We start from the raw sequence: 56,696 nt of genomic DNA, 5'->3' as shown, positions 1-56,696 counted from the left end.
GAGACGTTAATGGAGCAAAAAACATTCTCGCGGTCGGGCTTGGCCGTCTTTAGTAGGAATCCCCCTCCTTTGAGGGCGGGGAGGAAGTCAAAGTTTAGACTCAGCTTCAAGTGAGCGCGTTTAACTACTTGGGAATCGAGAGCATGTCAAATCACCAATTAGACAATGCATCAAATAAGTCAGTCAAAAAAGCGGTATTGGTCTTATTTCATAACGATTTGCGCATAGAGGACAATGAAACGTTAGTCAAAGCGGCGACATTGACTAAAAGTAATCAAGGCAACCTGATGCTTATCTATGCTGGTTTTTTGGCTGATTGCATTGAACCGAAAGAGAGCCGTCAAGCTTACCACTTTAATGAGATGGGCGCTGCTCGTCAGCAGTTCTTGTCTGAGAGCTTGGCTGATTTGGATCGATCGCTTCAGCGCCTTGGTAATCGATTGCTGTATCTGTCGCCAAGCTATTCATCAAAGAGTCAGTTGTCACAAGATAAGGTGGAGTCTGCCTTAAACGCCTTTACTCAGTTATGCCAGCTCATTGAGCAGCAACAAGTCACCGATATCTGTGTCAGCCACACGGCAGATTATAATCAAAATAAAGGCTATGCTGCCTTGCAGAGCAAATATCCACAGATAATATGGCACAGGCAATCAACCCATACGCTATTTGCTGATTTACCGACACAAGACCTGCCCAAAAGCTTTACCCAGTTTCGCAAAAAGGTTGAAGCAAGCCATGATTTATTGAATGCTGACGAAGAGGTGGCTGTTTTTCCTACGCCAAAGTCGCTACCGCCAATGCCTGATGCGTTGATAGCGCATAGTAAATACCTTTTTAAAACACAACCATCTGATGAGCAAGCGCTTAGTTTTAAAGGTGGTGAAACAAATGCAATGATTCATTTAACTCACTATTTCGATTCTGCTGCGCCGCGCACTTATAAAACCACACGTAATGCACTGGATGACTGGACGCATTCCACTAAATTCTCGCCTTGGCTGGCAAATGGTTGCTTGTCTGTGAAAATACTATTGAATCGCTTACGTCATTATGAGCGTGAGATTATCGCCAATGAGTCAACGTATTGGATATGGTTTGAGCTGCTGTGGCGCGAGTATTTTTATTGGTATGCGATTGAACATGGTAGCAATCTATTTTTGTTTAAGGGCATTGGTCATGAATTACCAGCTACTCATTTTGACGATCAGCGTTTGCAGCAATGGCAGAATGGCAGCACGCCATATCCTATCGTCAATGCCTGCATGAATCAGCTAAAGCAAACAGGGTATATGTCCAATCGTGGCAGACAAATCGTTGCTAGCTGCTTTATTCATGAGCTGGGTTTAGACTGGCGTTACGGTGCAACCTATTTTGAGCAGCATCTTATCGATTATGATGTCGCGAGTAATTGGGGGAATTGGCAATATCTAGCGGGCGTAGGCGCTGATCCAAGAGGATGTCGGCAATTTAATCTTTGCAAGCAAACCCAGCAATACGATCCCAATGGTGAGTTCATTGATAAATGGCAAGGCGGTCATGTAAGTTAAAGCAGTTTATGGATTTTAGAGCACCAATACTAAATAGCACGTTCTAAACCGCTTAATAGTCTTATTAGCGGTTATTTTTTATGCTAATAGCAAACCGTTATAATGAGTTATAAAATTATCACTATTGTATAACTCATAACATTCATCTAAAATGAATCTTTAGGTTAAACTTTATTCACATGCTTCTAAGAAGACTGCCATGCAATCGATCAACTTACCCAGCAAGCCGCCCAGCTCTCCGCATCCTATTCTGAATTTGAGCTTTCGAATATTTTTTAGTGCTGCCGCGCTATTTGCCGTGATAACGATGCTGCTATGGTCTTTTGTATTTACTGGTCATACAGATATTGACGCACAAGCACTGAACCCATTGTATTGGCACGGTCATGAGATGGTCTATGGTTATGCCTTGGCGGTCATTGCAGGATTTCTCCTCACGGCAGTGAAGACGTGGACAGGGGTAATGATGCCGCATGGTTATAAGCTGCTGGCTATATTTGGCTGTTGGCTGCTGGCACGTTTGAGCTGGGCAGGTTTTGGGCTTGGTATGACGGTTGCGGGTAGCAGTATATCGTTGTTATATATCGCCGCAGTATTTGACTTATTGTTTATCGCTTCGATGGCATTTGTGATATGTCGAGCGGTATTACAGGTCAAGCAGTATAAGCAAATGGGTATCTTAGCGAAACTGGCATTATTGACCGTTGGCAATGGAATCTGCTACTGGGGTATTATCAATGCCGATATGAGTATGACTAAAATAGGTATTTATCTAGGGTTTTATTTAATTATCGGTTTGGTGCTGACCATTGGTCGCCGCGTGGTGCCATTCTTTATTGAACGTGGTCTGAGTCTTGGAACGACGGAAGTCATCAAGTTGCGCAATAGTAAAGTACAGGATATTGCGAGTTTATTGTTTTTCTTAGCGTTTTTTATCAGTGACTTGTTTTATCCTAATCAGTATCTGCTGACTATTACGGCGCTTGGCGTAGCAGTGGTTAATATCGTCCGTTTGGTAGGCTGGTATCATCGCGGTATCTGGCAAAAGCCATTGCTTTGGTCATTATATGTTGCATTTTTGGGCATGTGTTTGAGTTTTCTGCTGTATGCGCTGCAACCATGGTTGGGCTATACTCATAGTATTGCGATGCATGGGCTTGCCATTGCAGGCGTTGGTATGATGACCGTAGCGATGATGACGCGGGTATCGCTTGGTCATACGGGACGCAGCATTCATCAGCCGCCCAAGACGGTGAATATTATGTATGGTCTGATGGTATTGGCATTTGTCAGTCGCGTGCTGTTGCCGCTTGCCGATATGAGTCACTATCTATTATGGATCATGATTGCCCAAGGGGCGTGGATTGCTTGCTTCGTGCTATTTTGCATCAGTTATTTGCCGATGCTGGCACGTCCTAGACCTGATGGTTTGTTTGGTTAGAGCCTGTAGAGCCGTTATAATGCTATCGCCAAAATAATAGGGTATTTATCCAAGTCTATCGACTGATTGTTGATATTTTTAAGTAGATTATTTTGCAAATGTTATAAGGTTTTAAGACCTTTGTTTTCCAGACACTGTTTGTTTGAAATACCGTTTGTTTGAGACACTGACTTTTCAAGACCCTCATTTTCAAACTTATAGAGTTACATTGCTAAAATTTAAGCTGATACATATTTGAAAGATTTATATAAAATAGGAGCGCAAATAAATGCGATTGACCAATTATAGCGATTATGCGCTGCGCTCATTGATTTACTTGGCAGTGAGACCAGAGCCGCCATTACTTGCAAATATCAGTGATATTGCCGACAGTTATGGCATTTCTAAAAGTCATTTGACCAAGATTATTCATCAGTTGGGTCAGCTTGGTTATATAGAAAGTGTGCGTGGTAAAAATGGTGGTATACGTTTGGCTCGTGCGCCAAAAGACATCAATTTGGGTGTATTAATTAAAAAAATAGAGCCGGACTTTGATTTGGTCGAGTGTTTTGCGACACCCGCGAATGATAAGAGTAGTGATGGTCGACAGACTGGTTTGCCTATTACGCTTATTGATGAAACGACAAATAACGCTAGAGGCTGTGTCATTAGCCCAGCATGCCAACTAAAAAGTGTATTCTTTGAAGCATTAACGGCATTTATTAACGTCCTTGAGCGCTATACCTTGGCAGATATCATCAATAACGAAGATGAGCTAGCGTCTTTATTGTTTCGTTAATAACTTTTGATGTTGATGGCGTCATTGCAAAAAAGGGAGCGACCATCTTGGTCACTCCCTTTGTTATGCTTCTAATGTGAGATTATACGGTCAATTAAGCTTTTTCTAATTTTGGACGGGCTTTATCAATGGCTTTTAATAGCGCCACTTCAAATTCACCGTCATTGAATGTCACTAAATAGGAATGTGCGGCGCAGAAATTACGCGCATCGCGCCATTCATGTGCCAAATTGCTTGCCCAATCGCAGTATTGCTTGCCTGCATCGGGCTCATTTTTTAGCGCTTTTTTGGTCGTTGGGTGCAGTATCAGTTCAGGTAATATCGCCTCTAATAACTTCATCGGTGGACTCATAAAGGTATCATCGACGTGCAAGCTTTGACTGGCAGGATGATAGGCTAATAGTGAGCCTGCATGAATCATCTCATTGGGTGAGATATAGTGGATGCCTTGTGACATTGAGAACTTAAGCTCAGGGTAACGCTTGGCGACCGCATCGCTTTCAACCAAGTCATCTGCCCATTGTACTTCAGGTACTTTTTTATGGTGGCGGCGACTGCCATAAAAGGTCGCCTGCGGGAAGTCTTTTGCCATTTGTGCACAGTGCACCGTATGGAATGGGTGGACGTTCAGTACTGCTTCGACATCTTGACCATTATTGGTTAATGCCATCACCTCATCGCGTACGTCACCAGTCAATGAATAACTATCCAAAAATATAAACTTTCCTGAGTTTAACTGTATAAGTGAGCACTGAGTGCCAATGTTTAGAACACCGCCAATGCGAAAAGATCCGCGTATATTCCAAAATCCTGCCCCTAAATCATGAATTTTATCGGTCATTGAAATTATTCCTTAGTGTTTTTATTCGAGTTTTTTAATGTCTCAGCAATTTTAATAATGAATATTTCTTATCAGTAGATGACAACTTATTATAATTGATATCTTATTATGGTGAGTCATGTACCTAAAGTCTGTTATAAAAAAGATGTTGATTGTTAGGTTCAGTGTATAACGTTAAAGTCGGATATAAGCCTATATTACTCGAGGGTCATTGTCATTCATAGCTTATAATTTATAGATTATTATTTAATGAATCTGTATAATATCTCTCACTATTTAATTTGTATTTGAAGGTTGAGTCATGAGATTTTTTGGAAAAATGAGCGCATCAGCGGTTATGGCAACGATGTTATTAGCAGGTTGCTCAAGCCTAAACAATGATAACAGCGTCACTAAAATTGACACTATCCAAGCTGCTCAAACCGCACCAGTCCCACAAGTGGGTTTTCGTTTCAGCACTACTGAGAATTTTGATCTTGCCAATCAAAACAAACTTTCTTGGCGTGTGTTTTATGACAAACCCTCCACAGGTGCAGATGCTACTTGGTTTGACGCCGTAAAACATGGTGATCTAGCCACGGTCAAATACATGGTTAACAATGGTCAAGACTTAGAAGTTAAAGATACAGGTAGCCTTAACCAAACGGCGTTAGGCTGGGCTGCTTTTATCGGCTATGAAGATGTGGTCGATTACTTAGTCAGCAAAGGTGCTGATATCTATGCTAAAGATGACGGTGATGTTTATAACGTCATGAAATCTGCTGTACTGGGAAAAAATACCAATATTGTCAAAAAAGTACATACGTTATTGAATGAAAAAGCGCCTGTGGACTTAAATGATCAGACGGTAGAAAGTGATGGTGAAACCTTGATTATGGTTGCAGCTAGTAATAATCGCCTTGAAACTGTCAACTATTTATTGGCGCAAGGTGCTAATCCAAATCTAGTGGCAACGACCAAAGACAAAAAAATGGGCTCATATAATCAAGGTGCCTATTCATATGCGTGTTCGCGAGATTTGGTTGATATGCAAAAGCTATTAGCCGCCAATGGTGCCGTTAATCATCGCACTGGCAAAGCGAGCTGTGAATAATTGCGTTAATGATTTTATAAAAAAGGCTGCCATTTCGGTAGCCTTTTTCTATGCTAAGCGCTCCTAAGTCAGACGTTGACCAGCGGATCGTTTATAAGTGTCTAGTTTATCAGTGCTTTTCTCATGAGTGCCTCGTTTATGAGCAGTTTTTATAGTCGTAAGCGGATATACGAGGATTGTTGCCATAGTTGTCGTTACTACATAAAAACTGATCAAAGCGGGTATCGCCATTAATATAGCGATGCATCCAAGCAATACCGGGCTTGCTCAGTAATATCTCATTAAAACGATAACTTGGACAAAAATGGCTACCGTTCTTTATCTCAATCTTCATTTTTGCGCCTGTAGCCTTATCATAAAAACGACTGCTGTATTTTTTATTTGAGGCAATACGGTCATTTTGGCAAGTAATGAATAAAGCAGGCGTGTTCATTTCGCCATAGTCTTTATCGTGATAGGGCGTTTGCGGAATAATCGCTCGAACCGTCTGACGTTTTGTCGCTAGCTGGAGCGCGCCGCCGCCGCCCATTGACCAGCCAATAGCACCCAAGCGTGTACTATCTATCTGAGCGCCTACCGTATTGTCACGAAGCATATGATCAAGCGCGGCACTTAACTGCGCCGCACGGCTCTCTGGGTCATCATAAATGGAGTTGGTATCGATGGTAATAACCACAAATCCCCAAGATGCCAAACGCGGCCCCCACCATTTAATAGAAGATTCGTAGGACACATAACCCGGTACTACTGCGATTCCGCCTAACAGACCACAGCCGCCTGCATTGGTTGGATAATAAATAGTTCCGCCACCAAAGCCGTTGGCTAACTGACGAGGAACGGGTTTTTTGGCCACCGAAAAAGGCCCTTTATCACGCGTATCTGAAAGATTAGCCGCTGTAATAATACTGTCGGCGATACAGTTTGACGGCACGGCTGGTGCTGATACAGACGATGTTATTACAACCGCTGACGCTATCGGGGTTGATACTATTTTGGTCGATTGCTCTTTAATTGTGAGCTTGTTAGTTGCGGCTACTTCGTCTAACGTAACTGCCGACGCACTTATAGAAAAAACCAATGCACCTATAGCGACAATCCATTGCGAATAAAAAGGGTATTTGGGCATGATAGAGAGTCTGCTATAGGTGAGTTGGATTTTGCCGCAGGTTATATTTTGTGGGTATAAGTTTTTGTAGATCGCATTTATATATAATAGATCAAAATAATAGTAGACAGTAATCTGCTTGCTGTCAAAAATATACGTCACCTACGCAGTATACAAAGCAGCAATTTTTAGTGTTCAACAGACCCTAAGCATCAATAAAGCAATACCGATAACACACCGAAACCAGAGTCTGGTATTTGGTGTGCTAAAATCATACCTGACGGCTATCCCTAGCATCAGCCATTATTGTCATCATTGTTTTCGTCATTATTTCAGCTATTATCGTCCTATTTCTATTACTCACGCCAGATCATCCGCGTCCAACATAGCCTGTATCCCTGTGAAAAATACCATCAGTAAATCCCAAAATAATATGCCAGAACCTCTATCTACACCAATCAATAATGCAACATCGTGGGTCTTAAAACTCACCATTGGCTTGATTGGGATGTTTGCTTTTTTGCAAGTGTATTCTATTCAGGCCATTTTGCCCGTATTAATGGTAGACCTGTCTGCAACTGAGGTGCAAGCTGGCATGATCGTCGGTGCAACGGTGATGGCGATTGCTATTATGTCGCCATTCTTGGGCATGCTGTCTGACGCTGTGGGGCGTAAATCCTTTATCGTTGGCGCATTATTATTTTTAGCGATACCAACTGCTTTAATTGCCCAAAGTCCGAGTATTGGTTGGATGGGTATGTGGCGGTTTATGCAAGGGTTGTCTGTACCGGGCATTACCGTGGTGACGATTGCTTATATCGGTGAAGAGTTTGAGGGACGCGCTGTCACAGAACTGATGTCGTTCTATGTCTCAGGCTCGGTACTTGGCGGCTTCATGGGGCGATTTTTGCTTGGGCATTTGCACGAGCTTATCGGCTGGCGTGCAGGCTATTATGTGATGGCAGCGATGACCCTTATCGGTGCGCTGTGGGTCGGCAAAATGCTGCCATCGTCACAGCAGTTTGTGGCCAATCCGAATTTTCGTTCCGCGATGCAGACGCTCGGTGAGCATCTAACCAATCGTTATGTGGTGACGGCTTGTCTGCTAGGAGCGTGTGTTTTATTCTCACTCGTGGGTTGTTTTACCTTTATCAATTTACATCTTGCTAAGACGCCATATGAGTTGAATACGGGTGCGCTTGCCAATATTTTTGCCGTTTATTTGATAGGCGTTGTCATCACGCCATTGTCGACGACCTTGCTACGTCGCTTTGGTTCAGCGCGCACAGTGCGCGTGGCTGTTTTCGTTTCTATGATTGGGGTGCTGTTAACGCTAGTAACGCCGTTATGGGGCATTATTATTGGTCTTGCTATTATGTCCTCAGGTGTCTTTATCACCCAAGCTGCTACCATCAGTTATATCGCCGTCAATGTTAAAAAAGGGCGCTCATTGGCGTCTGGTTTATATTACATGGGGTATTATGCTGGCGGTACGATGGGTGCGTGGTTATGCGGTATGGCTTATGCGCGCGGGCAGTGGTCGCTCACAGTATGGCTGCTCTTATTTGTACAGATTTTGGCATTACTGGTTGCCAGTTTTGGCATGATTAAAACAAAATCACGCGCGGCTTGATGGCTGTTTTTGAGCAATTTTCATCAAGCTATTGCAGCTTAGGATGTTTACGTAAGGTTGCTTTACATAGCGTCGATTTTTTCTTACTATCGATATAGCCTGTTCAATACACCTTAATAATTCTATTAATAATGTTAGCCACTATCACTTTTTAAACAGCCAATTTTTTATAAGTAAAAGCTAAAATAACTAGAACTGCGTGCCATCAATTATCCATGATTCACCCGCATAATAACTTATCCGCATGACCAACAAGGACGTCACATCTATGTCAAATATTTACCACAGCGCCCCTTCTGCTTACGATTATCCCTTATTAGTTAAGCAACTATTGAACCGTGCCAAAACGGTGTCGCTAGAGCAAGAAATCGTTTATGCTGACAAAAAACGCCTTACCTATAAAGATTTATTCAATCGTATCAATCGCTTGGCCAATGTCTTAGTAGGTTTAAATCTAGATGCAGGTGATATAGTGGCGGTGATGGATTGGGACAGCCATCGTTATCTTGAGTCGTATTTCGCGGTACCGATGTCAGAGTATATTTTACAAACCGTTAATATCCGCCTATCGCCAGAAAAAATTCTTTATACCATCAATCACGCTAAGCCAAAAGTGCTGCTGCTCAACTCTGAGTTTGCGCCATTGGTCAAAAGCTATCAGTTTGAAAACTCTAGTATTGAGCACATTATTTGGCTAGATGATGATGGCGTGACATCTGAAGGAGTCTTCGGTGGTAATCAAAACCGCGTAGTAGGTGAGTATGAAGCGTTATTACAAGCTGCCGATAGTGAGTTTGACTTCCCAGATTTTGATGAAAATACCATTGCCACGACGTTTTATACCTCAGGCACGACGGGCGATCCAAAAGGCGTATTCTTTAGCCACCGCCAGCTAGTATTGCATACTCTTACCGAAGCGGCGACATTAGGTATGCTGCCCGACAAGCAAGGCGTCAGCTACGGTGATGTCTATATGCCGATGACGCCAATGTTCCACGTACATGCGTGGGGCTTTCCATTTACTGCGACCATGGCTGGTCTGAAGCAAGTGTATCCGGGACGCTATGCACCAGATGTGTTAATGGATTTGATTATTAATGAAAAAGTTAGTATTACCCATTGTGTCCCAACGATTTTGCAAATGGTGCTCAAAGAAGCGCAAGATCGCGGTGCTAGCTTTAATGGTTTAAAAATGATCATCGGTGGTTCAAGGTTGACTGAAGGCTTGGCAAAAACCGCCATGGCACAAGGTATCGAAGTATATACTGGTTATGGTATGTCAGAGACAGCGCCCCTTATTAGCTTGACAGAATTTAGTCTCGACGAGCCTGAAATGAGTGAAGATGAAGATATCGCTCGCCGTTGTATGACTGGTAAGCCCGTACTGATGGTGGATGCTCAAATATGGAGTAGCAATAATGAGTCGGTTGGTACCGGTCAAGACAATACTGGCGAGCTGGTATTGCGCGCACCTTGGCTAACGCAAAGCTATCTAAAAAATGACGATGCGGGCAAAGAGCTGTGGGAAAACGGCTATATGCACACCCAAGACATTGCTTATATACGTCCTGATGGTTATATTAGAATTACTGATCGCTTAAAAGATGTCATTAAGTCAGGCGGCGAGTGGATATCGTCATTAGAGATTGAGACGATTTTGTCGTTACATCCAGCGGTCGCTGACGTATCTGTGATTGGGGTACGTGACAAACAGTGGGGCGAGCGTCCATTGGCCTTGATTGTGTTAAAACCTAATGCTCAAGACACGAGCGTTGATGATATCAAAGCCATTGCTGAGAAAGCTGTAGAGCGGGGTATTATCCCGAAATATGGTGTGCCAAGTCAGTTTAAGTTCGTCAATGAGCTACCAAAGACTTCTGTTGGTAAACATGACAAAAAAGTGATGCGTGAGATGTATGCTGATCAAACTGAGGTATAGGCTTAAAGTGGCTTAACTATTGAGCAGATAACTGGCTTAATAGTTGACCTTTATTGTTAGCTCTGCTACATTTTAAACCGATACCTACTAAATCGATACGTAGTGTATCGGTTTTTTGTTCTATTAGAGATAGCTGGCAGGGATAGCCAATCTTTACTATGACAATATTACATCGTATTACCCATCATTTATGCTAAGGACAGCTATTATGAGCGAGCAAACCGCCACTTCAGTGACCAACCAATCGTCAGAGCAAGCTCAGACTTCTCAAGCGTTATCTAATACCACTCAAACTTTTGCTGAAATTTATCACTCTTCTATTGAAAATAAAGAGCAGTTTTGGGCAGAGCAAGCAAAGCGTATCTATTGGCATAAAGAACCTGAACAAATCCTTGATGACAGCAATCTGCCTTTTGCGCAGTGGTATGTCGGCGGCGAGACCAATCTTTGCTATAACTGTGTGGATCGCCATCTTGCAGAACGCGCAGAGCAAGATGCTTTTATCTGGTTATCCTCTGAGATTAACCAAGAGTTAATCGAAACCTTTCCTGCAGTCGTCGATGCGTTTAAAGATTTGGGTAATAACGTTGAGCTTTACACGGACTATACCAAACGTCGTCTGACCTATAATGACCTATATAAAGAAGTCAATTATTTTGCTGATGTGCTACAGCGTCATGGTATTGGCAAGGGCGATCGCGTTGTCATTTACATGCCGATGATTCTAGAAGCCGCTTATGCCATGTTGGCTTGCGCTCGTATCGGTGCGGTACATTCCGTGGTATTTGGTGGTTTTGCTGCCCATAACTTAGCCATTCGTATGGATGATGCCGAAGCAAAAATGGTCATCACGGTGGATGCAGGTTTGCGTGGCGGTAAAGTTATTAATTATAAAAACCTTGTCAATCAAGGGGTAGAGCAAGCAACGGTCAAGCCCAAGCATGTATTGGTCATCAATCGTGGCATTTTACCATTTGAGCCAAAAAATATTGATGTTGATTATGCAACTCAGCGCCGTATCAGCTGTGAAGCCAATGCGATTGTCGAGCCAGTTTGGCTTGAGTCAAATACGCCATCATATTTACTTTATACCTCAGGCACTACGGGTACGCCAAAAGGCGTGCAACGTGATACAGGTGGTCACGCGGTTGCGCTAACGACGTCGATGGACTATATCTACGATGGCAAGGCGGGCGAGACATTTTGGGCGATATCAGATATCGGCTGGGCGGTCGGGCATTCTTACACCATTTATGCACCATTGCTGGCTGGCATGACGAGTGTGATGTATGAAGGCTTACCACATCGACCAAACCCTGGTATCTGGTGGCGAATTGTGGAAGCCAACAAGGTCAATATTTTGTTCACCGCGCCGACCGGCGTACGTATGCTCAAAAAGCAAGATGAGACATGGATGACACGCTACGATGTCTCAAGTGTCAAATCGTTCTTTTTGGCAGGTGAACCACTGGATGAATCGACAGCCAACTGGCTGACTAAGCATTTAGGTGTGCCAATTTTAGACCATTATTGGCAAACAGAGTCTGGCTGGCCCATCCTGAGTAACACGCCCAAATTCAATCATAAGCCGCACAAGCAAGGCTCACCTGGTTATCCCATGTATGGTTACGATGCGCATGTCATTAATGAAGAAACAGGCGAACCTTGTAAAGCTGGCGAAAAAGGACTGCTCGCGATTCGTGCACCATTGCCGCCCGGTTGTCTGACCACGGTATGGCGAAATGACGAACGCTTTGTCAGTAGCTATTTTGGTCTGTTTGATGGCAAGCAATATTCAACCTCAGACTATGCCGTGACTGATGAGGAGGGTTATTTTTATATTTTAGGACGAACTGACGATGTGATTAACGTCGCCGGTCATCGTATTGGCACGCAAGAAATTGAAGAAGCGATTAGTACGCATCCAGAGATGGCAGAATGTGCGGTTGTGGGTATTCATGATGAATTGAAAGGAGAATTGCCGATAGCCTTTTGTGTGCTGAGAGATCATGAACAAGTCACGACCACCGAAAATCGTTTCCGTATTGAGCAGCAGGTCATCGGTGCTGTGGTCAAATCCCTTGGTGGTATCGCAAGGCCAGCGGCAATTTATTTCCCGCAAGCACTACCAAAAACGCGCTCTGGCAAAATCTTACGTCGAGCCATTCGTGCTCTAGCAGAAGGCAACGAAACAGGAGATATGTCAACGCTTGATAATCCAACAGCGATTGAGGCGATTAAGCAGTCTATGAAAGACTACTAATACGATGGCGTATTAATTGAAAAAAGCCATCTAACGTTAATATTGAAAAAAAGCTCATGCACAATCATGGGCTTTTTTGTTTTCAATTTAAGGCGTCTCTTCATTTTTATCACTACTTAGTCGCTTTCGCTCAAACTGAAAATATACCTTACATAAAGTTTTTTTCGTTAACATAAACTCAGATAAAATTTTGACAAAGCGCTTGACCCTAAAAATGGTTTATTGGTATAGTCAATAACGATACGAAATAAATCATTTTATAAATTACGTTTGATCGATAAAAGCTCATCATTTTTTCTCTCTTTTTGAATATTAAGACACCGCTAAAGGGTAGTCTCGCAAACAAGATAAGGATATCTTATGCACCACGTCAAGCAGCTCATCAATGGTCAATTTGTTGATTCTAATACCAGTGAATGGATTGATATCACCGATCCTGCCACGCAAGAAGTCATAGCCAAAGTTCCGCAAACCACAGACGATGAAATCAATCAGGCGGTTGCAGCAGCCAAAGCCGCTTTTCAAACGTGGCGCAAAACACCGATTACCACACGTGCGCGTATCTTTCTAAAATATCAGGCATTGATTCGTGACCATATGGATGAGCTAGCAGAAATCTTGACCGCAGAGCAGGGCAAGACTATTGCTGATGCACGCGGTGATGTATTCCGTGGTTTAGAAGTGGTTGAGCATGCTGCTGGGATTGCAAATCTACAGATTGGCGATTTCGTTGAAAACGTTGCCTCAGGCGTTGATACCTATAGTATTTGGCAGCCGCTTGGTGTTTGTGCTGGTATCACGCCGTTCAACTTCCCAGCGATGATTCCTCTGTGGATGTTCCCAATGGCGATTGCCACGGGCAATACTTTTATCCTAAAACCTTCTGAACAAGATCCGATGGTGACCATGCGTTTGGTTGAGCTAGCGGTTGAAGCGGGCGTACCTGAAGGTGTGCTAAACGTCGTACATGGTGGCAAGGCGACCGTTGATGCGATTTGTGATCATCCTGATATCAAAGCAGTTTCATTTGTCGGTTCGACCAACGTCGGCAAACACGTTTATGAGCGTGCCAGTCAATCAGGAAAACGTGCACAGTGTATGATGGGCGCGAAAAACCATGGTGTTATATTGCCAGATGCCAATAAAGAGCAAACGCTAAATCAGCTAGCTGGTGCTGCATTTGGTGCTGCTGGTCAACGTTGTATGGCATTGTCAGTTGTGGTGCTAGTGGGCGCTGCGGGTGAATGGATTGATGATATCAAGGCCAAAGCAGAAGGTTTAATCGTCTCAGCTGGTAAGCATGATAAAGACTTAGGTCCGCTAATTTCTCCCGCGGCAAAAGCGCGTGTTGAGCATTTGATTGGTACTGGAGTAGAAGAAGGGGCAAGCTTGATTCTTGATGGTCGCGGTATTACGGTTGAAGGGTATGAGAAAGGCAACTTTGTAGGACCTACTATCTTTGATAACGTCACTGCGGATATGCAAATTTACAAAGAAGAAATCTTTGGACCTGTACTGTGCATCATGCGTGCTGCCAGCTTAGATGAAGCGATTGAATTACTCAACGCCAATCCACATGGTAATGGTACGGCTATCTTTACTCAGTCAGGTGCAGCTGCGCATAAGTTCCAACAAGATATCCAAGTGGGCCAAATCGGTATTAACTTGCCGATTCCTGTACCATTACCAATGTTCTCATTCTCAGGCTCGCGTGCCAGTAAACTTGGTGATCTCGGTCCTTATGGTAAGCAAGCGGTACAGTTCTATACTCAAACTAAGACCGTCACGGCGCGCTGGTTTGATGATGAGGCGAGCCGCGGGGTTAATACCACTATTTCAATTTAACGCTGAATCACCTATATTTGCATTGACGCTTTAATACACTCTATTCAGCACAAGGATGACCCCATGGATTTTTCATTGACCGATGACCAAATTGCCTTTCGCCAAACTGCTAGACAGTTTGCACAAAAAGAGCTAAAGCCCAATGCCGCTGAATGGGATCGCACCTCGCATTTCCCAATTGATGTGATTAAAAAATCAGGCGAGCTCGGCTTTTTAGGGTTATATACCAACCCTGACTATGATGGCTTGGGTCTGCCGCGTTTAGATTCTGCGATGGTGTTTGAGGAGTTAGCATGGGGTGATACGGCTGTTGCTGCTTATATGAGCATTCATAACATGGCTGGCTGGATGATTGGTGAGTTTGGCAGTGATGCATTGTGCAAAAAATATTTGCCAAATATGGTTAGTGGTGAATGGCTGGGCAGTTATTGTTTGACCGAGCCTAATGCCGGTTCTGATGCGGCATCACTACGTACCAAAGCCGATAAGCAAGGCGAGCATTATATTCTTAACGGCGAAAAAACCTTTATCTCAGGGGCAGGTTCCACTGATGTGTTAGTGGTTATGGCACGTACGGGCGCTGCAGGTCCAAAGGGGATTTCAGCATTCGTCGTTGATGCAGACAGTGCTGGTATCGAATACGGCAAAAACGAGCATAAAATGGGTTGGAAAGCACAACCAACACGGACGATTAGCTTTAAAGATGTCAAAGTGCCAGTAGAAAACCTCATCGGCGAAGAAGGTCAAGGCTTTCGTATTGCGATGAAGGGTTTAGATGGCGGTCGGATTAATATTGGTATCTGTGCAGTCGGTACTGCGCAAGCGGCGCTTGAGACAGCGACCAATTACGTGCAAGAGCGTAGCCAATTTGGTAGTCCGATTGCTAGTTTACAGTCGGTACAGTTTAAGCTTGCAGATATGTTGACCCAAACCATTACCGCACGGCAAATGCTCTATTTAGCGGCGAATAAAGTCGACAATAATGATGCACAGGCCTCTACTTATTGCGCAATGGCAAAGCGTTTGTCTACTGACTTGTGTTTTGATGTCGCCAATGAAGCCTTACAGCTGCATGGCGGTTATGGTTATCTCAATGAGTATCCGCTTGAGCGCCATGTGCGAGATTTGCGTGTGCATCAAATCTTAGAAGGCACCAATGAGATTATGCGCGTGATTGTCTCACGTCAGCTGCTACAAGACGATGCGTTAAGCCAGTTACGCTAATCATTTTATATGAATAGATAATTTGCCTATTCGAATGTATGGATAAAGCAATTTTATAAAAAATTATAACAAGGATATTTCATGACGGATTATACCAACTTAAAACTATCAATTAATGGTCATATTGCGACGCTCACATTGAACAACCCACCTGCTCATACGTGGACGATGGACAGTCTCAATGCGCTTAAGCAATTGGTCTCTGATCTCAATACCAATGATGAGGTGTATGCGTTAATCGTCCATGGTGATGGCGAGAAGTTCTTTTCAGCAGGTGCCGATTTAAATAATTTTGCAGATGGCGATAAAGGTCGTGCGATTAGTATGGCGATCGCCTTTGGTGAAGCATTTGAAGCGTTGTCAGCCTATCGCGGCGTGAGCATCGCTGTCATCAATGGCTATGCGATGGGCGGTGGTCTTGAATGTGCGCTGGCTTGTGATATCCGTATTGCAGAAGACCATGCACAAATGGCATTGCCTGAGACTGGCGTTGGTTTGTTACCTTGTGCTGGCGGTACGCAAAATCTAACAGCTTTAGTAGGTGAAGGCTGGGCAAAGCGCATGATATTGTGCGGCGAGCGCGTCGATGCCGAGACTGCACTACGCATTGGCTTAGTCGAAGAAGTTGCTATAAAAGGTGAGGGATTACAAACAGCACAAGCCTTGGCACAAAAAGTCGCTAAACAATCACCAGTTGCGGTCAGTTATTCCAAAACACTTATCCAAGCGGCAAGACATACTCCGCCTGCACAAAACCTTATCCATGAGCGTGAAGCCTTTGTTAAATTGTTCGATACTGAAGATCAGCGCGAAGGTGTACAAGCATTTTTAGAAAAACGTAAACCCACTTGGCAAAATAAATAAACGCCATAAAGTCAAACTTAATGATACTATTTTTCTTTTAATATTTGTAGGTCACTTTTATGACAACAGCTATAGAAGGCAAACCAGAAGCGCCGGTACTATTCAGCACCGAACCGACAGATTGTGGTCACCTGATTGGGATAATGACGTTAAATATGCCAAAGTCTCTTAATGCCCTTAGCGTTGAGATGTGTCAATTGTTATCGCAGCAACTAGAGCAGTGGCAAGGTGATGAGCAAGTGGTGGCATTGCTATTAAAAGGCGCAGGCGATAAGGCGTTTTGTGCTGGCGGTGATATTCGTAAGCTTTATGACAGTATGTCTAGTGATGCACCGCTACCGAATCCTTACGCGACAGAATTTTTTGGTCATGAATATCGTCTTTATCGGCAGATGCACTTTTATTCCAAACCACTAATACTCTGGGGTGACGGCATTATTATGGGTGGCGGCATGGGCTTGATGGCAGGTTGTAGTCACCGCTTGGTCACAGAGCGCACGCGCTTTGCCATGCCAGAAGTGACTATTGGGCTGTTCCCTGATGCTTCTGGCAGTTGGTTTTTGCAGCGTATGCCAGCTAAGACGGGCTTGTTTTTAGGGTTAACGGGCGCGATGTGTAATGGCAATGATGCGCTATTAGCCAATCTTGCAGAGTATGCCGTCGCCAGTAGTGACTATGATGCCGTCATACAAAGTTTAAAACAGAGTGATTGGCAGGTTGCCGCTAGTCGTACGGATAAATGCGATAACAATAGTGCTCATAGTATCGTTAGCCGTGTGCTTGCAGCGCAACCAATTGCCGAGTTGCCTGCTAGTAAATTGGCAATCCATTGGCAACCTATCCAGCAGTTGATGAACAGCGGCGGACTTGGTGATATCGATGCTTTATTACAAAGTGATGCAGCACTCGAAAAAATAGATACAGAGTTTGCTAATGATAGCTGGACGCGGCGAGCAGTAGACACTTATCGCCATGGCTGCCCAGTGACTGCGGCGTTGACCTATGCGCTTTATTATAAAGTCACTGACTTATCGCTAGAGCAAGTTCTGTATTTAGAAGCCAATGTAGCCGTACATTGTGCCGCCAATCCTGACTTTAAGGAAGGGGTACGTGCGCTGCTCATTGATAAAGATCGTAATCCACAATGGTCGCGTTCACTAGCAGACTGCCTGAGTAGCGAAGGGCAGACGTACATACAGCAGCATTTTGTGAATCCTTATGCTAAAGATGCGCATCCGTTAGGCGATTGGTTGGGTGATAATGCTTTAGGCAGTCAGTCTGTGCGTTAAAAATTGAATTTATCAATTCAATATAGACATCAAATTAAAATTACACTCAATTAAATAGTTTACAGCTATATGTGTAGCAATGCCTGCACGCATGATCAATACTTAACCATCAAGGAATGATGAGATGAATACAAAGGATGTGAATGTCACCAGTAGCGATACTACTAAGCCAAATATCGCCTTTATTGGGCTTGGTAATATGGGCGCACCGATGGCAGAGAACTTTTTAAAAGCAGGTTATACGTTATCGGTTTATGATTTATCCGCAGAGGCGACCACGCGCTTGCAACAAGCGGGTGCTAATGTAGCAGATAGTCCTAAAGACGCTGCACGTCATGCACAGGTCGTTATCAGTATGTTGCCTGCTGGCAAGCACGTCCATTCAGTCTATCTAGGAGATAATGGCGCTGACGGTCTACTTGCAGAGTTACCGAAAGGTACTTTAGTCATTGATAGCAGTACCATTGCAGCGGCTGATGCAAGAACAGTGGCGGAGGCGGCAAGCAAGCTTGGCATAGACTTCTTAGATGCCCCAGTCTCTGGTGGTACGGGCGGTGCTATCGCTGGTACGTTAACCTTTATAGTCGGTGGCAGCACTGATGCCTTTGCCAAAGCTGAGCCGATACTGGCTGTGATGGGCAAAAATATCTTTCATGCAGGCGAGCATGGCGCAGGACAAGTGGCAAAAATCTGTAATAATATGCTGCTTGGAATTTTGATGGCAGGAACGGCAGAAGCGATTAATCTGGGCGTCAAAAACGGTCTCGATCCAAAAGTGCTATCGGATATCATGCTACAAAGCTCAGGTCGTAACTGGACACTAGAGGTATACAATCCTTATCCGCAAGTGATGGAAAATGTCCCTTCTAGCAATGGCTACCAAGGCGGCTTTATGAGTAAGCTCATGCAAAAGGATCTTAACCTTGCCATGCAGACCGCTGAAGATACTCAGGTAGAGACGCCGATGGGAGCCAAAGCGACAGAGCTATATGAAGCGCATGCAATCGAGAACGGCGATAGAGATTTCTCGAGCATTATGGCGCGTCACGACAGCTCAGTATTGACTTAAGATTTTAAAAAAAGCATAACTAAAAAAGGTCTACATTATCATAATAGTGCAGACCTTTTTTTGGACTTATTTTTGGTTTATATCAAGGCATTTAACTTGGCAGCTCATAGACGAGCGACTGAATATCTTTCGCTGCTTTTTGCAGTTGTGGGACATGGGTTAAGAGATCATCTAAAGACACTCGTATGGTCGGTGCATGAAGATATAGCGAAGCAAGGTAGCGCGACTTTCTATCCCGTATCGGTACGGCGATTGCCACCATCTCAGAGATAAACTCTTCATTATCGATACCAATACCTGTTTCAGCGATACGATCAAGCTCAGCGTTTAGCGCATCGATATCGGTAATCGTATTTTTGGTAAACTTATCCAATGACAGGTTTTGCAGTATTTTGTCGCGGCTTGTGCGCGGCAACTGACTTAAATATAGCTTACCAGTCGCTGTACACCACATTGGCGACTTTGCGCCCACTGGCAAATAAATCTGTATCGGCAAGGTCGTATTTGCACGGTTGGTATAGATCATGTTCATCTGATAAGGCACACCGATCCCGCAAGTCTCTTTTAGCTCATCAACCAGCTTTTGCAAAATCATTTGTCGCTCATTAAAGAACAATCGCTGCTGCCAAAGCTCAACACCCAAGTTGCGTACCCGCTTGCCCGGTATAATGCCGCCGCCAATATCCACAGTCACAAACCCTTCATCGAGCAGATTTTGAATCAATCGATGAATGGTCGGCTTTGGAATATCAAGCTCTTGCGATAGCTCAAGTGGTGAGAGCGGTTTTGAGGCATAAGACACCGCCTCGATAATCTCTAACACACGGGTAATCGACGATACTTTAGGCATATGAGTGGCTCAATAAGAATAAAAAGAATACAGTAGGAAGCACAACAAGGCATTAATAGATAACAGTAAATACGCAGCCTTGCGACAAATTTTCCTATCCTCTAATTTAGCATAATATCAAGCTTAGACAAGATCTAGTTACTTTATATGCCAATACTAAATGCATCCATACTAACGTTACACAGTCATACAATATTGAAAATTTATGCTAATGCTTTATTTTTCTGAAAAGTTTTCTAAAAGCAATAATTACTACACCAACTCACAAAATACAACAAACTGTAGTAATAAGCTATATAACTGTCATTGAGTTAAATAAAGAGGTAGGTCATTATAATGACATATTTTGTAATATCCTTACATGAAGATTAAGCTAACCAATATTCATGTTTGCGCTGCTGAGTTACTTTAAGAGCATTGTGTAACAGAAAGACGAAGTTTTGCGGATTGGTGTAGTAATTATTACAATATCTATGCAATCTTTACATAACGGCAAATAAAAAGCGCTCCTAGAGGGGTGACTTTTCCGGCCAAAATTGTTTTAATCTGCTCAACAAAATGATCGATTTAAAAAAAGCTAAATTGTCATTTTTTATGGGCGACTTATTCCACACTTTAGGAGAGTATTTATGAGACTTATTAAATTAACAGCAATTTCTGCTGCCGTTTTAGCGTCAACTGCTGCACTAGCTGCTGAACCTGTTATCGTTGTTGATGGTAACGATGCAGTTGTTTACGAAGCTGAGCCTGTTGCTGTTGCATATGAAGCTGAGCCTGTTGCTTATGCATACAATGCTGACGCTGGTATTGTTCGCAACACTACTGGTGCTGTTGTTGGTGGTACTAAGACTTTCTTCCAAACTGCTATCAACCCAGCTTCTGTTAGCGCTGAAGTTGGTACACTAGGTTATGGTGCTAACATCGGTTGGTCACTAAATGAGAAAACTGAACTACAAGCTGGTTGGGCTGGTGGTGATGTTTCTGATCTATTCGGCGACATTGATGTAAACGATATTGAATATGATATTAAAGATGCAGACTTTAGTAACCCGTATCTAGGTGTACAATTGCGCCCTACTGGTAACTGGTTCACGATGGGTGCTGGTATCATCGTACCTGACAACGATATCGACGTAACCGCTAATGCAAAAGGTAATTTTTTCGAGATTAATGATATCAGTTATAATGCAGCTCAAACGGGTACCTTATCAGGTACTATTGAGCATCGTAACAAGATAGCTCCTTATGGTACTATTGGTTTCCGTCCTAACATCACTAACAACTTCGGTTTGTTTGGTGAGATTGGTGCAGCTTACATGGGTAAAACAAATGCAACAGTACGCGCAGTTGGCTCAGATGTTGATAACTCCGTTGATTTTACAGCTGAAAATGGTACTGTTACAGGTACTACCACACGTGAGGAAGTTGCCGCTGCAGCACAAAAAGAATTAGAACGTAAAGACTATCTTGAGTGGATGCCAATTGTTAAGCTTGGTGCAACTTACCGTTTCTAATCTAATCACAGTTTAAGTACTGTTATTAGAAGAAGAGCAAGAAAAAACGACCCTTTTTAGGGTCGTTTTTTTGTCTATGAAAGGGTAGTTGTTAGAATTAATAACAGGTGTAAATGGTCTAGAAAATAACGATGGTTTGTTGCGCTGACAATACCGCGATACGGTAATCGGACTTAATGTCTGCTATGACCATTAAAGATGACGGTTCTCTAATAGCATGAATCAAATCAGCAATCAGGTAGGAGTAATCTACTCCTAACCCTTGTGCCAGTTTGTATTGATGAATTTTGATAAAACTTTCTTTTATTTGCCACAGTAATTTAGCGATAATCTTACGCTGAAGTGGGGATAATGCTTGTAAAGCAGCCATTTCATGCTCAGAATAAAACCGCTGCGCTACGTGCCATGCTACATGATTGGTTTCAATATCAATACCAATGGGACGGTGACGACTAATGACCACTGTTACTTTACTGTTCAATGATTTATTGATTGTCTGAACAGTATTTTGATTAGTATCATGATTCTTGTTGCCTGTATGACTAAAGCATACGTAATATTCACTGCTGCTAAGCCGGTACGGGAAATTTGACTCATCCAAAGTATCGCACAACTTTAGCTCATCCAGTAATTGTTGTAGCAATAATCGAACGCCTTTACGTTGTATGTGACGTTGATGCTGCGCCATTTCACGCATTGATAAACTTACTGGTGACAGGCAGTAATGCCAATTAAGCTCGTAAATTTTCTGAAAATCTACCTGTGATATATTGTTCGCGGATGACCACAGTAATTCATCCCACAGTCTTTTAAAGTTGAGGGATGAACACTCGCTTACTTGTGCAGTGGCGCACCACGTTGCAGGATCGAGCTGGGTATATTGTACATGGGTCAGGTTTAAGATAGAGCTTGGCATCATTGATTATATCTATTGGATTCGTTCGCTTAGTAATATGCAAAAAGCCCAGCGATATATTATTGCTGGGCTTTCAATTATAAAATATGTTGAGCTTTATCGACTGTGATTGGTTTTACTGGTGTTAGTAAGACAATTCAGCACGGCGATTTAGTGCGTAAGCTTCTTCAGTATTACCAGCGGCAGCAGGGCGCTCTTCACCATAACTGATGATGCGGATATTGTTTACTGCGACGCCTTGAGTAGCAAGGTAATCACGTGCTGCAGCAGCACGGCGCTCACCTAGTGCCATGTTGTATTCACGGCTACCGCGTTCATCAGTATTACCTGCGATAACAACGCTGGCTGCTGGATTTGAGTTGAGCAAGCTGGCATGTTGATTAAGAATGCTCGCTGCTTGTGAAGTAATTTCGCTGCTATCAAAAGCAAAGTAAACAACTGCCTGTAGGTTTTCTGCGCCCATAATAACCGCGCTTGAGTTATCTACGATGACTGCGCCAGTGTATCCAACTTGACCACCTGGGATACCTAGTGGGGCAACCACGACTTCAGAAGTAGCACGTTTGGTCGCACAACCTGTGGTTAGTGCCACAGCGCTTGATAATACAGCGAGGACTGCGATCTTAGAAAAACTGGTTGACATAATGAGCTCCTAAAATTTTAATTAATTAAAATTGTTTTTTTTGAACTGCTTACGATAAAACTTAGGCAATTGCTATCTATCATATACTAAATGTTACTTTATGTAAGTAGTATTACTGTAAATAATGCTAGAATTTACAGATAGATATGAGATCCACTACCAGCGGTGCTTGCCCCAATTTTCAGGATTGGCCCAATAATCCGCATTTAACCAATTTGGCAGCTGTTTATAATCATATAAATTGAACTGCCAAAGTCTGGCAGACGCTGATGACTTTGCAGATAAAGGCTGCTCTGTTTGCTCAGTAGTATTCATCTCTAAAGATGGTTCATTCAAGATATCAAATGGGGTAAAGCCATAAGCTTTTAGATCTAGGGTGTCATCAAGGGCGATGAGCAGGTGTGCCGCATAAAGATCTCGATAGCGCATGAGCAGCGGAATATACTGCTGCAGAAACTCTGGTGAGAGTGTGGGCAACCAAAAACAGGCGAGCTCATAACGTTCAGGTAATTGTCGTTGATTGAGCTCTAATAATGTCGATATTTGTGGTGAGCGGGTATTTTTTAGCAGTGTCTTTAATGCTAACCGCGCATTTTGATCTGGGACGACCCACAGCAACTCAGTGTCATTATTAGTAGATTCAATCGTTGTGGATGCGTTCGCTTGTATGGTTAGTGAGGGCAAAAGAGCCTCAATATAATCTATCAGTAATGGTAACGTAATGTCTGAGCGACTGGCAATTTGCTTTATCATATAATAGGCCGTTTATCGAGTGTTGGTCATCAGTGACCCTATTAAATCATTTTAATCGCGATTATCCAATGGGTGATTGATGCTGATTATGCCGCTCTTTTAATATGTCGACTCTCTCATTCTTTTGATATATCGACTCTCTCATTGCCATCGCATTTTGATAAGTGTCATGGACGATGGACATAATAAAATTGCGACCTGCTCTTGAAATTTGGCAGTTTAGGTCAATGTAGCAAGATACCATTATCATGTTAATGGTCATAAAATTATGCTAACTGATGACCTGCCTTAACCTAAATTATCCCGCTTTTTACCGTATATATTTTTTGCCACAAATAATAATAGGAATACCCATGTCTATTGCTGAAACTGATGCTCAAATTATTAATCCTGATATGCCAGATGTGCCACCGCATGCCCCAAGTAAAATTAATTTAAAAGATTACCAGAAACCTAGCTTTGATGTGGAAACGGTTGATTTAGATATTAAACTGTTCGAAAATCATGCACAGGTAGACAGCACTCTGAAGATGGTACGTCAAACAGCAGGAGATCTCGTATTATTCGGTGAGGAGTTGGAGCTGATCGCCATTACGATGAATGGTAAGCCATTGATGGCTGAGGATTATCAACAACAAGCAGGTACGTTGACTATTAATAATGCACCTGATGCAGTTGTTTTAGAGATTCAAGTACGCATCTGTCCGCAGACCAATACCGCACTTGAAGGGTTCTATATGGCGGGCAGTGGTGATGAGACGATGTTTGTCACCCAGTGCGAGCCCGAAGGCTTTCGTAAAATTACCTTTTATCCAGACCGCCCCGATGTATTGGCGATATTTACCACGCGTCTTGAGGCGGATAAGCGTTATCCAACACTATTGGCCAATGGTAACTTGGTTGAAGAGGGTGAAGTGGCAGATGCCCCAGACCGTCACTATGCGATATGGCATGATCCAACCAATAAACCAAGCTATCTATTTGCCTGCGTTGTCGCTGATTTAGACGTATTGACGGATTCTTATACCACCAGCGAAGGTCGTGAGGTGTTGCTGGAAATATACGCAAAGTCTGCTGACATTGATAAATGTGATGTCGGTATGCAAGCGTTGAAAGATTCGATGAAATGGGATGAGGTCAATTATGGTCGCGCCTACGATTTAGATCGCTATATGATTGTTGCCGTGAGTCAATTTAATATGGGCGCAATGGAAAACAAAGGTCTGAATATGTTTAATACCGCTTGTGTGTTATCCAGTCCTGAGACGACAACGGATGCGCGTAGCTTTAGTGTGAAAGCCATCATTGCCCATGAGTATTTTCATAACTGGACAGGCAATCGCATCACTTGCCGTGATTGGTTCCAGTTGTGTTTGAAGGAAGGTTTTACTGTTTACCGCGATCAATCATTCTCAGCGGATCAGCAGTCGAGTGCCGTACAGCGTATCGACGATGTGGCGACCTTGCGTGCTCATCAGTTTGCGGAGGATGCAGGACCACTGGCACACCCAGTACGCCCTGAGAGTTTCGTCGAGATTAATAATTTTTATACGACGACTGTTTATGAGAAAGGCGCTGAAATCGTACGCATGATTGCCAATACTTTGGGAGCCGAGAACTTTCGTAAAGGCACGGATGAGTATTTCCGTCGTTATGATGGGCAAGCGGTGACGGTTGAGGACTTTTTATCTGCGCTTAGCATCACTGATAGCAAGATTGAAAGCTTTATCGACTGGTATCGTCAGCCGGGCACACCAATGGTGTCTGGTCATCAACATTATAACCATGCAGCGCAGACACTGACGATTACGTTAAGTCAGCAAACCCGTCATGTCAGTGGCTTTGCTGCGCCAAAACCATTGCCTATTCCGGTCGCGACTGTGCTATTTGATAAAGACACTGGTGACATTGTGGCTGAGCGTATGCTGCTACTCGATCAAGCCACGCAAACCTTTACCTTCGAACATATAGCGCGTGAGCCTGTAGTATCCTTGCTACGTGATTTTAGTGCGCCAGTACAGCTCAATTATGATTATCAAGATGCAGATTTGGCATTTTTGCTCAAACATGAAACCAATGGTTTTAACCGCTGGCAAGTGACGCAGATGCTGGTCAATCGTATCTTGCTGCAAGGTCAAGGCGAGAAGAGCAGTCCTGATATCTATCTGCAAGCACTAGCGCAGACATTGCCTGTGCTCGCGGCTGAAGATGCGATGTTGGCTGCCCGCTTGCTTGATATTCCATCAGCGCAAGAGCTGGCGTCTGCTATTCATAAAGGTTACGATCCAGCATTGGTGAAAGCGCAGCGCGACGACTTGTATCAGCAGCTTGCAGAGGCGCTAAAAGATCAATGGGCTGAGCTTTATGAGCAGCTACCTATGCAGTCTTATGAAGATAGTGCCGAGGCTCGTGGCACCCGTGCCTTGCGTAATGTGGTGCTCGATATGGCGCTGACCGCAAATGTCGATGGCGCAGATGAATGGGCGCAGCAGCAGTATGATGATGCAAGCTGTATGACGGAGCGTTTCGGTGCGTTGAAAGCGATGGTCAATCATCAACTGCTAAATGCTGATAAGTATTTAGCAGACTTTTATAATCGCTTCCAAAATAATGATTTGGTCATCGATTTATGGTTTAGTGTGCAAGCGTCTGCTGATACTGTGACCGCTGATACTATCCAATCCTTGATTGCTCACGCAGATTTTGATTGGAATACGCCCAATCGTGTACGCTCAGTGGTCAGTGCCTTTACCTCGCAGCCAACGGCTTTATGGACAGCAGAAGGGTTGGAGCTTTATATTGGTGTGATTAAAAAGTTGGATGATGCCAATCCTGTTTTGGCGTCGCGCTTATTGCAAGTGCTAGCGCGTTGGAATACCTTGGCGGAGCCACGTCGTCAAATGGCGCATGAGCGGTTGATTGAGTTGCAAAAGCAGGCTTCTTCTAAGCATGTACTTGAAAGTCTAAACAGTGTTTTAGGATCAGCGAGCGAGTAGGGTAAATTAAATGACTCTATAACAATAAACTAAATTATTTTATAAGAAAAAGCCCGTCCGATAATAATATCGGACGGGCTTTTTGCTGAGCAACTTATCAAGATAGAGTGATCTTTATCGTGATGAGGGACTGTCAATATTAACGGTTAGGCAAAACGTCTTTGACCATATCACGTAGATTATACAGGGCAGTGACCGTACTGTCCCAATCTAAGCAACCGTCAGTGATAGACTTGCCATATTCGAGCTGACTTAAGTCAGCGGTCAGTTTCTGATTGCCGCCCTTTAGATGGCTCTCAATCATCATACCGATGATAGATTTATTGCCGTTTTGAATTTGTTCAGCAACGTTTTGAATGACCATTGGTTGTAGATACGGGTCTTTACCTGAGTTGGCATGGCTTGAGTCAATCATAATCTTACTATTGGTTTTGCCTTTTGCTAGCTCGTTTTCCACTTGCGCAACCGCAGTTTCGTCATAGTTGGGCTTGCCGTTACCACCGCGGAGTACCACGTGCGCGTAAGGGTTGCCTTTAGACTTGATGATTGAGACTTTGCCATCTGCTGATAAACCCAAGAAGCTATGACCTTCTTTTACGGCTTGCATTGCGTTAACAGCGACTGTCATGCCGCCATCTGTTCCATTCTTGAAGCCTACTGGGCATGATAAGCCTGAACTCATTTCACGATGCGTTTGGCTCTCAGTGGTACGTGCGCCAATCGCTGACCAGCTGATCAAATCCTGCATGTACTGCGGGGTATTCGGGTCTAGTGCTTCGGTAGCGCAAGGCAGACCTTTTTCATTCAAATCGAGCAGTAGCTTACGGGCAGTACGCAGACCTTTTTCAATGTCGAAGCTGTCATTCATATCAGGGTCATTAATCATGCCTTTCCAGCCAACGGTTGTGCGCGGCTTTTCAAAATATACGCGCATCACAACGAACACGCTATCTTCGATTTCTTTTGCTAATATGGCCAAACGATCGGCATATTCGTGAGCGGCTTTGATATCATGAATAGAGCAGGGGCCGATAACCACAAAGAGGCGCTTGTCTTTACCATCCAAGATGTTTTGGATGGTATTACGACCGTTTAATACGGTTTTATAGGCTGCATCTGATAAAGGTAGCTCAGTTTTTAGCTCAGCGGGAGTGATCAAAGGAATGAACTTTTCAATATTCACGTCGTCAATATCTGCATTATGGGTAACTGATGTTGTCATGGTTATATATCGTCTAGCTGATTTATAGGGAGTTTCATTATGCGGACAAAAGTGTTGGTTGACAAGGGCAGTCGCGCAGTTAATTGACTGATAACTGGAATGAGGAAACCAAAACTTAGTTATACTTGTTCAGCGTTAATCGTATATGAGCGCTTCAACAAGCAAGATTGTTACTCAATTTATCTGTCCGTATAGAAAAACGAATTAACCCGTTAAGTAGTTATTTCTGGCTTTTATCAGCTAATTTAGCTATTTGTATCATCGTCACGTATGATGACAATATAAAAGGTATGACGATAAAATAGTGAGTATGGCGAATGCTTAGGTATCACAGAGCTTTCGCGCAGATTTTATGCGTCGTATTTTATAATAATCATTCATTTATTTTATATGCATTTATTGTATTTTTTAATATCGAGAGCTTGTCATGACAGATTCTGCTACGCCTGATCAATATCATAACTTTATAGACCAAACAGAGACTGAAATTCGAAGTGCTGAATTACAGACTGTGCCATTGGTCATCGGTATCGTCGCAGGTGAGGTGTCAGGGGATAGCTTGGGCGCAGACTTCATGCAGCAGATGAATAATCTACGTGGTGATATTGTATGGGTCGGCGTCGGTGGTACAAAGATGCAAGCGCAAGGGCTGCAAAGCATTTTTCCGTTGGAGCGTTTGGCAGTAATGGGTTTGGTAGAAGTCATGGCGCAATTACCTGACCTACTTAAAGCTCGCCGTGAATTATTGAGCGCATTTAAAGCCGCTGATATTAATTGGTTTATTGGCATTGATGCGCCTGATTTTAATCTTAGAGTGGCTAAAAAGTTAAAACCGCAAGGCGTATTCTGCGTGCAGTATGTGAGCCCTTCTATTTGGGCATGGCGTGAGTCACGTATTCATAATATTAAAGCAGCGACCGACCTTGTGTTGTGTTTGTTCCCCTTTGAGCTGTCCGTTTATGAGCGTCATAATCATCCAGCAATATGTGTTGGTCATCCGCTGTTGCGTACGATCGATCAAACATTATTAGAGACACCGATCAATCAGCGCCGTAGTGAGCTGGTTTGGCACAACGATGGCTTGCAGCAGTTTTTTATTGAACGATTTGACGATGTCAGCCAGCTTATTTGTGTGATGCCAGGCTCTCGGCGCGGTGAAATCACGGCTATTTTGCCATTGATGTTAGATGGTATTCAAAAGTTGATATTGCTTGACCCCAAGCTGTGCTTTATCATTCCGACCGTCGACCAGAATCACCAATACATCGTCCAAGATGTTATTGATCAGCGCTCAGAGCAACTACGTGCTGCCATCGTGGTGGTCTATGATGATAGCCAGCCAGCCTTTAGTCAGCACGCGATGGCAGCCTCAGATATTGTGATGCTGGCATCTGGCACTGCAACCCTAGAGGCGATGCTATTAGAGCGACCGATGGTGGTGGTTTATCAATTAAATAAGCTCACCTATCAGATTGCCAAACGCTTGGTCAAAGTGCCTTATGTGGCGCTGCCCAACATTTTGGCTGATACTGCAATCGTTCCTGAGCTGATTCAAGAGCAGGCGAGTGGTGATAATATCTGTCGTACGGTCATGCGGCTACTGCAACCGCGTGCCTATGCTGAGCAATTAAAAGATCTCGTCGCCACCAAGCACTTATTACAACAGCAGAGTAATCATGATCCCGCTAATAGTGTGATTGAGCAATGGTTTATCCAAGCGAAACATTGGATTTAAGCCATTATTGATTGCGATCATTTCTTCTTCTATTAATCACAATGATACCTAATAACAAAGATACCACGCCCCTATGAGTAACCAGTACCAAACCGACAATTTTGTCACCCCGATTGAAATAAGTATTGAGCAAATTGATATCAAAGGTCAATATCTGCAGCTGGTTGAGCCTATTCGTTTATCGGGTCAGGTAGATATTGATGCGCTACTTGCTCAGTATCGGATCGAGGTGGAGCAAGGCTTGCAGCAGTCAACGCTACAAATGGGCGTTGATGAAGCAGGACGTGGGCCGTTGCTCGGTAGCGTCAATGTGGCTGCTGCGATATTGCCTAAAACTTGGTCAGGATTGATTGAGATGCAGCCATTAAAGGACACGCCATTATCTATCTTGACCGACTCCAAGCAGCTGAGTGAAAAGAAGCGTGACCGTCTTTATCCGTTGGTTCAGCAGCATGCTATTGGTTATGTTGTCGCCGAGATCCCAGCAGCGGTCATCGATCAAGTCAATATCTTGCAAGCGACGATGCTCGGTATGCGCTTATGTACCGAAGTATTGTTAAAAGCCATTGCTCATCCTCTTGTCAACTCTATGAGGCAGGTCGAAGTTTTGTTCGATGGTAATCGCTGCCCTGAATTAAATGAGGCAATGCTCGCTGAACTGGGTATAGAAAAATCGATTATCGATTGCCAAGCATGGGTAAAGGGCGATGCGCGTCATACCAGCATTGCTGCCGCCAGTATATTAGCTAAAGTCAGCCGTGACAAAGCCATGTATGCGCTTGATGCCGAGCATCCAGAATACGGTATCGCCAAACATAAAGGCTATCCAACACGCGCACACGTAGAGGCAATCGAAAAATACGGCGTATTATCTGCGCATAGACGTAGTTTTGCACCAGTCAGAAAGTCATTAGAGAAAGCCATTTAAGAACAAATCACTTAAGAAGAAAGCACTTAAAAATAAACGTTAAGCTGAGCGTGCTTCTTTAAAATAGCCTAAGTGGAAATAGTCATGACTAAAAATAAGACAGTCTATAATGAACGTATCAGTCTTCAAGAAACACCAAGTAAAAATTTTTGGACTGTATTACAATGCCATTACAAATAAATTCAATACTGTGATATTAGCAGCTTAAGTCTACTTAGCTTATGTCCGCATATTTAACGCTGGCATTTATTGACTTATATACGCGCTATTATTCTATAGGATAAAAAATGACGCTCAGTACGCTATTAATAAGTACGCCACAGAAAAATCTTGCTGCAGTGCTTTTTTTGACAGTGTTTCTAACAGCTTGTGGTGGGGGCGGTGGTGGCTCTGATAGCAGCTCTAATACCAATGCGCCAAGCCCGAACCCACCTGCTATCGAGCCAAACGAGCAGCCCAGTGGTAATACAAGTGACAATTCAAGCGATAATGTTGGCGACCAACCTGATAGCAGTACTGCTACTAATGAGGTAAAGGCTGCATTAATTGCCAACAATAAGTTCAGTTTGGCACGTACCAGCTGTGGTCTGAGCGGCTTATCTGTTGATACCGCGCTTGATGATGTTGCCATTAAACATGCAAATTATATTAAATACGTCTTTGCCAATAGCTCACCGACCGCATTCAGTGCGCATTACGAAAATAAGATTGCAGATATTTCGGGCGTTACCAGTAGCAATAATCCATTTTTTGGTGGCTTAAGTTTTACCGATCGTTTATCAAACGCAAATTACCCAAATGTACGATATGGTGTGACTGAGAATATCGCCCAATCTATTCACTATAGTTCAGTAGGCAATCTTATTCGCTCGGATGTTGTGGCAGGCTCGATGGCAAAGTCCTTGCTGGCAGCGCCTTACCATTTGCGTTCATTAATGATGCCTAGTGCAAGCGTGACGGGTACTGGCGTGGTTATCTATAAGCCATACAATAAAGAGGCGGCGAATAACCAAGGTTATGTATTGGTCAACCATGCAGCAGCGACCCAAGCGACTAAAGATAATACGGTTAAAGGCGTATTCACTTATCCATGTGAAGGCGTGACGGATACAGTAACCGCGCTATATAATGAGACGCCAGATCCTGTCAAGCATACAGGTCGTGACTTGCGAGTGGATCCTATCGGGCAACCCATTTATATCAATATGCCATCCGCTCAAACGATTGATATCAGCAATGTGATATTCCATGATATCCAGCGAAATATCGATGTACCGATTGAGCTGCTAGACTATCGCCAAGATCCCTATAAAAATACGGCAAATGCACTACCAGCAAACGAAGCTTTTATATTACCAATCACTGATAATTTAAAAAGCTGCCAGATTGCCAGTAAAAAAGGCAAAAACTGTGGTTTACATGGCAACAGTGACTACCGTGTCAGCTTTGATATTTTAGTGGATAATAAAACTATCGAGCGTGAGAGCTTTACCTTTACGACAGGGATAGTGAACTAATAATTAGGTGAACTAAGACGTGTTCTTAATCTGAATAAAAGCACCAATCTGAACGAAAGTATCTAAAGAGTAAGTAAAATCAAGCAAGGGCTGAACCAGTTATCTGATTCAGCCCTTGCTTGATTATCATAGTCAATCCATTGCACTATAAAAAATTTCAGCGTTCATCTCGCTTGAAATATATATATGCCTATACTTGGTTGCCTTGCAATTCACACTTCTTTTGAGTTGAAGTAGCTATATTGCAATCAATCATATAAATATATAAGCGCTAAAATGACGAGTTCGGTTGTTGCAAGAAGGCTTCTTCTTCATCCGTTGACTCACGATCTAAAATGTCATTGCGATGCGGATAGCGACCGAATTGCTCAATGATATCTTTATGACGATTTTCGAAATCCAGCGTATTGTCATCATGTAATTTTTCAAACAATGGTAAGTAGCGCTTATGGATCACCAATGACTCTGAATGCATAAATGGCATGATGATAAACTTGCGCCATTCAGTCGGTAATGTATCAAAGTGTGGTTGTCCAATAGCCTCTTGTGCCAATGCGATAGCCATACTATCTTGTGCAAAAGCGCCTGCTTGCCCGCGACATAAATTACGCGAAAACTGATCTAAGACAATAATTTCTGCTAGTCTGCCTGCCAACGCCGTGATTGAGCTATTGCTATCCGTCGGCGCTTCTGCGATACGCCATATCACGCATTCACCTTGCTTTGCCGCTTGCCAGATGTCACCGAATTTATCCTTTATCTGCGTATCAAAGTCATCATTTTGCGCAAACCAATATTGCTCATTGTCTTTGTCGAACCAAAACTCCAGTACTGCACGCGCATTAGCATCAAGATGTTCTAAATGAATGTTTTTTGGGTCGAGCTGCGATGAATAAGCTTGGCTAGTAGCAGTGGAATAATCGGTTGATAGTGACATAAGATATTCTAATTATGATGAATTTAGTCTACTATAGCGCAAATATTTATGTCTGTCATGATGCCAACAGCAGCTATTAGGTAACCTCTTATGAATGCAAAAACTTCGCTAAACATTACCCAATCATCTCTACCGCCCACGCCTTATTATTTGCTCGATGAAGCGGCAATCGTTGCCAATATGCAGATTATCTCGCGGCTGTGTGAGCTATCAGGCGCTAAAGCATTATTGGCGCTCAAATGCTTTGCCACTTGGGGCGTGTTTGATGTGATGCAGCCTTATTTGCACGGCACAACGTCATCGTCACTCAATGAAGTGCGTTTGGGCTACGAGACTTTTGGTAAAGGTAAAGACAGTGATAATAAAAAAGAAACTCATGCTTACAGCGTCGCCTATAGCGCTGATGAGATCGATGAAGTATTGAGCTATGCTGATAAAATTATCTTTAACTCTATCTCACAGTTAAATGCTTTTAAAGGTCAAGCGGCGGCAAAAAATATACCAGTGGGACTGCGCTTAAACCCGAAAACCAGCAACTCGTCATTTATTATCGCTGATCCTGCGCGTCCTTTTAGTCGTTTGGGTGAACATGATAAAAACAAAATTGCAGCGGTACTTGATGACATTACTGGGGTGATGATTCATAACAACTGCGAAAATGACAGCTTTGAAGCCTTTAGTGCCAGTTTAGCCGATATCGAAGACAGATTTGGTGAGGTGTTGGCGCAGCTTGAGTGGGTGAGTTTGGGCGGTGGCATTCATTTTATCGCGCCTGATTATCCACTAGAAAAACTGGCAGACAGGTTAAAAGGCTTTAGTGAAAAATATGGGGTGCAAGTTTATCTTGAACCGGGTGAGGCAAGTATCCATGGTGCTGGGTCATTGGTCACGACCGTCTTAGATACTATGCACAATGAAAAAAATCTCGCTGTAGTAGATTCATCCATTGAAGCGCACATGCTTGATTTGTTAATTTACCGTGAGTCAGCGCCGATAGCGGCTGTGAATAGTGATTTAATGAATATTGCCTCTCTTGATATCGACCCTACCAATATCGCACCCATCAGCCAGAATGCTAAGTCAGCTGATAATACGATTGTTTATGGTCGTTCTTGTTTGGCGGGTGATATCTTTGGTGAGTATGCCTTGCCAAATAACCTAAAAATAGGTGATACCGTAACCTTTGGTAATGCCGCAGGTTATACCATGGTGAAAAAGAACTGGTTCAATGGTGTTAATATGCCCGCGATTGTGATTCGTCGTCTAGATGGCAGGATAGATGTGCAGCGCGAATTTGATTATCAAGATTACAAAGCCAGCTTGTCTTAATTTAGTTGTATCGGTAAATTGATTTAATTTTTAGAAAACAAAGGCTTAAGTCTGTTTTTAGATGACTTTAACTCGTCTGTTTTTTATACATTATTTTTACCGATGACTTCATAAAAATTGTTATAATCGCCACGGGCAAAAGCCAACAATCAAATGGTGCTTTGCCCGACGGGTGCGTGGGTTTTCCTCGGTCTTCCTTTTTAATTCACGCATATCATTCACTCGTTTCTGTTTTGACTCGCCACTATCGATGGTATCGACAGAGACACAAAGGAGGATTGTTCATTGAACACAAACCAACAAGCCAAATCTAGCAAAAAAGACGTACTCATCATCGGAGCCGGCGGTGTCGCTCAAGTGGTCGCGCATAAATGTGCGATGTATAACGACATCCTTGGCGAGATTCATATTGCCTCGCGCACGCAAGATAAATGTGATGCCATCGCCCAAAGCGTGAAAGATAAGAATAGCTTCAAGCAGCCTGCGGTATTGCATACGCACCAAGTGGATGCTATGGATACTCAGGCGCTGATACAGCTGATTCAAGAGTCGGGTATCCAAATCGTCATCAATGTCGGTTCGGCATTTATCAATATGACGGTATTGGAAGCTTGTATCGAGACAGGTGTTGCTTATATCGATACCGCCATTCACGAAGATCCACGCAAGATTTGTGAGACGCCGCCATGGTATGACAACTATGAATGGCAGCGCAAACAGCGCTGTGCGGACAATAATGTCACGGCGATTTTGGGCGCAGGATTTGACCCCGGTATGGTCAACGCCTATGCGCGTCTTGGCTATGACATGATGGATGCAGGTTCGGTGACGGATATTGATATCATTGATATCAATGCTGGCAGCCACGGCAAATACTTCGCTACTAACTTCGATCCTGAGATTAACTTCCGTGAATTCACTGGTACGGTTTACTCTTGGCAAGACAGCAAGTGGCAGTCTAATAAAATGTTCGAAGTCAAGCGTACCGACGATTTACCAGTGGTCGGCGTGCAAAACAGTTACTTAAGTGGTCATGATGAAGTGCATTCGTTATCCGCCAATTTAGACGTACCAAATATCCGTTTTTGGATGGGCTTTGGTGAGCATTATATTAATGTATTCACTGTGCTACAAAGTTTGGGTCTACTCTCTGAGCAGCCAGTGATGACTGCTGAAGGGCAAGAAGTAATTCCGTTAAAAGTGGTCAAAGCGGTACTGCCAGACCCAAGTTCTCTTGCACCGAACTATACGGGCAAGACCTGCATCGGTGACAAAGTCAAAGGCAAAATCAACGGCGTCGATAGCGAGGTATTTATTTACAATATCTCAGATCATAAAGACGCTTATAACGAAGTTGGTAGCCAAGGTATCTCTTATACCGCAGGCGTACCACCCGTCGCTGCTGCGATTCTGGTCGCAACTGGTGAGTGGGATGCTGGCAAGATGGTCAACGTCGAAGAGTTGGATGCCAAGCCATTTATCAATCTATTGAATAAGATTGGTTTGCCAACGCGTATCAAAGATAGCGAAGGCGACAGAGCGTTAGCGTTTGATATTTAAATAACGAGTTTGATTTAGAAAAGCCTATCTTTTATAGATAGGCTTTTTTTATGTCTGGGTTTTTACGTTAATCTTACGAGGAAGTAGGGGAGCTGATCCTGTCATTACCCCTCACTAGGGTTATAATTTCTCAATGCTGCAATACGATCATCAAGCGTTGGATGCGAGCGGAAAAGGTTTGCGATACTAAAGCCTGTAGATTGTCCTGATGAAATAGCAAATGCTTTCATACTCTCAGGCATTTGATCTGGACGCTGCTCAGAAGGACGTAAAGCATCAAGCGCACTAATCATTTTGTCTTTGCTAGCAAGCTTTGCACCCATCTGATCCGCACGGAATTCGCGTAGACGTGAGAACCACATTACGATGGCAGATGCCAAAAATCCAAGTAAAATATCCATCACAATACTTGTGATGAAGTAACCAATACCTGGGCTATCACTGGTGTTTTTAAACACCGTCCGATCGACGAAGCTACCAATAATACGCGCAAAGAACATCACAAAGGCATTCACTACGCCTTGAATGAGCGCAAGGGTGACCATATCACCGTTTGCCACGTGACCAATTTCATGCGCCAATACCGCTTCTACTTCATCGGGTGTCATGCTTTGCAGTAAGCCAGATGAAACAGCGACTAACGCTTTGTTTTTATTCCAGCCTGTGGCAAACGCGTTTGGCTGAGAATTATTAAAAATCCCCACTTCTGGCATGCCAATATTTACCGCTCGCGCTTGTCTGGCGACCGTATCTACCAGCCATTTTTCAGTGGCATTGCTTGGCGTTTCAATAACCACCGTTCCCGTTGATCTTTTGGCCATCCACTTCGAGATAAATAGTGATACCATCGAACCAACCATGCCGTACACGCCGCACATAATGGCAAGGCTGGTGTAATTTAGCCCGCCTGCGCCATGTACGCCACCAATTCCAAAAAATCTGGATAAAATACCAAACACGATGCTAAATACCACAATCACCGCTAAGTTGGTTAATAAGAACAATCCGATACGCATCATGATGCCAGTTTCCTCATTTAAATTTAAATACAACTTTAAGACATAATACTCTATGAGGTATTATATTTTTATATATGTTTTTACTTTACATAAATGGCGTTATTTTGATAAATAACAATCCCAGTTAACCGTATAAATACAGTGATATGGTTAGCGAGCAAAGAATAAAAATAAACGATAGCGACATCTAAAAGGTGAAAACAATTATTTTTTGACGGTTTAAATAGTCAAGGGCTAAAAGTAAAAATTAAAACGAAAATAGTGAGCAGGTATAATGAGCACTCACTGTTAAGGTTTTTCATTTAACGCTCTATGAGGTCTTATCATGAACGCTCTAGCACTTAAAGTCCCTCCAGTCGCCCAAGTGATTATTACCGCCGCTGCTATGTATGGTGTCTCTAAAATGGTTCCTGCTTTGACGTTTTCACTCAACGGCTCAACTGCACTGGCAGTGGGTTTGGGTGTGATGGGTCTGAGCTTAGGTATCATGGGTGTGACTCAATTTAGAATAGCTCAGACCACGCCCAATCCGCAAGCGTTAGAGAAGGTCTCTAGTTTAGTGACCAGCGGCGTATATCAGTATAGCCGCAATCCGATGTATGTGGGTTTGGTGCTTATATTATTAGGCTGGGCGTTCTATCTTTCTCACTTTCTGGCGTTTGTATTATTGCCTATTTTTATACTTTATATGACGCGCTTTCAAATCCAGCCAGAAGAGCGGATGATGGCACAGAAATTTGGCAAAACTTATCAAGATTATCTAAATAAAGTGCGGCGCTGGATTTGAGGTATAGTAAGTAAAGATTTTATGATAAATGAATGAACAATAAAATCAGGGAGATGACGTTATGGAAATGAAAAATATACCTTTTGCTATTACCGATTGGACGACAGTAGAAGCGGTAGAAAACAGAGGTGAAACGGGCACGGGGTATTGGAAGACTTGCGAATTTAACAATATCAATGTGCATATGGTTAAGTACTCCGCAGGCTACCTTGCCGATCACTGGTGCGATAAAGGACATATTTTATTCTGTGTTGAGGGCGAGCTGAACACCGAACTAAAAGATGGTCGCACTTTCACTTTAACAGCGGGTATGACTTATCAAGTGGCGGACAGTACGATTGCCCATCGTTCGTCAACGAAGATAGGCGCTAAGCTATTTATTGTTGATTGATATTGCCAGTAACACCATAAAATTCATAAAGCTATAAAACCATAGATCTATAAAACCATAGATCTATAAAACCATAGATCTATAAAAATAAAGCGAGAACATAAAATGCAGCTAGAAATAAATGTCGTTGATGCTTTTACGGATACCGTTTTTAAAGGCAATTCAGCGGCAGTCGTTATTACAGAAGATTGGCTTTCTGATAATTTAATGCAGTCTATTGCTTTTGAAAACAACTTATCCGAGACAGCTTTTATGGTTCTTGACGATGACGGTATTTATCATATCCGCTGGTTTTCGCCCTTCACTGAGATTGCATTTTGTGGACATGCAACGCTAGCATCTGCCTTTGTGTTATTTAACAAAAACCCTCATTTAAACTGTATTAAATTTTCAGCCAAAGCGGTTGGTGTATTGACCATCGTGCAAACAGACGATGGCAAGATACAAATGGATTTTCCTAATACTAAGCCTGAGAAAGTTGACAGTATTCCTGATAGCTTGCTTGCAGGACTATCTATTGCACCCGTTGAAGTCTATAAAAATGCTCAAGCCTATTTTGTGATTTATAATGCTGAGTCCGACGTATTAACAGTAGCGCGCGATAACGAGCAGCTAAAACAGCTTGCGCCTTTAGATGTGGTGGTGACTTGTCAGGCTAAGTCTGCTGACTACAAAGATTATGATTTTATTTCACGTTATTTTTGGCCAGCCAATGGTGGCGATGAAGACCCAGTGACAGGCTCGGCTCATACTGCTTTAGCACCATTATGGGCTGAGCGTTTGGGTAAAAATCACTTGGTCGCTTATCAAGCATCACGTCGCAGCGGGGTTCTAGACTGTGTGGTCGCTGGCGATAGAGTCATTATCTCTGGTCATGCCGTTCAGTATATGACAGGTTTTATCACCGTTTAGGAGTAGATGGTTTTGACTGAATTAAAAGCCGTTGGACTGTTTGCACTGACCGCATTAGCAGAGATAGCGGGCTGCTATTTGCCTTATCTATGGCTGCGAGAAGGTAAGTCTATTTGGCTGCTTGTCCCTGGCGTACTAAGTTTGGTCGCTTTCGTTTGGCTGTTATCTTTACATCCTGCTGCAGCTGGTAGAGTCTATGCGGCTTATGGCGGCGTGTATATTTCGATGGCTATTTTATGGTTGTGGGCGGTGAATGGTATCAGGCCGACCACGTGGGATATAGTAGGTTCTGCGGTTGCGTTATTAGGCATGGCAATTATCATGTTTGCGCCGCGCGGTGCTTAGCATAAAGACCGCACCTAGCATAAAAAATGCCAATCAAACCGTGAGGTTCGATTGGCATTTTTTAAATGGCACAATGATGCACTAAATATTAATGTTTACCTAAGATACTGCCGTTGTCGTCTTTCTTAGATTGTTTGGCGGCTTTTTTCTCTTTTGCCGTTAATAGCGGTTTCTTTTTTACGTTCTTTTTACTGTCTTGACCTTTACTCATGGTTTTTTCCTCTTGAGATAAGCCGTAATACCTTTTAAGCCGGTGTAAATAGCTTGAAGGTTAGATTAATGCTGATGACGCAAATAGTGCGTACTGCAATGAGTATATGCTTAAGGTCTCGGAATAGATAGCGCTAGCACAATTCACCTACGATTTGAGTCAATCCTGTATGCATCCCTTGTTTGATGCTCCTTCTAAAAATTTATCTGATAAATGGGTTGTATAAGTAGATTTTCGATGCCATGGATTTATTTAGTCAATACTGCTATTAATAAGTGCTTACTTACGGAGTCATCACGATTTGCTATAATAAGCCACAAGCCGATAAGTCGTCGCGGCAAACTTTTATAATATTCATATTTAGCATAAAAATGCTTACTGTTTTGGTTGATTGTTATGCGTATCCGTAAACTTTTTAAATTTGAAAATGCACATATTGTGCGTAATTGTAGCTCTGAGCGCTGCAAACACTCTATCCATGGTCATAGTTATCAGATTGAGCTGATTCTTGAGGCTAAGCGCTTGGATCATGGGCAAATGGTCTATGATTTTGGCTTATTAAAGTCGTCTATCAAGGACATTATCGATAGCTTTGATCACGCGATTTGTTTTTGGAATAAAGACGACCCTGAGTATGTCGCTGCCTGTAAAAAATTCAGTGCGCGCTGGATAAGCTTGCCAGTATCGCCATCGGCAGAGCAGTTTTCACGCGTGATATTCTTTTGGGCGCAAGAAATTTTAAAACAAACCCAAATGCAAAACGGTGAATCTGATGTCAGCGTTTATTCGGTGATTGCACACGAAACCGCTACTGGTTACGCGCAGTGCTTTGCTGATGATGTGGCGAATGAGCAAATGGGTAAGCTTCATCTAGAAGCGTTTGAGTTTAGCGATCAAGTCAGTGCCGAGTGGCACGACCCTGAGCTATATGCCAAATTGATCCGCGGTGAAAGCTTTATCAACCCAACGGTGACTATGCAGGTACAGACGCAAGTGCAGGCAGGTAAGCCTGATGCCTAATAGTACAACAGAGGACAAAAATGCTAAGACGCTGACACTGTATACAGAAGCTGATACTCAGCGTTTGGCTGCGCAATTGGTAGCTTTGCCCTTGACAGGTAGTGTCTGGTTGGCAGGTGATTTAGGGGCAGGTAAAACGACTCTGACTCGCTATTGGTTGCAGGCGCTCGGGCATGCAGGTGCCGTCAAAAGCCCAACTTATACTTTGGTTGAGCCTTATAGCATCGAGCAAAAAGACGGCTCAGTCAAGCCAGTTTACCACGCAGATTTGTATCGTCTGCAAGACCCAGAAGAGCTGTCTTTTATCGGTTTTGATGAGTATTTGGATGAGCCAAACGCGTTGGTTATCATTGAATGGGCCAGCCGTGCGGACAGCTATTTACCGCCGCCTACTTTGTTTATTGATATGACGCAAGCTACTAGCACTGATAAGGATAATGAGTCTCGTCAAGTTGAGCTGCGGCTATCGAAGGCTGGACAAGCGCAAGGCTTGGATTTATCCTCTGTTAAGATTTAATTATACATTTGAATATTTAACAGACCCTAATATAAGTCATCAATATCTGCCAGTACTACTTATCATCACGTAAAACAACGATACCTCTTAATGCCGCAAATGCCAGACAATCATTCTTATACTCGCATCAAAAAACTATCGCCGCTGCTTATTAATCAATTGGCAGCGGGTGAGGTAGTGACACGCCCAGCAGTCGTAGTCAAAGAGCTGCTAGAAAATGCCATCGACGCTGGTGCGACCAATATTGAGATACATATTACCCAAGGCGGCATGGGTATGATTGAAGTGATCGACAATGGCGTGGGTATTCATCCTGATGATATGGTCATGGCAATTACCCGTCATGCAACCAGTAAAGTCGCGGATGTCGCTAACTTACACGGTATTACGACGTTGGGTTTTCGCGGGGAAGCACTAGCAGCGACGGCGGCAGTATCTCGGCTGACTTTAACCAGTAGCCATGATGACAGTGGCATCGGTCGCCAGTTGCAAGTCGCTGGTGTGTTAGATGATGCGCCAAAGCTCATGCCAGTTGTGCATCATCGTGGTACGACCATTACGGTTAAAGATTTATATTTTAACGTACCAGCACGCCGTGGCAATTTGAAATCTATTGCGACGGAGTTCGGTCATACCGAAACGATTGTGCGCGAAGTGGCTTTGGCGCGAGCAGATGTGGCACTGACGCTCTTTCATGATAATAAAAAACGCTTGTCACTTTCTTCAAGTGTGATGTCTTTAAGTACAATGTCTTTAAGTACAATGTCTTCAACTACAAGGCTTTCAAATTCAAAGTCTTTAAGTGCTGTTTCTACAAATGCTAATGGCAATAATAATGTCAATCCTTTGCCATTGGCACGTCTTGAGCAAGCGACTGGGTTGTCGTTAACCAAAAAGGCGTTAGAAATAGCGATAGACCTCACCAGTTTAATGCAACCATCCAGAGAATATGTTAATAATGGCTTTGGCGATCAAGCAAGTGTTAATGGTTGGTTATGGCCTATCACTGATTCGCAGGATACCTTACCAAAGTTAATCTATGTGAATGGCAGACTGGTAAAAGAAGCATTGATAAGCAATCAGCTACGCCAACTTGCCCAAACTGCTCAGTTGGTGGGTATTGGCTATGCGCTTTATTTTGACTTGCCCACTCAGTGGCTCAATATCAATGTGCATCCATCTAAACAGCGTATTAAAATAAGTCCGCTTAATAATATTATGGCGCATGTAAGCCATGCGATTCGGGCAAAACTTAAGACGGTAGTGACTTCAGAGACGATCAGTTCTGCTAATACTAATGCTATTCAAATACTAGGTAATAGTCAGATAGTAGATAGCAATCTGTCTATCGATAACGCATTCGCTACTGTAATGCCAAACACATCAACGACCATTCATTCAAGCAAAAGCCATCAGGTAAAAGCGCCCAAACAACCCTATCAGCTGTCAGAAAATAGGTATTCGCCTCAAACCTTAAACGTACCAAGTATTTCTGAGAAAATAAGTCAAAACACCACAGATATCGCTAACGATGTCGCAACACATTCGACATCTTTGCCTTATTGCCTAGATGTTGTTACTCATTTAAATGAGGCATTAACCGAATCTGTTGGCACAACATATAGTGAGAATAAAGCACTGCCTTGGTTATTGTTTTATCATCAAAGCCAATGTGTATTGATCGGTGCAGAGAATTGGCAATCAAAGATGTGCTCGTTATTTGAGTCAAGTTTACTTAGCAATAGGGCAGGTAAAAAAGATCAATGGTTGCACAGTGCAGATGACATTAATCAGCAACTTGCCGCCGTGAGTATGCAAATGTCAAAGCAAGACTTGATGGTGTTCTTGGCGGATATCGACGCGTTACTGACTCAGCATGCGATTAAAGCGATAGATGGTAATCAATTAGCAACATTGATGCTATTATCAGCGCCTGAGTCAATACAGCTATAACGACAAAAAATATAATAAGCAAGTTTTAGCGATGACACCGCTCAAAGTTATTTATTGCTACTAATATCATTAATAAAGGCAAGCCTATGCAACTTTCATCTGACAGCTCATCTTATCGCCTAAACGCCAATTTAGCAGATAATAGCGTGGTGTGTTTGATGGCGCCGACAGCAAGTGGCAAGACTGCACTGGCTTATGAGTTATATGATACAGGGCGTTATGAGCTAATGTCAGTAGATTCAGCGCTGATTTATCGTGATATGAATATCGGTACGGCAAAACCAACCACTATTGAGTTGGCGCGTTATCCACATCATTTGGTTGATATTATCGATCCTATGCAGAGCTATAGCGTCGCCGAATTTGTGAATGACGTTGCCCGTTTGATTGATAGCTGTCACGAGAATGGCAAAATACCTTTGCTAGTTGGCGGTACTATGATGTATTACATGGCGCTGCTAGACGGGCTATCTCCAGTACCTGATAGTGATGATAGTGTTCGCGCACGTGTGGAGCAGTGGCGGCAAGATGAAGGCATTAGTGCGCTTTACGACTATTTGGGTGAGATAGATCCGATCAGCCATGAGCGCCTTAATGCGACTGATACTCAGCGCATCACCCGAGCAGTTGAAGTTTATCTGCAAACTGATATCCCTATCAGTGACTGGCAGCGCAAGCCTAAGAAGGCATTGGCAAATAATCCCAATCAGCAATGGCATGCATTGACAGTCATGCCTGATCGTCCATGGTTGCATACACGTATCGAGCAACGTTTAGATATCATGTGGAATGACGGGTTGGTGACTGAGGTCATTGATCTGCTGGAGCGCTATCCTTTAACACCAAATCTACCATCTATGCGCTGCGTTGGTTATCGACAAGTACTAGAATACCTAGTACATATCGATCACCCAGTATTTGAACAGCCTCATCTAGACAAAGCGCAATTTTACAGTGCTTTTGAAGTGCTCCAGTCTTCAGCTCAATCAAGTTTATCTGATGGTGCGACCGAGGCACTTGCTTGTCAGCAAATGCAAAATAAGGCATTATATGCGACAAGACAATTGGCAAAACGCCAGTACACATGGTTACGCAAAGTCATGCAATTGCCTAGTAATTCCATGGATGGGGCGATAACAGCCGATACCTCTAGCGAGGAAGGCTATTTTATAGGCCGCAATATGGTGCTAAAAGCATTCACCACCATGGTGCAGGCAAGAGACTATTTATATTAAATCTATCAATGATACTAGGGCGTGTCCTCATTTTAAAAATGGTGATAAAAATGAGATAAATTGCCTCAAAATATGGTATGAGTTAGTACCTTATAAATACAATATTGTGTACTAAAAATATAGTATTGCAAAAAGCTCTATGCAACTATTAGAAAGTAATGACAATTAGTATCAAATTATATCGTAGATAGCTGTTATAATTTAAATTCATCAAAATAGTAGGTGTAATACTAGCCTAACTGTGTTTTTAATCAATATTAATTGACGTTTGTTGATAAAAATAACTAATGAAACAACTAGTTACTTAATTATTTACAATAATAATGTATTCGCGATAAAGTGGAATCACTTAAGAACAATCAGCGTTTATTTAGATACGTTTTATAAAGAAAATTTATTATTGTATCTGCCGTTAGCCATTATAATTAAATTAACACTTAAAATAATTGGCACTAAAACATAATTAATAATATTTAGGAGAGCTCTCATGTCAAAAGGACAAACTTTACAAGATCCGTTTTTGAACTCGCTGCGCAAAGATCGCATTCCTGTCTCTATTTTTTTGGTCAATGGTATCAAGCTGCAAGGTCAGATTGAATCATTTGATCAGTACGTGGTATTGCTCAAAAACACTGTCAGTCAAATGGTATACAAACACGCTATCTCAACCGTCGTGCCGGCACGTAATCCACGCAGCAGTACGACAACGACAGGTACGAGCACTCAACCGCAAAGCGCTGCTCCAGCAGGTTATCAAGGTGGTGGCTTTGAACGCGGTAGTAATCCTGCTAGCACAGGTGGCTTTGAAGAACGCGGCTTTGCGTCTAATCGCAGTGGTTTTAATCGTGGCGGTTTTAGCCAAGGCCAAGATCGTGGTTTTGAGCGTGGTAGCTTTGGTCAGAGTCAGGAGCGTGGCTTTGAGCGTGGCGGTTTTGGTCAAGACCGTGGTTTCGAAAACCCAGCAGATAATACGGGTTTTGAGGAAAAGCCAAATGATGGATCTAATGATAACAAGGGTTAGAGAGCAAGGATTAGAGAGCAAGATTCATTATCGAAGGTGCAGTACTAATACGTGATTTATCCGATCAAAACCTGCTTTTTATAGTGGGTTTTTTTTGTATAAATAAACGTATAATAATGGTCTAAAATGACGTGCCGAGTTGTTAGCGATTGGTTTCGTAGATTATTATTAATATTGGGCATAGTATAGTAAAATACAGTATTGATTCATTATAAAATAGAGCGAATCCATGAGTAATACCCAAATCAATCTAACCCATGAGCAGTTTATTAGTAAGGCTATCGAAGCGATTAACACTGAGATATCGGCATTGGCTTTACTAACAGAGCAGATAGACGATAGGTTTGCACAAGCATGCGATATTATTTTGGCTTGTAAGGGTCGCGTCGTGGTCACTGGTATGGGTAAGTCAGGATTGATTGGGCGTAAAATAGCGGCGACGTTTGCCTCTACTGGCACGCCAGCCTTTTTTATGCATCCTGGTGAAGCTGGGCATGGCGATTTAGGCATGTTGGTAAAAGGTGATGTACTGCTTGCTATCTCTAACTCTGGTGAGTCCGACGAGATTAAGATGCTGCTGCCAGTGGTCAAACACCTAAATATTCCACTGATTAGTATTAGCCGTGATAAGCGCGGTATGTTGCCTCGTGCCGCGAATATTGTGCTGACGCTCGGTAAATCGCAAGAGGCTTGTCCACTTAATCTTGCTCCTACTTCCAGTACCACGGCGACCTTAGCGCTTGGCGATGCATTGGCCGTTGCCTTAGTCCATGCGCGCAACTTTACCTCAGAAGATTTCGCATTATCGCATCCAGCAGGCGCATTGGGTCGTCAGCTGCTAACGCGAGTTGAAGATTTAATGCATACTAAGTCAGAAGATTTGCCGCTCATTCATCAGCAAGCGCCACTACAAGAAGCGCTTTTTACTATGTCTGCTGGGCGCTTAGGAATGACGGTGGTGACCGATGATAATGATAAGGTGGTTGGGGTATTCACAGATGGAGACCTACGCCGTGGTCTAGAAAAAGGCATCGATTTGCAAACGCCGATCGCTGAAGTAATGGTTAGTAATCCACGGCGCATTAGTAAGACCATGCGCGCATCAGATGCGCTCAGTGTGATGAATGAAAATGGTATTAGCCAGTTGCTAATTATTGACGACCAAGATCGTTTAGAAGCAATTATTACGGTACATGATTTGCTACAAGCTGGTGTAAAATAAATAGCATTAATAAAGATATCGGTTTATACAGTATAGATTCGCACAGTATCGATTTATAACAATAAAATGTAAAGAATAGCCTTAAGAAAGAGGGACATGATGCAAGACTTAATCAAAAAAGCTGGACAAGTAAAGCTGTTAATAATGGATGTCGATGGTATTTTATCAAACGGTCAAATTATCTATGATGCCAATGGTATCGAGACCAAGGCCTTTTCTGTCCATGATGGCGTAGGCGTTAAGTCGTTAGCACGTTATGGCATTTTGACGGCTATTATTACAGGTCGTAGCAGTGCCATGGTAGATAAGCGCGCCGCGGAAATGGGCGTTAATTATGTGGTGCAAGGTCGTGATGACAAGCTGGTTGCTTTAAATGAGCTACTAACCATACTTGATCCAGCGCTCAATATCACGGCTGCTGATTGCGCTTATATGGGCGATGATTTACCAGACATTAAAGCGATGCAGACCGTTGGATTTGCTGCAACAGTACCCAATGCGCATGCTGAAGTGATCAATCGCAGTGACATGGTCACTACCCGAGCAGGTGGCACTGGCGCTGTACGTGAAGTATGTGACCTCATTTTGAAAGGTCATGGACACTATCAAGACTTCATCGCGCACTATACGCTTGATGCAGCAAAAACTCAGGATAATTTGTCGTGAATACTCGTGTTTTAATAGTTCTTGCCTTGATTATCGCTGGTATTGCAGGTTGGTTTTTTCAACAGCAAGGAGAGATAGCGCCGCCAGTTAGCATGGAAGCGACCGATGTTGATTATGAAGCAACAGATATCAAAGCGGTACAAACTAATGAGAAAGGCGAAACTGAGTATGAGCTGACTGCCAAAACATTGACGCACAATCCAGAGACCAATTTAGACGAGATGTCAGGCATCACTATGAATTGGGAGCCATCGGCAGAGCAGCGTTATCGTATTGAAGCGGGTAGTGCTGCTATCAGTCAGCAGACGGGTGAACTCAGCTTGTCAGGGGGCTTTTCACTGGTCAGTGAAGGTAATAAAGACGCGCCAGATATTGAACCGATAAAGGTGACAGGTAGTATCCTTAAAGGCAATACTAAATCAGGGCAAGTATATAGTGACGCGCCTGTTAAGATTGAACAAGGCATGAATCGGTTTGAAGCTTCTAGCATGACCGCCAACCTTGAGACCGGTGAATATGAGTTTGGTCAAGTTGCTGTCGCTTTTACTCCAGCTGAACGCCAAGATAAAGCATTGTTTTGATCGCAATAACTCTTATTGACTATGTAATAAAAATAGCAGCTAGCATAAAGTTTGCAAATCCTACTACCCATTATAAAACGAGTGATTTTTATGACATCTAAATTTTTGCCTACTTTGCGCTCATCATTAGCACGCTTTAATCTAACATCGTGCCGCTTGCGTCAATTACATGTGCTGCCAACGGTTATGCTGCTGGCACTACCACTTTACAGTCATGCGCTGCCATCAGATGCCAATCAAGAAATCAAACTATTGGCTGATAAAGCGACCTATAGTGAGCGTACAGGCGTTACCAGCTACTCGGGTAGTGTCATTATCACTCAAGGTACGTTTAAAATGACCGCTGATAACATTACGGTCAACCTATCACAGGGTCGCAGTATCAACTCGGCAGTAGCGACCGGACGCCCTGCAACCATGCAACAGGTGGTCACACAAGAAAAAGGGCTGGCGAAAGGTCAAGCCAATAAGATTGATTATAATGCGGTCACTGGTATTGTTACTTTGACGGGTAATGCTAAGTTGGTTCAAAATGGCGCCAGTTTTGCGGGTAATGTCATTCGTTATAGCCTAAAAGCTGGTGATGTTGAAGCAACTGCTGGCGGTAATCAGCGCGTAGAGTTGGTGTTTCCGCCCAGTAGTAATGGTAGCCAAAGTAGCATCCGCTAAAAATCTGAATGGTTAATGTAACTGTATCAACACCCCTTAGTGTATTAGTGCTTGAATTCTGCAACCGTATGAGTAAGTTATGAGTGATAATAAGAATACAAACCCTTTGGTAACCAACAATAACGCAGCACCTGCGACGCGACTATCAATGCAAAATCTAGGCAAACGCTATGGTAAGCGCTGGGTTGTGAAAGATGTCTCTTTCTCCGTAGAACAAGGGCAGGTCGTTGGTTTATTAGGTCCAAATGGTGCAGGGAAGACAACCAGCTTTTATATGGTGGTAGGGTTGGTCAATATGGATAAAGGCCGTGTCACTCTAGGAAAAATGGATCTGTCTAAATATGCCATGCATGAGCGTGCGCGTGCGGGTATTGGTTACTTACCACAAGAAGCATCTATCTTTCGCAAATTGTCTATCGAAGACAACATCTTGGCTATTTTAGAAACTCGCAAAGAATTGAGTAAAAGCAAGCAAAAGCAAGAGCTGGAAAAACTAATCGGTGAATTCCATCTAGAGCATGTACGAAAATCATTAGGCATGAGCGTATCAGGTGGTGAGCGTCGTCGCTGTGAAATTGCCCGTGCATTGGCGGCTGACCCAAAATTCATTTTATTAGATGAGCCATTTGCAGGCGTGGATCCTATCTCTGTTGGTGATATCAAAGACGTTATTTTGACACTCAAAAATCGTGGTATTGGTGTTTTGATTACTGATCATAACGTTCGCGATACCTTGGCTATTTGTGAGAAAGCTTATATCGTCTCAGAAGGTGCTATTATCGCTGAGGGTACTTCTAGTGAAGTGTTAGAAAATGAATTGGTGAAAGCCGTTTATTTGGGTAAAGACTTTCACGTATAAATGAGGATGTGTTGAACATTGTACTTGTCTCGAATACATTTTTTTGCTAAATGCGCATCGATTAGCTCTGCGTATTTTTAAATGTTCAATACACCCCTAATATCTCAATGTGTTTTTCGCACTACTATTTACGCTGTCTGTTAGATTTATAATTTCCATTAAGTGCTCAAGACAGCGCTTGCTAATTTTCCTATATCTAGCTATTCATCACATTTAGCATCACCTCTTCTATAAGATCTAGTCCATCATACTGATGGCTAATTTATCTCAAAAATTATTCTCAAATTAACGCTTATCAGAGCGTCACGATATTTTATCAATTAATCTTGGTTGGACACTTGAATAAGGTTCATACGTTATGGCAAAAAATAAGAGCAGTTATGTCTGTCAGCATTGCGGCGCGCATTTTGGCAAGTGGGCAGGGCAATGTACCGATTGCGGTGAATGGAATAGCTTGGTCGAAGCACCAAATGTGAGCATGCCGCATCACAATAAAAACGTTTCTAAACCAGTAGCAAATAGATCGGCACCTCGTGAATCAGGCGGTGCACCAGCAGGAAATTATTCAGGTACGCATAGTGCGGTCATGCCGCTCAATGCCGTGAGCGTAACGCTAGACACACGCTTACCAACTGGTATTAGTGAGTTTGATCGTGTACTTGGTGGTGGATTGGTTGCTGGTTCAGTCGTTTTAATCGGCGGTGATCCTGGTATCGGTAAATCGACGATTTTGCTGCAAACTGCGACTAATATGGCACGTGCCGACTCGTTGGCAGGTAGCGCCTTGTATGTGACTGGTGAAGAATCATTGGCACAGGTTGCTATGCGCGCTAGGCGCTTAGATTTACCGGCCGATAGATTACGCGTACTGGCCGAAACCAATGTAGAGACTATTTGTGCCGCCTTGACTCAAGAGCAGCCCGCCATCGCTATTATTGACTCTATTCAAACCATTTATACGGATGCAATCAATTCTGCACCTGGCGGCGTCAGTCAAATTCGAGAGTCTGCGGCTATCTTGACTCGCTACGCCAAACAGACTGGCACCGCGCTATTTTTAGTGGGTCACGTGACCAAGGAAGGCACGCTCGCAGGGCCGCGCGTTCTTGAACACATGGTTGATACGGTCTTATATTTTGAAGGTCAATCAGACTCACGCTTTCGGATGATTCGTGCCGTCAAAAACCGCTTCGGTGCCGTCAACGAATTAGGTATTTTTGGTATGACAGATATGGGACTGAAAGAGGTCGCCAATCCATCAGCGATATTTTTGAGTCGCTATGACAAACCCGTTGCTGGATCTGTCGTCATGGTCAGCCGCGAAGGCACACGACCCTTGTTGGTGGAGGTACAAGCGTTAGTGGATGATTCGCAAGGCTCACCTAGACGAATGGCATTAGGATTGGATTTTCAGCGCCTGTCCATGCTGCTGGCCGTCATGCATCGTCATGGCGGTATTCATACCAGCGGACAAGATGTGTATGTCAACGTCGTCGGTGGTGTCAAGGTTATAGAGACGGGATCTGACTTAGCAGTATTGTTGGCTTGTGCCTCAAGCATTAAAGAAAAAGCCTTGCCATCGTCATTGGCCGTATTTGGTGAAGTGGGATTATCGGGTGAAATCCGTCCTGTACCGAACGGTCAAGAACGTTTAAAGGAAGCGATGAAACATGGATTTAAGCATGCCATTATCCCAAAAGCCAATGCGCCTGCTAAGGATGCTCCTCAATTTAAAGGCATCAATGTGATTGCCGTTGAACGTCTCGATGATGCCATTGAGAGTGCATTTGAACTGTAAGGTGTAAGGGTTAATCATTTTGATTACACCTTGTTTTATAAGTTATTGCTAGGCGCTACAGCTTTATCTGTAGCTTAATGGATACAATAAACTGAAACCACAAAAAAGCGCCTAACACATCAGTGTTAGGCGCTTTTTATAGTCTAATACAAATAGACTGTTTTTTTAGAATTATGGTCCTGAAACGCGCTCAATAGCAACATTACCCACACCTTTACCCGTAATACCGAGTTTTTTGGCAGCACCATAAGACAAATCTAGCACACGGTTACCATGGAATGGACCACGATCATTCACTTTTACCACGACGCTTTTACCATTGGTCTTATTCGTGACTTTAACATAGCAATTCAATGGCAGTGAACGATGCGCCGCTGTCAAACCATTCATATCGAATGTTTCACCACTGGCTGTTTTACGACCATGGAATTTACGACCATACCAAGAGGCTAGGCCTGTTTGCTTGAATTTACTGACCGAGTTAGAGGCTACGGCTGTCAGACGCTCTAATACATCTTCATCATTGGTCAGTTGAGAGGTGTCACTGGCTAACAGTGAGCTGCTAAGTGCCAACGAGGTTGGTTGACGTGCTGACTTCACCAAACTTGATGCGCCATCATGTTGACGGCTAAGCTCACCAAGTACACGATCGATATGGGAGGCGTTATCTTGTGAAATCATCGCAAGAGAGGTTTTGGCTTCTACAGCATTTGCATTAGTAGCAACCGCGGAGCCAGCAAACAATATTGCTGACATGGTAAGTAAACCAGATAAACGCTTATTCATAGATACCTCTATAACTTATACTTTAAAATCTAACTCTAATAGTTCTAGACTGAGCATGGCAATGTTAGACCAATCTAACAGCGTCACAAACTCTAAAGCCGCATCATCAATATTTTTTTCATATAATTATTGATACTAAACGTGGCTTTTATAGATTTTAAGGTATGGTAATTTTTCATTTTATTATCATAAGCGGGTCAGGATAATACGACCAAAGATACTTATGAAACGCTCAAATGACAGCTAACGATATTAGTAGAATACCCAATCTGAATACAAAGGTTGAGTACCGAATTCGCTATATGTGCTATTTACAAACTTTCTAACATTGCTAAATTAATAAAGGTTTTAGAAGGCCTTACGTGTGTCTTTGTTATTAAACCGTTAATTAAGTAGTGTATTTGAAAGCTTGGAATCTACAATTCGCTAACTATACGTACGAGCTACAACCAAAATATAATTAAATGCAAAGTTTATTAGTAGCTATGTACGGGTTATGTATCAAAGTACAGTAAAACGAGGTTAACGCAATTATTTGTAAAAAACAAGGATTAAAATCTATCAGTACCAATTGGCAACGAAGTATTTTAATGAGACGAAATATGAGGGTGTTTTTAATTATTTAAATTAAATCAATGGCTTGTATTTATTATTAAAAGTAGATAGGAGGATTTTTATGGCAATTTATAGGACTTGCCATAAAATGATGAAACAATAAAATTTGTTAGAAACCCTTAGTTTGTTGTTGATTTATATTTATTTTCAACCATTTTGCATGTGACAACATTCTAAATAAAGGCTTTAATTGGCTGGTTCATCCGCCTTACAACTTTTATATAGCCTGTGTTCTTTGGTTTTTAACATGAATAGCATTAAGGTAAAGTTGGAGTGTTCATTAGAGAATCACTGGTAACTTTGCATCAATTGGGCTTGTGAGTGTGAATCGACATAAGTAGTCCAAATCCTGCCATCAAGGTAACGATCGCAGTACCGCCATAGCTAATGAAGGGCAGAGGAACGCCAACGACGGGTAAAATACCACCAACCATACCCACATTAACGAACACATAAACAAAGAAAGACATGGCAATTGCACCCGCTAGTAATCTACTATATACATCAGGATGGGTGAAAGCGATGTATAAGGCGCGCAGGAGCAAACAGGAATAAATGAACATTAATAAAATCACGCCCAACAAGCCAAACTCTTCTGAAAAAGCCGCGATAATAAAATCAGTATGACCTTCTGGTAAAAAATGTAAATGCGACTGCGTGCCTTCTAAATAGCCCTTACCAGTGAGTCCACCCGCACCGATGGCGGTTTTTGACTGAATGATGTTCCACCCAGCCCCTTGTACATCGGCTTCAGGATTGAGCAGTGTTAAGACACGGGTACGCTGATAATCATGTAATAGAAAATTCCAAGCAATCGCAATAAGCGGTATCGCTAATATGGCGGCAGCTGAAATCAATCGCCAAGACAACCCTGCCAAAAAAAGCACAAAAATACCACTGGCTGCCACCAATAGCGACGTCCCAAGATCAGGTTCTTTTGCAATTAATAATACAGGGACGATGATTAAGGCTAAGGTAATGACAATGCTAGATAGAGAGGGCGGTAGATCACGCTTGGATAAAAACCAAGCACACATCATTGGCATCCCAAGTTTCATAAATTCTGAGGGTTGCACGCTGCCAAACCCTGGTAAATTAATCCAGCGCTGAGCACCCATACGTACTTCACCGATAATATCGACCAATACCAATAAAATTAATCCCATTACATAAAAGATGGGTGTAAAAGTGCGATAAAGGCTAGGCGGTATCTGTGCCATGATAAACATAACCGTAAAGGCCACACTATAGCTGACCATTTGACGTAATACCATACCGACATCTTGACCGGCAGCACTATATAAAATTGTCAAACCGATGCAGCAAACCGTCAATAAGAGAAGGGTTAACCATGGATCGATATGTATACGCTGCCATAACGATGGTGCATGGCCTTGGCCTAAATGATGGCTCTGACGTGAAAAACGGTATTGCGGATTAGAAGACATAGGCAAAGTGTGTCTGGCAATTGAGGTAAGAGGGAAGTTTCAAATCAGATCAACATTTAAAGGTAATCGCACCATATCCATATCTATGCAAGTAAAATATCGTAGATAAAGTAACACATAAGAAATAAAGTCACATAATTATAAAAATTATAAGGATAAGTGTTAATTACCAATAACACGCCTCTGATTAGAGGCGATAGTTTAGCTTGCTTGCTGAAAATTTGATAGTATCGATAAAACGTTTTTAGCGGTAGCTTGTTGCAATGACCAATACAAAAAAATATTCTTATGGGCAGATTCACAAGCCTATGCTTGCACTACTCATGTGTGCCAGTAGCATCTCTGTTCATGCCGCTATTATCAGCGACAATAGTGAGCGCCGTATCCAAGTACGTCAAGGTAGTAGCAGTAACGCTCACATCAGACCTTCGGCGAATACTACAAGCTATAATTCTGGCGTTACCATGCTGAGTGGCGATAGCATGCAAGGATTGATTGCTCAAAAGCAGCGTGATTTTGAGTTCGATGACAGTCTGTCTATTGAAGAAAATAAGCGCATGAATGTCAATCGGCGCGCGCCTGCTTATAATACAACTTACAGTAATAACAGCTACAGCACTGCGAACAATACTTACAATAGTACTTATACTGATTCTATTAGTATGGATTTTAACGCGTGGTTGAATAGCAATAGCTACCGTGCTAGGCAAGTAGCAGATTTTCAACGCTACCTAAATTCGCGGGTAGGCGCACACAATGTACCGCCTATGTCGCAGTTGCTCACAACAGCGCGAAGCTGGAGCAAATGTGGTTATGAGCCTTATCAGCTGCCACCGCAAGAGTTATGGGCAAATATCGTCCCGACATTACGTTTGTATGGCGAATTGAAGCATCAAGGAATTCTACCCATCAGTAGTGAAATACGCTCGGTATATCGCAGTCCTGGTCTTAATGACTGTGCAGGCGGTGCCGATAGTAGCAAGCATATGAATGCCAGTGCTATCGACATCTGGGTGCCAGAGTATGAAGATAACTTATGGCGGCTCAGTACGATGCAAGATGGCTTATGCCAGTTTTGGCAATATCAGGGGCAATCTCATAATTTTGGTTTAGGGCTATATGCTACGGGTGCGATACATCTAGACACGGATGGTTACCGTAAATGGGGCTTCAATCACGCCAGCAGCTCATCTTCGTGCCGCTATTAAGTCATTTATGATCTATCAAAAAATCAAATAAATATAAACCAGAGCGAATTAAAGTAGAGTAAAAGCGCTATAATAATACTGATGAAAGGCAGCGCTGAATGATGAATAGTTTAGTATTAAAAAACTATGGTTAATGATCATTTAGTTTATGAAATCATATAGCGTCTATTGTAAGTAGGATTTATGAAGAAGCGGTATTCAACGATGGTGAAGATACATAAGTCTGATAAGCCAAAAAAAGCGTTTTTGCAATCAAATAACACGTATATAGCTTTGTTTGGTTCGGTCTTGCTCTCTCTTTTATTGATCAGTGCTTGTAGCCCAGAAACGTTTTCTGAACAAGGCTCTCTAACGGCAGAAGATTCCGCTACTGATCCTGACAGAAACTTACAGGACGTTGAAGATATTGAAGATAATATTAAGAACTCTTACGCTCGGCTGGCTTCAAAGCGCTCAGATATCTGTCCAAAACTCATACAAGAAGAAATAGGCAGTCAGGTCGTTGAGCGTACTGCAGAAGTGATGGTGAATAATCATTGTGATTATTTTTTATACCCACGCAGTGGTCAGCAAATCTCGGTTAGCATTAACGACAGTCAAATTGAAGCGCTACTGATAGTGCCAGCCCTGCATGACTTCGCCAATGGTGATTATCAAGTAGACTCTTATGACAAGCACGTGATTCGATTGACCTATAATGGTGCAACTTATAAGCCTGAAAATTTCATGTATGACGTGGCAGTGACTATTTCTGGTTAAGAGCATTATTTTTTTGTATGAACAACCCACTATCGACTTTTATTACCACTCATAATTAGAGTGTTATTCATAATTTATTACCACTTATAAAGAGTGCCAATCTATAAAGAAATGCTGGGCAATACTAAATAGTGTTGCCTAGCATTTCTTTGTGCGGCTATTTATTGGTCTTTTTATCTTTCCAAGGATTCTCTTGTCCAACGGTGACAATCAGAAAATCATCAGGTTTAAGGGTATCTCGCATGGTTTGATTGACTTCTGATAACTGTACTTGGTCAACACGTTTGACATAATCAGTCAGATAGCTGTTTGGTAATTGATAAAAATTCATCATCCCAAGTAAGCCATTAATTCCCGCATTGCTCGCAAAACCCATCGGAAAGCTATTTTTAAGATTGTCCGTCGTTAAGCGCATCTCAGTGTTGGTAATACCTTTTTCTAAAGTGTCATTGATGACGGCTAAGCTGGCATCAATGGCCGCGCGCGCCTTGTCATTACGCGTTGAAAAACCGATTTGGTACGGTCCTCGTGCCAGCATGGGATTCATAGAGCCTGATATGCCATAAGTGTAGCCCAAGTTTTGTCTAATCTCAGTCATGAGTCGCGCATTAAAATCACCGCCCGCAAGTACCTCATTACCAACCGCAAAGTTGGTTTGCTTCTGCTGAGACTGGGGATCGGTGGCGCGCTTATCTCCCAATTGTCCCATGAGTACGGTGGTTTGAGTACTTGGAAAGGGAATATGAATGTGCTTGGCTTGGCTCAGTGGTTTTGGTTCAGGCAGCTCAGTTGCAGGCTGACCCTTCGGTAATTTGCTAGTGATATCTTCCGCAAGTTTTTTTG

At 42.9% G+C, this 56,696-nt stretch carries 48 protein-coding genes and 1 pseudogene (1 of these 49 only partly in view); 36 read left to right on the top strand and 13 right to left on the bottom strand.

The features are described 5' to 3' along the window. Positions 1–143: 143 nt before the first annotated feature. From C8D84_RS03430 to C8D84_RS03420, 3 genes are all read left to right on the top strand, one after another. Positions 144–1,547 (top strand): DASH family cryptochrome, encoded by a 1,404-nt coding sequence (locus tag C8D84_RS03430; RefSeq protein ID WP_109590056.1) that lies wholly within the window; start codon positions 144–146, stop codon positions 1,545–1,547. A 199-nt stretch (positions 1,548–1,746) separates the two neighbouring features. Then, positions 1,747–2,988: an NnrS family protein gene (locus C8D84_RS03425; protein ID WP_087815877.1), complete on the top strand. Its 1,242-nt coding sequence runs from the start codon at positions 1,747–1,749 to the stop codon at positions 2,986–2,988. A gap of 268 nt (positions 2,989–3,256) precedes the next feature. Then, entirely contained in the window at positions 3,257–3,766 is a 510-nt protein-coding gene (locus C8D84_RS03420) for an Rrf2 family transcriptional regulator (RefSeq protein ID WP_087815879.1), read from the top strand. Between the two features lie 94 nt (positions 3,767–3,860). On the opposite strand, the gene C8D84_RS03415 is transcribed toward C8D84_RS03420, so the two are convergent. Further along, positions 3,861–4,607: a hypothetical protein gene (locus tag C8D84_RS03415; protein WP_109590054.1), complete on the bottom strand. Its 747-nt coding sequence runs from the start codon at positions 4,605–4,607 to the stop codon at positions 3,861–3,863. 301 nt (positions 4,608–4,908) lie between these two features. Between C8D84_RS03415 and C8D84_RS03410 the strand changes: the two genes are divergently transcribed. Next, positions 4,909–5,700: an ankyrin repeat domain-containing protein gene (locus C8D84_RS03410; RefSeq protein WP_227676062.1), complete on the top strand. Its 792-nt coding sequence runs from the start codon at positions 4,909–4,911 to the stop codon at positions 5,698–5,700. Positions 5,701–5,836: 136 nt separating this feature from the next. On the opposite strand, the gene C8D84_RS03405 is transcribed toward C8D84_RS03410, so the two are convergent. Continuing rightward, positions 5,837–6,826, bottom strand: coding sequence for a dienelactone hydrolase family protein (locus tag C8D84_RS03405; protein WP_109590052.1), 990 nt, complete (start codon positions 6,824–6,826; stop codon positions 5,837–5,839). 412 nt (positions 6,827–7,238) lie between these two features. Between C8D84_RS03405 and C8D84_RS03400 the strand changes: the two genes are divergently transcribed. The 8 genes from C8D84_RS03400 to mmsB all read left to right on the top strand — a co-directional run bounded on the left by C8D84_RS03400 (position 7,239) and on the right by mmsB (position 18,931). Next, positions 7,239–8,438, top strand: coding sequence for an MFS transporter (locus C8D84_RS03400; RefSeq protein ID WP_170108259.1), 1,200 nt, complete (start codon positions 7,239–7,241; stop codon positions 8,436–8,438). 268 nt (positions 8,439–8,706) lie between these two features. After that, the gene (locus C8D84_RS03395) at positions 8,707–10,377 is read left to right on the top strand and encodes a fatty acid--CoA ligase (protein ID WP_109590049.1); all 1,671 of its coding nucleotides are present in this window, start codon (positions 8,707–8,709) and stop codon (positions 10,375–10,377) included. A 208-nt stretch (positions 10,378–10,585) separates the two neighbouring features. Beyond that, a complete protein-coding gene (locus tag C8D84_RS03390) occupies positions 10,586–12,640 on the top strand; it encodes a propionate--CoA ligase (RefSeq protein ID WP_109590047.1) in 2,055 nt (684 codons plus the stop codon). A 360-nt stretch (positions 12,641–13,000) separates the two neighbouring features. Then, the gene (locus C8D84_RS03385) at positions 13,001–14,485 is read left to right on the top strand and encodes a CoA-acylating methylmalonate-semialdehyde dehydrogenase (protein WP_109590045.1); all 1,485 of its coding nucleotides are present in this window, start codon (positions 13,001–13,003) and stop codon (positions 14,483–14,485) included. Positions 14,486–14,548: 63 nt separating this feature from the next. Beyond that, complete coding sequence (locus C8D84_RS03380; protein ID WP_087815891.1) at positions 14,549–15,709, top strand: acyl-CoA dehydrogenase family protein; 1,161 nt, start codon at positions 14,549–14,551, stop codon at positions 15,707–15,709. An 81-nt stretch (positions 15,710–15,790) separates the two neighbouring features. Then, entirely contained in the window at positions 15,791–16,573 is a 783-nt protein-coding gene (locus C8D84_RS03375) for an enoyl-CoA hydratase (RefSeq protein ID WP_087815893.1), read from the top strand. 59 nt (positions 16,574–16,632) lie between these two features. Further along, positions 16,633–17,862 (top strand): enoyl-CoA hydratase/isomerase family protein, encoded by a 1,230-nt coding sequence (locus tag C8D84_RS03370; RefSeq protein ID WP_109590043.1) that lies wholly within the window; start codon positions 16,633–16,635, stop codon positions 17,860–17,862. A gap of 124 nt (positions 17,863–17,986) precedes the next feature. Then, positions 17,987–18,931 (top strand): 3-hydroxyisobutyrate dehydrogenase, encoded by a 945-nt coding sequence (gene mmsB / locus C8D84_RS03365; RefSeq protein ID WP_109590041.1) that lies wholly within the window; start codon positions 17,987–17,989, stop codon positions 18,929–18,931. Positions 18,932–19,022: 91 nt separating this feature from the next. Here mmsB and C8D84_RS03360 read toward each other — a convergent pair whose 3' ends face one another. Next, positions 19,023–19,781 carry an IclR family transcriptional regulator gene (locus C8D84_RS03360; protein ID WP_087815900.1) on the bottom strand — a complete coding sequence of 253 codons (759 nt, stop codon included), beginning with the start codon at positions 19,779–19,781 and terminating at the stop codon, positions 19,023–19,025. 629 nt (positions 19,782–20,410) lie between these two features. Between C8D84_RS03360 and C8D84_RS03355 the strand changes: the two genes are divergently transcribed. Beyond that, positions 20,411–21,295 (top strand): hypothetical protein, encoded by an 885-nt coding sequence (locus C8D84_RS03355; protein ID WP_109590039.1) that lies wholly within the window; start codon positions 20,411–20,413, stop codon positions 21,293–21,295. 118 nt (positions 21,296–21,413) lie between these two features. Here the strand turns inward: C8D84_RS03355 and C8D84_RS03350 are convergent, their stop codons facing one another. The 3 genes from C8D84_RS03350 to C8D84_RS03340 form a co-directional block, all read right to left on the bottom strand. Further along, the gene (locus C8D84_RS03350) at positions 21,414–22,214 is read right to left on the bottom strand and encodes a 4'-phosphopantetheinyl transferase family protein (RefSeq protein ID WP_109590037.1); all 801 of its coding nucleotides are present in this window, start codon (positions 22,212–22,214) and stop codon (positions 21,414–21,416) included. Positions 22,215–22,335: 121 nt separating this feature from the next. Continuing rightward, positions 22,336–22,854: a peptidoglycan-associated lipoprotein Pal gene (gene pal, locus C8D84_RS03345; protein ID WP_109590035.1), complete on the bottom strand. Its 519-nt coding sequence runs from the start codon at positions 22,852–22,854 to the stop codon at positions 22,336–22,338. Between the two features lie 156 nt (positions 22,855–23,010). Then, positions 23,011–23,607 carry a DUF6231 family protein gene (locus tag C8D84_RS03340; protein ID WP_109590033.1) on the bottom strand — a complete coding sequence of 199 codons (597 nt, stop codon included), beginning with the start codon at positions 23,605–23,607 and terminating at the stop codon, positions 23,011–23,013. A gap of 395 nt (positions 23,608–24,002) precedes the next feature. On the opposite strand from C8D84_RS03340, the gene pepN reads away from it, so the two are divergent. Beyond that, complete coding sequence (gene pepN / locus C8D84_RS03335) at positions 24,003–26,603, top strand: aminopeptidase N (RefSeq protein WP_170108264.1); 2,601 nt, start codon at positions 24,003–24,005, stop codon at positions 26,601–26,603. A 139-nt stretch (positions 26,604–26,742) separates the two neighbouring features. Here pepN and C8D84_RS03330 read toward each other — a convergent pair whose 3' ends face one another. After that, the gene (locus C8D84_RS03330; RefSeq protein ID WP_045446373.1) at positions 26,743–27,825 is read right to left on the bottom strand and encodes a 3-deoxy-7-phosphoheptulonate synthase; all 1,083 of its coding nucleotides are present in this window, start codon (positions 27,823–27,825) and stop codon (positions 26,743–26,745) included. A gap of 427 nt (positions 27,826–28,252) precedes the next feature. Between C8D84_RS03330 and lpxB the strand changes: the two genes are divergently transcribed. The 3 genes from lpxB (at position 28,253) to C8D84_RS03315 (ending at position 32,005) form a co-directional block, all read left to right on the top strand. Further along, entirely contained in the window at positions 28,253–29,560 is a 1,308-nt protein-coding gene (lpxB, locus tag C8D84_RS03325; RefSeq protein WP_109590030.1) for a lipid-A-disaccharide synthase, read from the top strand. A 73-nt stretch (positions 29,561–29,633) separates the two neighbouring features. Next, a complete protein-coding gene (locus C8D84_RS03320) occupies positions 29,634–30,488 on the top strand; it encodes a ribonuclease HII (protein WP_087815912.1) in 855 nt (284 codons plus the stop codon). Positions 30,489–30,775: 287 nt separating this feature from the next. Continuing rightward, entirely contained in the window at positions 30,776–32,005 is a 1,230-nt protein-coding gene (locus tag C8D84_RS03315) for a CAP domain-containing protein (protein ID WP_087815914.1), read from the top strand. Positions 32,006–32,276: 271 nt separating this feature from the next. Here C8D84_RS03315 and C8D84_RS03310 read toward each other — a convergent pair whose 3' ends face one another. Next, positions 32,277–32,942, bottom strand: coding sequence for a DUF924 family protein (locus C8D84_RS03310; RefSeq protein ID WP_109590028.1), 666 nt, complete (start codon positions 32,940–32,942; stop codon positions 32,277–32,279). 90 nt (positions 32,943–33,032) lie between these two features. On the opposite strand from C8D84_RS03310, the gene C8D84_RS03305 reads away from it, so the two are divergent. Together C8D84_RS03305 and C8D84_RS03300 are read left to right on the top strand one after the other, a co-directional pair. After that, the gene (locus C8D84_RS03305) at positions 33,033–34,271 is read left to right on the top strand and encodes a carboxynorspermidine decarboxylase (RefSeq protein WP_109590026.1); all 1,239 of its coding nucleotides are present in this window, start codon (positions 33,033–33,035) and stop codon (positions 34,269–34,271) included. Positions 34,272–34,556: 285 nt separating this feature from the next. Further along, the gene (locus tag C8D84_RS03300) at positions 34,557–35,831 is read left to right on the top strand and encodes a saccharopine dehydrogenase family protein (RefSeq protein WP_109590024.1); all 1,275 of its coding nucleotides are present in this window, start codon (positions 34,557–34,559) and stop codon (positions 35,829–35,831) included. A gap of 104 nt (positions 35,832–35,935) precedes the next feature. Here C8D84_RS03300 and htpX read toward each other — a convergent pair whose 3' ends face one another. Further along, a complete protein-coding gene (htpX, locus tag C8D84_RS03295; RefSeq protein WP_055124936.1) occupies positions 35,936–36,850 on the bottom strand; it encodes a protease HtpX in 915 nt (304 codons plus the stop codon). Between the two features lie 325 nt (positions 36,851–37,175). On the opposite strand from htpX, the gene C8D84_RS03290 reads away from it, so the two are divergent. From C8D84_RS03290 to C8D84_RS03275, 4 genes are all read left to right on the top strand, one after another. Further along, a complete protein-coding gene (locus C8D84_RS03290; protein WP_109590022.1) occupies positions 37,176–37,637 on the top strand; it encodes a methyltransferase family protein in 462 nt (153 codons plus the stop codon). Positions 37,638–37,698: 61 nt separating this feature from the next. Beyond that, entirely contained in the window at positions 37,699–38,028 is a 330-nt protein-coding gene (locus C8D84_RS03285; RefSeq protein WP_109590020.1) for a DHCW motif cupin fold protein, read from the top strand. A gap of 105 nt (positions 38,029–38,133) precedes the next feature. Beyond that, positions 38,134–38,940, top strand: coding sequence for a PhzF family phenazine biosynthesis protein (locus C8D84_RS03280; protein ID WP_109590018.1), 807 nt, complete (start codon positions 38,134–38,136; stop codon positions 38,938–38,940). Positions 38,941–38,952: 12 nt separating this feature from the next. Next, positions 38,953–39,285, top strand: a complete 333-nt coding sequence (locus tag C8D84_RS03275; protein WP_109590093.1) for a YnfA family protein — start codon at positions 38,953–38,955, stop codon at positions 39,283–39,285. A gap of 88 nt (positions 39,286–39,373) precedes the next feature. Here the strand turns inward: C8D84_RS03275 and C8D84_RS13950 are convergent, their stop codons facing one another. Further along, positions 39,374–39,496, bottom strand: a complete 123-nt coding sequence (locus C8D84_RS13950; RefSeq protein ID WP_020443648.1) for a hypothetical protein — start codon at positions 39,494–39,496, stop codon at positions 39,374–39,376. Positions 39,497–39,892: 396 nt separating this feature from the next. On the opposite strand from C8D84_RS13950, the gene C8D84_RS03270 reads away from it, so the two are divergent. From C8D84_RS03270 to radA, 11 genes are all read left to right on the top strand, one after another. Continuing rightward, positions 39,893–40,516, top strand: a complete 624-nt coding sequence (locus C8D84_RS03270) for a 6-pyruvoyl trahydropterin synthase family protein (RefSeq protein WP_055124932.1) — start codon at positions 39,893–39,895, stop codon at positions 40,514–40,516. Then, on the top strand, positions 40,509–41,033 hold the full coding sequence (gene tsaE / locus C8D84_RS03265) for a tRNA (adenosine(37)-N6)-threonylcarbamoyltransferase complex ATPase subunit type 1 TsaE (RefSeq protein WP_109590016.1): 525 nt from the start codon (positions 40,509–40,511) through the stop codon (positions 41,031–41,033). Before C8D84_RS03270 ends, tsaE begins: the two co-directional genes overlap by 8 nt. A 90-nt stretch (positions 41,034–41,123) precedes the next feature. Continuing rightward, positions 41,124–42,986 (top strand): DNA mismatch repair endonuclease MutL, encoded by a 1,863-nt coding sequence (gene mutL / locus C8D84_RS03260; protein WP_228244441.1) that lies wholly within the window; start codon positions 41,124–41,126, stop codon positions 42,984–42,986. 86 nt (positions 42,987–43,072) lie between these two features. Further along, a complete protein-coding gene (miaA, locus tag C8D84_RS03255; RefSeq protein ID WP_109590014.1) occupies positions 43,073–44,221 on the top strand; it encodes a tRNA (adenosine(37)-N6)-dimethylallyltransferase MiaA in 1,149 nt (382 codons plus the stop codon). Between the two features lie 487 nt (positions 44,222–44,708). Continuing rightward, on the top strand, positions 44,709–45,242 hold the full coding sequence (gene hfq, locus C8D84_RS03250; RefSeq protein ID WP_109590012.1) for an RNA chaperone Hfq: 534 nt from the start codon (positions 44,709–44,711) through the stop codon (positions 45,240–45,242). 229 nt (positions 45,243–45,471) lie between these two features. Next, positions 45,472–46,464 (top strand): KpsF/GutQ family sugar-phosphate isomerase, encoded by a 993-nt coding sequence (locus C8D84_RS03245; protein WP_109590010.1) that lies wholly within the window; start codon positions 45,472–45,474, stop codon positions 46,462–46,464. 99 nt (positions 46,465–46,563) lie between these two features. Next, positions 46,564–47,130, top strand: coding sequence for a KdsC family phosphatase (locus C8D84_RS03240; protein WP_060491184.1), 567 nt, complete (start codon positions 46,564–46,566; stop codon positions 47,128–47,130). Then, positions 47,127–47,711: an LPS export ABC transporter periplasmic protein LptC gene (lptC, locus tag C8D84_RS03235; protein ID WP_045446404.1), complete on the top strand. Its 585-nt coding sequence runs from the start codon at positions 47,127–47,129 to the stop codon at positions 47,709–47,711. Before C8D84_RS03240 ends, lptC begins: the two co-directional genes overlap by 4 nt. A 90-nt stretch (positions 47,712–47,801) precedes the next feature. Then, positions 47,802–48,380, top strand: coding sequence for a lipopolysaccharide transport periplasmic protein LptA (gene lptA / locus C8D84_RS03230; protein WP_045452840.1), 579 nt, complete (start codon positions 47,802–47,804; stop codon positions 48,378–48,380). Positions 48,381–48,459: 79 nt separating this feature from the next. Continuing rightward, positions 48,460–49,239, top strand: a complete 780-nt coding sequence (lptB, locus tag C8D84_RS03225) for an LPS export ABC transporter ATP-binding protein (protein ID WP_109590008.1) — start codon at positions 48,460–48,462, stop codon at positions 49,237–49,239. A 358-nt stretch (positions 49,240–49,597) separates the two neighbouring features. Continuing rightward, the gene (gene radA / locus C8D84_RS03220) at positions 49,598–51,037 is read left to right on the top strand and encodes a DNA repair protein RadA (protein WP_109590006.1); all 1,440 of its coding nucleotides are present in this window, start codon (positions 49,598–49,600) and stop codon (positions 51,035–51,037) included. A gap of 171 nt (positions 51,038–51,208) precedes the next feature. Here the strand turns inward: radA and C8D84_RS14010 are convergent. Continuing rightward, a pseudogene (locus C8D84_RS14010) lies at positions 51,209–51,550 on the bottom strand (septal ring lytic transglycosylase RlpA family protein); the annotation flags it as partial. A 1,193-nt stretch (positions 51,551–52,743) separates the two neighbouring features. Beyond that, positions 52,744–53,886, bottom strand: a complete 1,143-nt coding sequence (rodA, locus tag C8D84_RS03210; protein ID WP_109590002.1) for a rod shape-determining protein RodA — start codon at positions 53,884–53,886, stop codon at positions 52,744–52,746. A 263-nt stretch (positions 53,887–54,149) separates the two neighbouring features. On the opposite strand from rodA, the gene C8D84_RS03205 reads away from it, so the two are divergent. Together C8D84_RS03205 and C8D84_RS03200 are read left to right on the top strand one after the other, a co-directional pair. Next, positions 54,150–55,094, top strand: coding sequence for a D-Ala-D-Ala carboxypeptidase family metallohydrolase (locus C8D84_RS03205; protein ID WP_109590000.1), 945 nt, complete (start codon positions 54,150–54,152; stop codon positions 55,092–55,094). A gap of 183 nt (positions 55,095–55,277) precedes the next feature. Further along, complete coding sequence (locus C8D84_RS03200; RefSeq protein WP_146192879.1) at positions 55,278–55,853, top strand: hypothetical protein; 576 nt, start codon at positions 55,278–55,280, stop codon at positions 55,851–55,853. A 157-nt stretch (positions 55,854–56,010) separates the two neighbouring features. Here C8D84_RS03200 and C8D84_RS03195 read toward each other — a convergent pair whose 3' ends face one another. Next, a protein-coding gene (locus C8D84_RS03195; RefSeq protein ID WP_109589996.1) for a M16 family metallopeptidase crosses the window boundary here: on the bottom strand, positions 56,011–56,696 show its final stretch. Its footprint extends 868 nt past the window's final position; only the last 686 of its 1,554 coding nucleotides appear in the window; its start codon lies off the right edge, out of view; its stop codon occupies positions 56,011–56,013.

This window comes from Psychrobacter immobilis, from assembly GCF_003148585.1.
Lineage (GTDB): Bacteria > Pseudomonadota > Gammaproteobacteria > Pseudomonadales > Moraxellaceae > Psychrobacter > Psychrobacter immobilis.
The sequence above is the reverse complement of the archived record's forward strand: the minus strand, read 5'-3'. Positions and strand labels throughout refer to the sequence as shown.

Excerpts from the sequence above, each read along its gene's own strand:
- C8D84_RS03430 (WP_109590056.1), top strand. The coding sequence starts at position 144 with ATGTCAAATCACCAATTAGACAATGCATCAAATAAGTCAGTCAAAAAA.
- C8D84_RS03425 (WP_087815877.1), top strand. The coding sequence starts at position 1,747 with ATGCAATCGATCAACTTACCCAGCAAGCCGCCCAGCTCTCCGCATCCT.
- C8D84_RS03420 (WP_087815879.1), top strand. The coding sequence starts at position 3,257 with ATGCGATTGACCAATTATAGCGATTATGCGCTGCGCTCATTGATTTAC.
- C8D84_RS03415 (WP_109590054.1), bottom strand. The coding sequence starts at position 4,607 with ATGACCGATAAAATTCATGATTTAGGGGCAGGATTTTGGAATATACGC.
- C8D84_RS03410 (WP_227676062.1), top strand. The coding sequence starts at position 4,909 with ATGAGATTTTTTGGAAAAATGAGCGCATCAGCGGTTATGGCAACGATG.
- C8D84_RS03405 (WP_109590052.1), bottom strand. The coding sequence starts at position 6,826 with ATGCCCAAATACCCTTTTTATTCGCAATGGATTGTCGCTATAGGTGCA.
- C8D84_RS03400 (WP_170108259.1), top strand. The coding sequence starts at position 7,239 with ATGCCAGAACCTCTATCTACACCAATCAATAATGCAACATCGTGGGTC.
- C8D84_RS03395 (WP_109590049.1), top strand. The coding sequence starts at position 8,707 with ATGTCAAATATTTACCACAGCGCCCCTTCTGCTTACGATTATCCCTTA.
- C8D84_RS03390 (WP_109590047.1), top strand. The coding sequence starts at position 10,586 with ATGAGCGAGCAAACCGCCACTTCAGTGACCAACCAATCGTCAGAGCAA.
- C8D84_RS03385 (WP_109590045.1), top strand. The coding sequence starts at position 13,001 with ATGCACCACGTCAAGCAGCTCATCAATGGTCAATTTGTTGATTCTAAT.
- C8D84_RS03380 (WP_087815891.1), top strand. The coding sequence starts at position 14,549 with ATGGATTTTTCATTGACCGATGACCAAATTGCCTTTCGCCAAACTGCT.
- C8D84_RS03375 (WP_087815893.1), top strand. The coding sequence starts at position 15,791 with ATGACGGATTATACCAACTTAAAACTATCAATTAATGGTCATATTGCG.
- C8D84_RS03370 (WP_109590043.1), top strand. The coding sequence starts at position 16,633 with ATGACAACAGCTATAGAAGGCAAACCAGAAGCGCCGGTACTATTCAGC.
- mmsB (WP_109590041.1), top strand. The coding sequence starts at position 17,987 with ATGAATACAAAGGATGTGAATGTCACCAGTAGCGATACTACTAAGCCA.
- C8D84_RS03360 (WP_087815900.1), bottom strand. The coding sequence starts at position 19,781 with ATGCCTAAAGTATCGTCGATTACCCGTGTGTTAGAGATTATCGAGGCG.
- C8D84_RS03355 (WP_109590039.1), top strand. The coding sequence starts at position 20,411 with ATGAGACTTATTAAATTAACAGCAATTTCTGCTGCCGTTTTAGCGTCA.
- C8D84_RS03350 (WP_109590037.1), bottom strand. The coding sequence starts at position 22,214 with ATGATGCCAAGCTCTATCTTAAACCTGACCCATGTACAATATACCCAG.
- pal (WP_109590035.1), bottom strand. The coding sequence starts at position 22,854 with ATGTCAACCAGTTTTTCTAAGATCGCAGTCCTCGCTGTATTATCAAGC.
- C8D84_RS03340 (WP_109590033.1), bottom strand. The coding sequence starts at position 23,607 with ATGATAAAGCAAATTGCCAGTCGCTCAGACATTACGTTACCATTACTG.
- pepN (WP_170108264.1), top strand. The coding sequence starts at position 24,003 with ATGCCAGATGTGCCACCGCATGCCCCAAGTAAAATTAATTTAAAAGAT.
- C8D84_RS03330 (WP_045446373.1), bottom strand. The coding sequence starts at position 27,825 with ATGACAACATCAGTTACCCATAATGCAGATATTGACGACGTGAATATT.
- lpxB (WP_109590030.1), top strand. The coding sequence starts at position 28,253 with ATGACAGATTCTGCTACGCCTGATCAATATCATAACTTTATAGACCAA.
- C8D84_RS03320 (WP_087815912.1), top strand. The coding sequence starts at position 29,634 with ATGAGTAACCAGTACCAAACCGACAATTTTGTCACCCCGATTGAAATA.
- C8D84_RS03315 (WP_087815914.1), top strand. The coding sequence starts at position 30,776 with ATGACGCTCAGTACGCTATTAATAAGTACGCCACAGAAAAATCTTGCT.
- C8D84_RS03310 (WP_109590028.1), bottom strand. The coding sequence starts at position 32,942 with ATGTCACTATCAACCGATTATTCCACTGCTACTAGCCAAGCTTATTCA.
- C8D84_RS03305 (WP_109590026.1), top strand. The coding sequence starts at position 33,033 with ATGAATGCAAAAACTTCGCTAAACATTACCCAATCATCTCTACCGCCC.
- htpX (WP_055124936.1), bottom strand. The coding sequence starts at position 36,850 with ATGATGCGTATCGGATTGTTCTTATTAACCAACTTAGCGGTGATTGTG.
- C8D84_RS03290 (WP_109590022.1), top strand. The coding sequence starts at position 37,176 with ATGAACGCTCTAGCACTTAAAGTCCCTCCAGTCGCCCAAGTGATTATT.
- C8D84_RS03285 (WP_109590020.1), top strand. The coding sequence starts at position 37,699 with ATGGAAATGAAAAATATACCTTTTGCTATTACCGATTGGACGACAGTA.
- C8D84_RS03280 (WP_109590018.1), top strand. The coding sequence starts at position 38,134 with ATGCAGCTAGAAATAAATGTCGTTGATGCTTTTACGGATACCGTTTTT.
- C8D84_RS13950 (WP_020443648.1), bottom strand. The coding sequence starts at position 39,496 with ATGAGTAAAGGTCAAGACAGTAAAAAGAACGTAAAAAAGAAACCGCTA.
- C8D84_RS03270 (WP_055124932.1), top strand. The coding sequence starts at position 39,893 with ATGCGTATCCGTAAACTTTTTAAATTTGAAAATGCACATATTGTGCGT.
- tsaE (WP_109590016.1), top strand. The coding sequence starts at position 40,509 with ATGCCTAATAGTACAACAGAGGACAAAAATGCTAAGACGCTGACACTG.
- mutL (WP_228244441.1), top strand. The coding sequence starts at position 41,124 with ATGCCGCAAATGCCAGACAATCATTCTTATACTCGCATCAAAAAACTA.
- miaA (WP_109590014.1), top strand. The coding sequence starts at position 43,073 with ATGCAACTTTCATCTGACAGCTCATCTTATCGCCTAAACGCCAATTTA.
- hfq (WP_109590012.1), top strand. The coding sequence starts at position 44,709 with ATGTCAAAAGGACAAACTTTACAAGATCCGTTTTTGAACTCGCTGCGC.
- C8D84_RS03245 (WP_109590010.1), top strand. The coding sequence starts at position 45,472 with ATGAGTAATACCCAAATCAATCTAACCCATGAGCAGTTTATTAGTAAG.
- C8D84_RS03240 (WP_060491184.1), top strand. The coding sequence starts at position 46,564 with ATGCAAGACTTAATCAAAAAAGCTGGACAAGTAAAGCTGTTAATAATG.
- lptA (WP_045452840.1), top strand. The coding sequence starts at position 47,802 with ATGACATCTAAATTTTTGCCTACTTTGCGCTCATCATTAGCACGCTTT.
- lptB (WP_109590008.1), top strand. The coding sequence starts at position 48,460 with ATGAGTGATAATAAGAATACAAACCCTTTGGTAACCAACAATAACGCA.
- radA (WP_109590006.1), top strand. The coding sequence starts at position 49,598 with ATGGCAAAAAATAAGAGCAGTTATGTCTGTCAGCATTGCGGCGCGCAT.
- rodA (WP_109590002.1), bottom strand. The coding sequence starts at position 53,886 with ATGTCTTCTAATCCGCAATACCGTTTTTCACGTCAGAGCCATCATTTA.
- C8D84_RS03205 (WP_109590000.1), top strand. The coding sequence starts at position 54,150 with ATGACCAATACAAAAAAATATTCTTATGGGCAGATTCACAAGCCTATG.
- C8D84_RS03200 (WP_146192879.1), top strand. The coding sequence starts at position 55,278 with ATGAAGAAGCGGTATTCAACGATGGTGAAGATACATAAGTCTGATAAG.